This window comes from Peribacillus tepidiphilus, assembly GCF_009466385.1.
GTDB classification, from domain to species: Bacteria; Bacillota; Bacilli; order Bacillales; family DSM-1321; genus Bacillus_BN; species Bacillus_BN tepidiphilus.
The window spans coordinates 229,049-286,719 of sequence record NZ_WIAQ01000002.1 but is presented as its reverse complement, the minus strand read 5'-3'; the positions used below and the strand labels follow the sequence as shown (position 1 = coordinate 286,719).

The window sequence follows — 57,671 nt, the reverse complement described above, 5'->3', positions numbered from 1 at the left end:
TCTCTCCATCATAAGGGACATTCTGTTATTTCCATCTTGAGAAGAACGATTCATATCTAAAGCTTTTTCGAAAATGAAGTTCATTTGATCGAATATCTGCAATATGCTTTCTTTCATATTCTGAAAAGTAATGACGCTTTGTTCAGAGCTTGAAGCTGTCTCTTGAGCAGCATGCTTCAAAATAGAAATTCCCTCTAACATTTCTTCATTCCTTTTTAACACTTTACCCGAAGAGCTTTGTAAATTTTCTCCTGTTTTATGAAGCTCATTTGTTGTTGTGCTTATTTGTTCGAGTAAAGAACCCATGCCTTGAATTAAAGATTGAAAACTTCTAATTAATGAAGCAACTTCCGGCGTGTTCGCTTTAATATTAGACTCAACGTTAAGCTTTCCTTCTCTTACCTGTCTCATTGTTTCACGTAACTGTGTTAACGGCCTTGTTAAATGATTAATTAATAAGATGATGATAAGGGATGTGATGAAAATACTTATTAACCCTACCCCTATTATGTATCGTGACATTTCGCTAATTGGCTGTAAGTAATCGGTTTGTGGAAGTGCGATCAAATAGATCCCCTTTACCTCCTGAATATTTTGGAACGCCAATGTATAAGGAACCCCGTTAAGTTCAGTATGAATGATCCCCTTTTGTTTTTCCCGGATTTCTTTTATAAGACTCTTTGGTATATCAAGCTTAGCCTTTTCACTCACCCGAAATTTAACGGCTTCATTGCCTTTCACGAGAAAAAAGGTTCCATGTAAATGATCCTGTAGCATTTCTGCTTCCTGGCTCTGTACAATCGAATGAATTTGCTTTTGAAACTTTATCTCATTTCCAACGTGCAGCATCATCGTATTTTGAGCCATTTCATAAAATAAAGCTACTTCTCTCTCTAGCCTTTGTTCCATTAGCATAAGTGCCGTCTCTTTAGATTTGATGAATGAAATATAACTAATACTGCCAGCTAAAACAACAAAAAATACGATCACTAAAATTAAAAGTCTATTTCTTAAGCTAATATTCCATGTTTTTTCACGTAGGTTGGTCCTAATTTTTATATGTCCCATTCCCTAACACCTCTTTCTTTCTACATTATGGTGGTTGATTGTTAAGCCTATGTAAAAAGAAAGTAATTTTTTTATAAGAAACGGAAAATTTAAACAAACTGCCGAATTTTTGTCATACCTTCTTTTAATGGTTCATATATTTGAATTAAGAAAAGGAGGAGTTGCTGATGAAAAAACTTCTGACGTTTTTCGCTTTCTGCCTTATGGTTTACGTCGTATATTATGATCTTTCGGTAGGCACTCTTCCTGCCATTAAACCAACCATTCAACCTGTAATGGAAGCATCAGCAGAAAGCAATAAAGAGGATATAATCCCCTATATTGAGGTAAAAATAAAAGCTGGGGACACGTTACTAAGTATTCTCGAAAGAAAAGAAGGGAAACTCCGTGCACCAATTGATCAGATTCTTGAAGACTTTCAAAAATTAAATGAAGGAGTAAAGCCAGACTCTTTACAAATTGGTAAAACCTATAAAATTCCCGTTTATAAAAAATAAATTCTTTAGGAAGAGGCTTAATATAGAAAATACATCCTATTTCTTGTCATCTCTCCCTAAAGACTGATACAATATTTTCGTATCATATATGTAATACATTCACTACAAACAGAAGTGAAACACTTATCTTTCTAAAGGAGAGAATATCACTTGGGTGAGATTATACATCGTACTAAGACAAGACCTGTTAAGGTCGGAAATTTAACGATTGGTGGAAGCAATCAAGTCATCATACAAAGTATGACCACTACAAAAACGCATGATGTGGAAGCAACTGTAGCAGAAATCAAGCGATTGGAAGAGGCAGGCTGCCAAATTGTACGCGTAGCATGCCCGGATGAAAGAGCAGCAAACGCTATTTCAGAAATAAAAAAGCGAATAAACATCCCATTAGTCGTTGATATTCATTTTGATTATAAGCTTGCATTAAAGGCGATTGAAGGTGGCGCGGATAAAATCCGTATTAATCCAGGAAATATTGGACGACGTGAAAAGGTAGAAGCTGTTGTCAATGCAGCCAAGGCACGTGGGATTCCAATCCGAATCGGAGTTAACGCCGGATCCCTTGAGAAAAGAATATTAGAGAAATATGGCTATCCAACTGCAGATGGCATGGTAGAAAGTGCGCTTCATCATATTAAAATTCTTGAAGACCTTGATTTCCATGACATCATCGTTTCGATGAAAGCTTCTGATGTAAATTTGGCAATCGAAGCATACGAAAAGGCGGCCAGAGCATTTGATTATCCTCTTCACTTAGGTATTACTGAATCCGGCACTTTATTTGCAGGGACTGTCAAAAGTGCTGCTGGATTAGGAGCGATTTTAAGTAAAGGAATTGGAAACACTCTTAGAGTTTCTTTAAGCGCAGATCCGGTAGAAGAAGTAAAGGTTGCAAGAGAACTATTAAAATCCTTCGGGTTATTATCAAATGCTGCTACTTTAATTTCGTGCCCAACCTGTGGAAGAATTGAAATCGATTTAATTTCGATCGCAAACGAAGTAGAAGAATATATTCAAAAAATTAAAGCTCCAATTAAAGTTGCCGTTTTAGGATGTGCCGTTAATGGTCCTGGAGAGGCTAGAGAAGCTGATATTGGTATCGCTGGAGCAAGAGGAGAAGGGCTTCTTTTTAGAAAAGGGGAGATTGTCCGAAAAGTTCCAGAAGAGACGATGGTTGAAGAACTGAAAAAAGAAATCGACGCCATTGCAGCTGAATATTTTGCCAAACAAGAAGCTGAAAAAAATGCGACCCTAGTCAATGAATGAAAGGGGCCGGCTCTCAAAAGGTGTAAAAAAGCACCTTTTGGGACCGGCCTCTTTTTTGCATCAAAAGAAGGGAAGTATGAAAATCCCGATGATAATGGAAAAAGCTCCGATTCCGATTGCCCAAGCACCTAAACTGACGGCTCCTCGTCTTTGTGCTATAAAGCCGAGAACAATTCCTGCTGCACCAAACAGGATTGGCCATACAAATAGGGAAAGGATGGATAAAATAAGGGCTGCATAGCCGAATCCTCGACCAGCAGTCATTTCATCCCGAGCTGTAACCATCTCTTGATCCCTGCCGAAAACGGTAGGGGCAGCTAATTCTGCAGAGGTTTCTTCTCTATATCGGTCACGTTCGTAAATTTCAGACTCATCTTGATTCAATTTACGTTCATTCTTGTCCAATACAAATCCCTCGCTTTCTTTTCAGGTGCATTCTTATTGTTTGTCATTAAATAAAAAAACTACCTGCCAATGAATGTATAGAATGGTAACCAAACCGTATTCCAAGGATCACTAAGAGTTCTATTATCCTTGCTAAGTTCCTTGTTTTATACAGCTAAAAGTGGATGAAATGTGTTAAACTAAAGAATAGAATAGATTTAGGAGACAACAGACATGAAAAAACGCTTTGGTATAGATATAGATGGCACTATTACTAGGCCAGACACGCTGATTCCTTACATAAATAAGTCATTTGCTTTAAATTTGACATTAAACGATATTACTCAATACGAATTGACACCTTTTGTTAATGTTAGCGAAGATGAATTTCGAAGCTGGTTTGAAGAAAATGAACCTCTGATCTATAAAGAATCCCCAATATCTGAAGGAGCAAAAGAAACAATTAATACGTGGATGGACATTGCAGACCTTTATTTCATTAGTGCGAGAAGAAAGAATCTTACTCAGTTAACAAAAGAATGGTTTCATGAGAACGAGTTGAAATATCACCATATAGAGCTGATCGGTTCACATGATAAGGTTGCAACCGCAAAAAAATATCAAATCGATCTTTTTTTTGAAGACAAACACGATAATGCAGTTGCTATTTCTGAAGAATGCAATATTCCTGTCATTTTATTCAATACACCTTACAACCAAGAACCGGTTCCTTCGAGAGTCATTCGTGTTAATACCTGGGAAGAGGCAAAGAAATGGGTGGACCACTGGCTAAAAAGTCAATAATTCCCGTAAAAACATTTAAGGCGACAACCAATTACTTAGCTGTCGCCTTTTTTATGTCGTGTCGAAGAGAAATAGGCATGTAATTTTTCGGCTGTGTGACCCAGCCTTTTCATTACACACAATTCGAATCCGAAAGACCCTCTTTTAACAACAATCTGGGCACTTTCCGTAAATTTCAAACTTATGACCGGAAATATCATATCCTTTTAAATCTGCTTCCAGACTTTGCATTGGACATGTTTCAATTTCTTTTGTTTTTCCACAGTCCAAGCAAATAAAATGATGGTGATGGTGATTGTGACTACATGTAAACCGAAAATGCCTTTCACCAGAAAGCTCTGTTTCTTCACAGATTCCGAGCTCTACAAACAAGGAAAGGTTCCGATAAATTGTATCAAAGCTTAAACCAGGATAATGATCTTTCATGATTTCTAGCACTTCTTTTGCCGTCAAATATTTATTGCTTGAAGAAAAAAGCTGAAGCATTTCTTCACGTTTCCCAGTATGCTTATAGCCTTTTTCTTTCAACAGATCCATTGCTTCTTGAACATTCATCCTAATCAACCCCATATTTACGCCATTTTTACCCGAAGATTTTTAATCACGATGGATAAAATTAAAATCAGTACAGCAATGACAACAATGGTACCGCCTGGTGCCAAATCAAGATAATAAGATAAGAACAGGCCACCAACTACGGAAATTTCTCCAAATAGGATTGAAAATGAAATCGTTTGTTTAAATCCTTTAGCAATACGTATACTCGCAGCCACCGGGAGCGTCATTAATGAAGAAACAAGCAATACACCTACAATTCTCATAGAAACAGCGATCACAAGCGCAACTAAGATAATAAAGATAAAATGAATTTGTTTTGCTGGAATCCCTGATGCCTTTGCATGGTCTTCATCAAATGATAAGAGGAATAACTCTTTATATAACAATATAATAGTTGCTACTACGAAAAGAGAAACACCAATTATGACCCATAAATCCCCTCTCGAAACAGCACTGACGCTTCCAAATAAGTAACTGAATAAATCGGTGTTAAATCCATCAGCTAAAGAAATAAAAATAACCCCGATTCCAATCCCACCTGATAAAATAATCGGAATTGCCAATTCTTGGTAATGCTTATATACATTTCTTAGCCTTTCAATAAATAAAGACCCCAAGACAGAAAAAGTCATCCCCATATACAATGGGTTCAAGCCTGAAAAGGCAAGGAATCTTTTTTCTAAAAGCAAGCTGAAAGCAATACCTGCAAGGGTAACATGGCTTAACGCATCAGCAATGAGTGAAAGCCTCCTCACTACCACAAACACACCGAGTAAAGGGGCGATCGCGCCAATTATTAGGCCAGTCAAAAATGCATTTTGCAGAAATTCATACTCAAACATACTTGAAATCATGGGAATCCTCCCGAGTTTTAATGATTATGATTTAAAACATGGACATCATGTCCATAAAAGGAAGATAGCTCATCATCCTTGAGTCGATTATATTCAGATGATGGAACATGTAAATGCAAATGCTTGTTTAAGCACGCTACATGTGTCACTTTATCCGAAATTGTCCCCACATCATGCGTAACTAGAATTAGAGTAATCCCTAACTGTTTGTTTAAGGACTCAAGCATAGAATAAAATTGTTTAACATTCTGTGCATCCACTCCAACAGTCGGCTCATCCAATATAAGAAGTTCTGGATCGCTGACAAGCGCTCTTGCGATAAAAACGCGCTGCTGCTGTCCTCCTGAAAGCTCACCGATATTTCGGTTCCAAAATGATACCATTCCTACTGAATTCAGAGCTTCTAGCACTTTTTCTTTGTCTTGTTTTCTCAAAAAGCGAAATAGACCGATCTTTTTTGTTAAACCACTTGCTACTACTTCAAAAACTGTGGCAGGAAATCCAGTATTAAAGGAATTTGCTTTTTGTGAAACATATCCGATTTTATCCCACTCTTTAAAGGAACGGATATCTTGACCAAATAGCTCGATTTCACCTTGTTGAATTTTTAATAAGCCTAACAGCAGCTTTAATAACGTTGATTTTCCAGAACCATTGGGGCCAACTAGCCCGAGAAAGGATCCTTTTTCAACTGATAAATGAATGTTTTCAAGTACAAGATCCTTTTCATATCGAAAAGAAAGATTTTTTACTTGAATAATGGTTTTATTCAAAGGAATCACCTGATTTTTAAGAATGATTACGATTTAACTTAAAGTAGTATACTCCTTTTTTGTTGTCGTGTAAAGAATTCAATCTTATTTATATGAATGGTTCACGGTCACTCAACTCTAACATATGTTAAAGAGAGGGAGGGATTCGATGAAACTATTTGAAACGATTATTAACATGAAAATCAATCGAATTCAAGCCGATGAATTATTGAGCATCGCAGGACAATATGGGATTGAATTAAACCGTAAGCAGGCTGAGCAAATATGCAGTGTTCTCATTGGAAAAAACATCAATATTTTTGAAGAACAGCAAAGAAAGCAAGTTGTTGCCCAAATTGCCCAAATCGCTGGAACCGATACAGCAAATAAAATTGAAAGTATTTTCTTACAGTTGACTGGCATTAGATGATGCTACAAACCAAAAGGGTATCTATCCTATGATGGCTGGCCGAGCTTCTCATCAGGAATAGATACCCAAACTTTATTAATTATGCATGATTTTATCCAATAAATTCTCATCAAATTTACGGTTTCTTAGCATCTCAATTTCAAATTTGTATGGTGGTTTTTTATTCTTCTTATCTTCCCCGACGTATGGAGTTTCAAGAATTTTTGGTACATCCTTAAGCTGCGGATGATGGACAATGTAGTCAAGCGCCTTAAAGCCAATGTGTCCAAACCCGATATTTTCGTGACGGTCTTTTTTCATACCAATTTCGTTTTTGCTGTCGTTAATGTGTAACACTTTCAACCTGTCAATACCGATGATTTTATCAAATTGCTCTAGAACACCATCAAAATCATTCACGATATCATAACCTGCATCATGTGTATGGCAAGTATCAAAACACACCGAAAGCTTATCATTTAAGACGACTCCATCTATAATCATGGCGATTTCTTCAAATGTCTTCCCACATTCCGATCCTTTACCAGCCATCGTTTCAAGAGCAATTTGTACCTTTTGTTCACTTGATAACACTTCATTTAAGCCTTCGACAATTTTTTTGATACCAGCTTCTGTACCTGCCCCAACATGTGCCCCAGGATGAAGTACAATTTGCTTAGCACCGATAGCTTCTGTTCTTTCAATTTCAGAACGCAAAAAATTTACTCCTAGTTCAAATGTATCTGGGTTGATCGTATTTCCAATATTAATAATGTAGGGAGCATGTACGATAATCTCATCAATTCCATTCTCTTCCATATGACGTCTTCCCGCTTCAATGTTCAAGTCCTCAATGCTTTTTCTTCTTGTATTTTGAGGAGCACCTGTATAAATCATAAATGTATTTGCACCGTAAGATACGGCCTCTTCACTCGCAGCAAGCAGCATCTTTTTCCCGCTCATGGACACGTGTGATCCTATTTTCAACATAACTTTTCTCCTTACCCTTTATTTCTTTTTTATTTTGTTTTGTAGTCTACGTTGTCTTTTCTTAAATTTTTCAATTTCTTCTTTTTGCTTTTTCTTATAGCCTGGTTTAACCTTAGCCGGCTTTTTAATCAGCCTTTTAGCTTTTATATCAAGCTCACTTTCTTGTTTTTGACGATTTTTTCTTCTGTTACGATCTTCAATTTCAATCCATTCACCCTTTTGAATGTCACGGTTCTCAAAAGAAATTCCACGCTTTTCGAGCTTATTTAAAGCATCCTCGTCAGAAGGCTCATAGATGGTGGCGGCAATTCCTGAATAGCCTGCCCGAGCCGTTCTCCCTGCCCTGTGAATGTAAAAGTCCAAATCAGTAGGAAGTTCAAAATTGATAACGTGGCTGACTCCTTCAATATCAATTCCTCGTGCTGCAAGGTCAGTGGCAACAATATATTGATAGTCTAGATTATTAATTTGCTTCATCATTTTTTTGCGTTCACGCGGACTTAGATCACCGTGGATACGACCTACACGTAGACCTTTTTCCGTCAGTCTGTCTGCTACTTCTTCAGCCATTTTTTTCGTATTCGTAAAAATAATAGCCAAATATGGATTGTAAAGAACTAGTACATCATGTAACAGTTGAATCTTATCGCGGTGCCGTGCAGGTATCAATACGTGCTCAATTTTTTCGGCAGTAGCCTGTTTAGGATCCACCTGTACATATTTTGGATTTTCCATATATTTCTTCAAAAATGGTTTTAGCTTTTCGGGGATAGTCGCTGAGAAAATGAGCATTTGCAAATCCTCAGGCATTCTGGCAGCAATTTTATCGACATCTTCAATAAAGCCCATATCGAGCATTAGGTCCGCTTCATCTACAACAAGCGTTTTCGCAGTAAAAACGTTTAATGCTTGTTCTTCTACTAAGTCCTTAATTCTTCCTGGTGTCCCTATGACAAGTTGTGGCTGAGTTTTTAATTTTTCAATGGTCCGTTGCTTATCTGTACCTCCGATAAAGCAACGAACTGTAAGCGGGGCTTCTTTTGGAAAGTGCTCGGCAATCTTTAACGCTTCATGATATATCTGATGAGCCAATTCTCTTGTCGGGGCAGTAATGACAGCCTGTACTTCTTGTTTTTCAGTGTCGATTCTTTGAGTAATCGGCAATAAGTATGCATGGGTCTTTCCAGTACCCGTTTGCGATTGTCCAATAATGCTTGTCCCTTTTAAGGCTGCTGGAATCACACGCTCCTGAATTTCAGTAGGCTTGTGGAATCCAAGCTCTTCAATTGCATTTAAAATATATTCATTAAATGAAAACCTTTCGAAATGGTTTTGTTTCATTTTATTGTAACTCCTTACTTAAAATTGGTTCTTGTTCGATCTAGGTCTTTTCAAATAAAACTACTTTACTTATCTTATCCTGTTTATTATATTATCTCAACTGATAAAAGTCAGATTAGGTTTTTATCTCAAATTACTGCAAAGTTGCATACTTTATTATAAAGGAAAATTTCACAAGAAAGTAAGGAGGGAAAGATATGCAGCAAGGACCATTTAACATGCCTCCTCGAAGAATGAGAATGCGTTCCTCCATCGACCAGCAAAGGATGTTTCCACCCATGGGTTTGCCAAATCGCCAGGATCCTTTTAGAATCTCCCCAGCTCCTGTACCTCCATCTCAGCCCCCCCTAGGTATGATGCCAATGAAAGGGATGAGGAATTCGTTTAGCAATCAAAGTAGAAGAATGCCCGGCCAGGGACAAAAAAGTGGTTTGTTAGCCAAGATATTAGGAAAAAGGAATCAACAAGCCCCAACCCCAGCTTCGCTTTTCTCAGTACCAGGAGTGGCTGCTTCACAGGAAGCACCTCGCACAGCTGGAGGAGGAGGTATCATACAAAGCCTGACAGGTTCAGGTTCATTATCGACGATGCTTAATAACACTCAAAAGGTGCTACAAGCTGCTGAGTCTTTAGGTCCGATGGTTTCACAGTACGGACCCCTATTAAAAAATATACCGGCTATGTGGAAGATTTACCAAGGGTTAAAAAATGGAGATGACGTAAAAGATTCCGTTTCCCAGCCTCACGAAGAAAAGAAAGAATCCACAAATTCACCAAATCTTGAAGAAGAATTAGAGATACAAAAAAATAAAGCAACGGAACCCTTAGAAGATGATGAGGAAAAGAAGAAAACTGTAAAGTCAGGAGAATCTCTTCCCAAACTATTCATTTAACCTTACATCATAAAATACTTTCTTTATTAACACTCATTGTAGCCATAATGCTCCATTGGGTGTTATGTTTTTTTCACTAAAATTGGACTTGTTCCCCCATAATCCCTCTTTGTAATCTTTTTGCACATTCTATATAATGAAAACTAGGTGAATGGTTTATGTAGACTAGGATTCTCCTAGATTTTTGTTCGACTGGTTATTTTTATGGTTAGATAAGGAGGAAACACAATGAAGGTCATTAAGATATCTCCTCGTGGATATTGTTACGGGGTTGTGGACGCAATGGTCATTGCCCGCAACGCCGCTTTAGATAAAAGCTTGCCTCGTCCTATTTATATTCTAGGCATGATCGTTCATAATAAGCATGTAACAGATGCATTTGAAGAAGAAGGAATTATCACACTGGATGGCACAAATCGTAAGGAAATTCTTGAAAAAGTGGATAGCGGTACAGTCATTTTCACTGCACATGGCGTTTCGCCAGAAGTTAGAGAGCTGGCAAAAAAGAAAGGTCTAGTTACAATTGATGCTACCTGTCCGGATGTTACAGCTACACATGACCTAATCCGTCAAAAGAAAGCAGAAGGCTACCAAGTCATCTACATTGGTAAAAAAGGTCATCCTGAACCGGAGGGTGCTGTTGGCGTTGCACCTGACATTGTTCATTTAGTTGAAACAAAAGAAGATGTAGACAAGCTTACTATAACAGCTGAAAAGTTAATCGTAACAAATCAGACGACGATGAGCCAATGGGATGTTGCTGATATTATGGAGGCAGTAAAAGAAAAATATCCACAAGCAGAAATTCATAAAGAGATTTGCCTAGCTACACAAGTAAGACAAGAAGCTGTAGCTGAACAAGCCGGTCAAGCTGATTTGTTGATTGTAGTTGGGGACCCGAAAAGCAACAATTCCAACAGATTAGCTCAAGTATCAGAAGAAATTGCTGGTACTAAGGCTTATCGAGTAGCAGACGTAACCGAAATCCAGCTAGAATGGCTAAAGGGTGTAGAGACAGTAGCTGTTACTGCCGGTGCTTCCACCCCTACCCCGATTACGAAGGAAGTCATCAACTTCTTGGAAAACTATGATCCAGATGATGAAACAACCTGGAAGCGAGAAAGAAAGGTTCCGCTCCATAAAATCCTGCCAAAGGTAAAAAGCCCAACGCTTTAGAATACTTCTTTTCATTAAAAAGAGTCTTGTGCTTCATTGCACAAGACTCTTAGAGTGTAGACAAAGTATATTTCATGCACTTTCAGACTGATTGAAAACGCTTGTCAGTCGAGGAACGAACCCGTGCGAGGAGCGGAGTTACCATAGACGGTAATGAGCACCGGAGGAGGGTTCGTGACGAAGAATGCGAGCGTTTGTCAACAGTCTGAGAGTCTTGTGCTTCATTGCACAAGACTCTTTCTCTTATAAAAACGTAAAGGGATCCGTATCAATTTCAGATGGAATAAATTCTACTTGATATCCCTGATCCTCCGCAAGCCTGGACATTTTTTCTGCCACACCTTTTTTCATGACTTTTTCAACGTTATGACCTGGGTCTACAATGTTTAGTCCGAGCATCAGAGCATCATGTGCGGTATGATAATACATATCACCTGTAACATACACATCCGCACCTTTGAATTTGGCGGATGTTACGTATTTGTTTCCATCTCCACCAAGGACCGCAACCTTTTTAACGGTTGTTTCAAGATTACCAACCACCCTAACACCTTTAACGTCCAAGGACTCTTTTACATATTGAGCAAATTCCCTTAAAGTCATTTCCTTTGGTAGTTCCCCGATTCGACCAAGACCTAGTTCTTCTCCTTTATTATGTAGAGGATAAATGTCATAGGCAACCTCTTCATATGGGTGTGCTTTAATCATGCTATTCAGCACCTTCTTTTCTAGTTCCTCCGGAAAAATGGTCTCGATCCTCACTTCATTCACTTTTTCCAGTTGACCTTTTTGTCCGATGTATGGATTAGCACCAGCTTCCGGCAAAAATCTTCCCTCTCCAAAAGTAGAAAAAGAGCAATGACTATAATTTCCGATAAATCCAGCACCTGCTTTACCTAAAGCTGCTCTAAGATCATCTGCTGCATCCTCCGGAACAAATACAACGAGTTTCTTTAACGATGCCGAATAGGTCGGAACCAAAACCTCCGTATTTTGTAGCTTTAAGCAATCGGATAAAAGGTCATTGACACCACCCTTTGCAACATCAAGATTTGTATGAGCAGCATAAACTGTAATGTCATGTTTAATGAGCTTCTGTAAAAGCTTCCCTTGTCCTTCATCGGTAATTTTCTGTAACGGACGATATATAATTGGATGATGAGCAATAATCAAATCAATGCCTTTGTCAATGGCTTCATCAACCACTTCATCTAGAACGTCCAGCGCTACCATTACTTTTTGGATGGGTTTATTTAAGGTTCCAACTTGAAGGCCAATTTTATCTCCCTCCACTGCGAGCTTTTTAGGAGAATATTGTTCAAAAAGTTGAATGACCTCAAAACCGTTTGGAGTTTTCATCTCGCTAGTACCTCCTCTACTAAAGCCCATTTTTTGTGTAATTCATTTCTTTTTTCTTGAGTAGCCTCTTGGTCTTCGGATTTTTCTAACTGGGTTAATATTCTTTTCCAATGATTTTTTTCCATTTTCCATTTTTTTATAAATACTTCATTTTTTTCCTTCATTAAGAAAGGACCCATCAATAATGCTGCTTCTTTTTGTTCCTTATATGGCCTAAGAGGGTCTCCCTTTTCAGCCACAAGAATCTCATAAATTTTCTCATCCTCTTCTAAAATTCGTTCGTTAATCAGCTCCCATCCATTTTCAATTAACCATTTTCTAATATGGATCGCATGGATGTTTGGCTGTAGAATTAGCCTTTTTACAGATGATAGTTTTTCCTTTCCTCTTTCCAATATGTTTGTGATCAATGTGCCACCCATACCTGCAATTGTAACAACTGTAGCTTCATTCATCTCTAGAACCTCAAGACCGTCACCTTTTCGGACGGATATCTTATCTGCTAGATTTGCTTCCATTACTTGTTTCAGTGCAGATTGATAGGGACCTTCTACTACTTCCCCTGCAATCGCTTTTTCCACTATACCTTTATTAACCACATAGCAGGGTAAATAAGCATGGTCTGAGCCGATGTCGGCTAAAATACTTCCTTTCGGTATGAAGGTAGCCACTGCTTCTAACCTTTTTGATAGCTTCTGTTTATTCATGTAATTAATCACCTAAATCCAATGTAATAAAAGTCTCTATCCTAGTATAATTAAATCTAGACTTCTGTTTCAAGGAAGGACAGCCTTGATGAATCTAAAAAATAAACGGCTGAACGATGTCAGCCGTTTTTTTGAATTATTTTAATCCTGCCAGCCACTTAGCCATTTCATCGATTTTTCCTTCTTCAACAAGACCTCCTGGCATTGCTCCTCTACCATTTGTTAAAACGTTTTTAATGTCATCTTCAGATAAGCGGTCGCCAACACCTTTTAAAGCAGGACCCACTCCACCTTGGTATTGGTCACCGTGACAGCTCATACAGTTTGCTTTATAAATGTCTTCCGGAGAACCGGCTGCTGTTTGTTCCGTCTTTTCCTTGCCGCCGTTCTCTTTTTCCTTTGCCATCTCTTTAGCATCCCCAAGACCTTTAAAGGATAGAGCAATCATTAGCCCGATACCGAAAACCATGATCAAAACAAATGGAATAATCGGATTACGATTCATCGTATTACCTCCCCTATGTATAAACCTGTCTGTCATAATAATTACAAACAATTCTTATTTTACTTGAAAAAGTTTGAGAGGGAAAGACCTAATATATAAGATGAACCATAATTTCGTAATTTAGACAAAAAAACAAGAATTTTCATTCAAAAGAAATGAAAGAGCTTTCCAATAAAATATAAAATTAAAACCGTTCCTAATAGGGAAGCGATGGTAAAGTACGGCAAATGTAACTTCTTACCTATTAAAAACCAAATGAAACAATGTATGAATAAAAATAGGTATAATAGTCCAATATTACCTGGAAAAAACAGTTCTGATATCCGAACGTTAGCAAGTAAAAAGACAAATGCAGAGGAGACTAATGGGATCTGATAGGAAAATGACTTTTTATAGAACAAGAAAGCAATACCCGCTAATAGGAGAACAATGTTGATACATGCTAAAATTTGTATGAAAGGCGGAATGTTGTCTACCCCTGAAAGTATAACTGCAAGTACAACCAAACTTGCTATTCCCAAATATGCAGGATTGATGGGAAAGCGCTCTCTTATTTTAACGCTCTCTTCCATGCTTTCTCCCTCAGAATATAATGCTATCAGATAATCGCAATATTGTTCCGGAAGAATACGAGTTTTCTTCCAATATTGAATTTCATTTATGATAATCTTTTTTCGGGTTTCGTTCATGCCGATCCACATCCTATATGATAGCTCTATCATAATTATCGGATAAACATCACCCATTTTCATATGCTATCCTACCTAAATCACTGGTAATAATAAAATATTGATTCATTTCTGAAAATACGTTTTAAAAAAGGGAAGGACTCTTGATACCCTTGATAATGGTAAGAGTCTTCCCTTTATGATTATTATTCTAAGAAATCCTTTAAACGCTTGCTTCGGCTTGGATGTCTCAACTTACGTAATGCTTTCGCTTCAATTTGACGAATACGCTCACGTGTAACGCCGAAAACCTTTCCAACCTCTTCTAAGGTTCTTGTTCGACCATCATCTAGTCCGAAACGAAGTCTTAAGACGTTTTCTTCACGGTCTGTCAACGTGTCAAGGACATCTTCTAACTGCTCTTTTAATAGCTCATATGCTGCATGTTCAGAAGGTGAAGTCGCATCTTGATCTTCAATGAAGTCCCCAAGATGAGAGTCATCCTCTTCACCGATTGGTGTTTCCAACGACACCGGTTCTTGAGCAATTTTTAATATTTCCCTTACCTTATCTGGAGTAAGGTCCATATCCTCTGCAATTTCCTCTGGAGTTGGTTCGCGTCCTAAATCTTGTAATAGCTGCCTTTGAACGCGAATCAGCTTGTTAATGGTCTCAACCATATGAACCGGGATACGAATCGTTCTTGCTTGGTCAGCAATAGCACGTGTAATAGCTTGACGAATCCACCACGTTGCGTAAGTGGAGAATTTATATCCTTTTCTGTAGTCGAATTTCTCTACAGCTTTTATAAGACCCATATTACCCTCTTGAATAAGATCAAGAAAAAGCATTCCACGTCCGACGTATCTTTTTGCAATGCTGACTACAAGACGAAGATTGGCTTCAGCTAAACGACGTTTAGCTTCTTCGTCACCTTGCTCAATTCGTTTGGCAAGTTCAATTTCTTCCTCACCGGAAAGAAGGTCCACTCTTCCAATTTCTTTCAGATACATTCTTACAGGGTCGTTTATTTTAACTCCAGGAGGAACACTAAGATCATTCAAATCAAATTCTTCTTCTTTAGAAAGATCTTGAATATTTGGATCAACTTCTTCATTATCTGATAGTATTTCTATCCCTTGTTCACTTAAATACTCAAGATATTCATCCATTTGATCTGAATCTAATTCAAAACTAGAGAGCTTATCAGTTATATCATCAAAAGTAAGGACTCCACGTTTTTTTCCTTGCTCAAGAAGTTGATCTTTCACCTGATCAAGAGTTAATTCATTATCCATGTCTTTGGAACGAGCTGATTTATCAGCCATTTGTTCCCCTCCTTCCAAACTTTCAAACACAACAGACAATTTCATATGTGCTATTTTTTTAATTGGATAATCTCCAATGCAATAGCAGCGGCTTTCCGAATGTCACCCATTCTTTCTGCTTCTGCTTTTTCAGCTTCTTTTTCTTTTATGATTAACATCTTTTTCTGTTTCAACACGAATTGAATGTAATCCATTAATTCCTTATCTGTAGCTTCTTCGTTGATGGACATCATTTCAATTTCAGAAACAATTTTCCTAAGGTGTGGATCAGGAAGTTCATTCATGAATAGGCTAGTGTCGGGATGATCGTATTTCTCATAAAAGCCATATAAATAAGTGATGATAGCTTGATGATCATCCACATTCAGGACATTGGAACCTAACATGTTTTTAATTTTCAAGGCTTTTTCTTTACTTTGCAGCATATGGGCAATCAACCTTAACTCTGCAACTATATAGGCTGGCTTTAACTTCTGCTCATATTGCAGCTGTATGCTTTGAGTTTGGTTTGTCCCTATGTTTCTAGATAGGTTTCCACGCTTTCTTTCTGAAAAAAAGGTCTTTTTCTGTTGTTGCATTAAAGATTCCAATGAAATGGAAAATTCAGCAGAAATTTGACGAAGATAATGCTCTCTTTCAACCGCACTTGATAGCTTTGTAATTTCTTTTAGAACGGCATCAATATAAGCGATACGCTCCGCCTCGTTATTAAGATTTTTTCCTAAACGCAAATATTTCATTTTAAATGAAACATACGTCAAGCAATTCCCAACAATATCTGTTATAAAGCTCTTTGAACCGTATTTCTTAATATATTCATCGGGGTCAAGCTCATCAGGCATTAAAGCAACCTTTACTTCAAAGCCAGCATCAAACAAATAATCAGAAGCTCTGTTGGCAGCATCTAAACCTGCCTGATCGGAATCATAACAAATCACAACTTCATTCGTGTTTCGTTTTAATAATGAAATATGATGGTCTGTTAATGATGTCCCCATTGTAGCAATCGTATTTTCAACTCCTGCAACTGATGCAGAAATGCAGTCGGCAAAGCCTTCCATCAGAATTGCTTTTTCTTTTTTGCGAATATGAGGTCTTGCTAAATGAAAGTTATATAATATTTTGCTTTTATGAAAGATTGGCGTTTCAGGGCTATTTAAATATTTGGGTTCATCTTCCCCTAGCGCTCTTCCCGAAAACGCAATCGTATTACCCTTCTCATCGAATATTGGAAACATAATTCTGTTTCTGAAGCGATCAAAATATTTGCCTTCATCATTTTTTACTAAAAGACCCGCCTGCTCCATCAACTCTGCTTGAAAACCCCTTTTTACGAGGAACTTATAAACAAAATCCCACGTATTTAAGGAATAACCAATTTGGAATTTTTCAATAGATTCTTCTGTAAAACCCCGATGAAGCAAATATTCCAGTGCTGCTTCTCCCTCTTTTGTGTTTATAAGCAAATGATGGTAAAATTTACGTAATAGCTCATGTGCTTCGATCATCTTCTGATGAGATGGGGAGAGTTTGCTCGCTTTAGTCGACTCTTCTAAAGAAATATCTAATGGAATATTTCCTTTTTCCGCTAAGACTTTTGTAGCTTCAATAAAGCTTAATCCTTCCATATCCATTAGGAAGTTAAAAACATTTCCTCCTGCACCACAGCCAAAGCAATAATAAATTTGTTTGTCTGGAGCAACCGAGAAAGAAGGTGTATTCTCACCATGAAATGGACAAAGGCCGAAATAGTTTCGCCCTTGTTTTTTTAGCTGGACATATTCACTAATTATATCAACGATATCTACAGCACTACGGATTTCATTTAGTTTTTCATCTGGAATACGGGTATGTGACATTTGATCACCCAATCCTAATTCAGGTGATATTCTTTAATTCAATAAAGAATCATAATTTCCTGCACAATTCGACAATATTTTTATTAAAGTTGCTTTAAAACATTCTCTGTCCTGATGTGTATATGCTTTTGGACCTTTTGTCCTTTTCCCTTGTCGTCTAGTTTTAGCTGAAACATGTCTTAATGAAAGCATGGCATCTATGTTCCTGTCGGTAAAATGTACTCCCTTTGGAGAAAGTACATGAACACGCGATCCTATAAGACCCGCAGCCAATCCGATATCTGCTGTAATGACAATGTCATCTTCTTTTGCATGATTCATAATATATAGATCTACAGCTTCTTTATCCCAGTCGACATAAACCCAGTCTCCAGGAAGGGGAGTGTTCATCTTGTTTTTTATTGACGTAACAAAAACAGCTTTCACCTTAAATCGTTCAGCATAGTCACTAACTTCAGACTTAACGGGACACGCGTCACTGTCCACATAAATGACAGGTTTTATTTTACTAAAACAACAATTCTCCATAATTCTTCATATTCCTTCTTTTTTCTATGGAAGTTTTAGGCTTCAACAGGACATGTCGAATTTTTTTTCATTTGTGGACTTGACTTCTCACAGTTAATAGTTTAATCCTTATTTTTCAAGTCTAAACCTAAATATTATATTTTTATCACAATTTTTTATTATAGAATAAAAGATCTAAAAATGCTACCCAGAAACATCAATAAGTTTTTTTATTTATGACATGTAAAATAGCGCTTATTTGGTCATACTATTTCATTAGCTGTAAGAAAAAGGGAGCCACCAGAAAGTTTACATGTAAACTTTCTGGCAACCCCTAATTATTTCTTTTGGATAAGGTTTATTATTGTATTCGCTGTTTCTTCCACTGCTTTGTTTGTTACATCGATGACAGGGCACTTAAGCTTCTCAACAACTCCATCAAAGTATTGAAGCTCTTCCTTAATTCTTTCTAAGTTCGCATAGATGGCATGGTCACCTAATCCTAGTGACTTCAGCCTTTCCTTTCGGATATGGTTTAGCTTTTCAGGCTGGATCTTTAAGCCGATACACTTTTCAGGAGGTACCAAAAATAATTCTTCCGGAGGCTCCACTTCTGGAACGAGTGGTACATTCGCTACTTTGAAACGTTTATGTGCCAAATATTGTGACAATGGTGTTTTACATGTTCTTGATACCCCTACTAATACAATGTCTGCACGCAATATTCCTCTAGGATCTCTGCCATCATCATATTTGACTGCAAATTCAATGGCTTCGACTCTTTTAAAGTAATCGTCGTCAAGCTTTCGAACAAGACCCGGTTCATGTACTGGCTTTAGATTAAAACGCTGCTGCAGAATATTAATAAGCGGACCAATGATGTCAAAAGCAAATATATTTTCTTTGTCAGCCTGCTCTTTCATGTATTCCCTGATCTTAGGTCTAACCAATGTATAGGCAATGATTGCTTGATTTAACTTTGCCAATGAAATAACCTCATCTACATTCGCTTCATCTTCTACATATGGAATACGTTCAATTGAAAAATTTGAATCGACAAATTGACTTACAGCTGCTTTTGTAACAAGTTCTGCTGTTTCACCCACTGAGTCTGAAACAACATAAATGATCGGTGTATCCATTTTTCTACTTACTCCCCCAACCCAACTTACAAGTCCTCTGTAGCAAGTGCTACGAACGCTTTTGTAATATTGGTTTTTGTAATTCTTCCAATTACCTCATAACCTTTTTCGGTTTTTTTAACAACCGGCAGAGCATCAATTTGTTTTTCAATTAACTTTTTTGCCACATCAATCATTAAATCTTCTTTTTCACACATCGCGATGTTTGGCATTCTTGTCATAATGATGTTGACCGGTATGTTTGTAAGTTCTTGTTTTCCGATGCTTGCTCTTAACAAATCTTTTCTAGAAAGAACACCAACAAGAAGGGATTGCTGATCAACAACAAACAACGTTCCGACATCTTCAAGAAACATCGTACATATGGCATCATAAACAGAAATGCTATCATTTACAACTACCGGGATCGATTGGTAATCTTTTACATAAATTTTTGTTAAATTGTCTGTCAGTAGCTGAGCTCCTGATTTTCCTGTATAAAAATAGCCCACACGTGGTCTAGCATCTAAATACCCTGCCATTGTCAGAATAGCTAAGTCTGGTCTTAAGGTCGCTCTCGTTAAGTTTAGTTGTTCAGCAATATTTTCTCCCGTAATCGGTCCTTGCTCTTTAACAATTTGTAGAATCTGTTCCTGCCTTTTATTTAGTTCCATTTTACTCACCACCCAACTCTTGCGAAGAAAAATAGGTTATACTATTTATAAATATTATAACCTATTGTATACAATAAGAAAAACCGGGAAATTCACGTAAAGATTCATTCTCATTTTTCCCGGTCTTTTTGTTCATTAAGCTGTCAATATTTTATTCATCGCTGCATACCTTAAGAAAAGCTCACTCATTTCATGCATAAGGGAAAGGCGGTTCTTTTTCAGTCTTTCATGATCAGCCATTACCATCGTATGTTCAAAATATTGTTCGATTTCAGGCTTCAATGAAACCAATATCTCAAATCTGGCTTTTTCATTCGTTTCTATTTCAAAAGAAGCTTTTACATCTTTAAACTTTCTGTAGAGAGCACTTTCATACTCGTTTTCGAATAATGCTGGTTCTACTTCTGTCTTTTCTTCCATCTTAACTGCAATATTCATTACACGGCTCAATGCCTCCATACTTTCTTTAAAGCCTTCTGAATCTTTTTTCTCATCCAGAACGAGCGCTCTTTCTACAATATGGTGTACATAAGCATTCTTAGATTCTAGAACAGCATCAATCAAATCATAACGAATACCTTTTTCAGTCAGCAAGTGCTTCATTCTCGCTTTAAAGAAAGTGATTAAATCGTTCTTCGTTTCTTTTAGGTCTCTCTTTCCGATATTTGCTGCATCCACAAATTCTAAAGAGTCATCGATTAATTCTTCGATTGTTACGCCCCAATTTTTCTCAAAAAGAATAGCAACAATACCGATAGCTTGTCTTCTTAAGGCATAAGGATCTTGTGAACCTGTAGGGATAATTCCGATAGCAAAGCACGAAGCGATCGTGTCCAATTTGTCCGCTACGCTGAGTAAAGCTCCAGGTACCCCTGTCGGTACTGAATCCTCTGCATGACGTGGCATATAATGCTCATTGATGGCTTTAGCAACCTCTTTAGGTTCTCCTTTCATTAGAGCATAACGCTCACCCATATATCCTTGAAGCTCAGGGAATTCATAAACCATATGAGAAACTAAATCAAATTTACAAATTTCTGCTGCTCTATCTGCCATTATTTTGTCAGAATCAGATACATTTAGTTTTTTCGCTATTCTATTCGTTAATGCTCTAACCCGTTGAACCTTTTCTGATAGGGTTCCAATTTCTTCATGATAAACGATGGTTTCTAATTTTTTCAAGCTGCTTTCAATCGTTGTTTTTTGATCTTCTTTATAGAAAAACGCCGCATCTGCTAATCTGGCCCTTAAAACCTTTTCGTTTCCTTTTGAAACAATAGTTAAACCATTATCATTTCCGTTTCGTACTGTAACAAAGAATGGGAGCAATTGTCCGTTCTGATCCTTAACCGGGAAGTAACGTTGATGCTCTTTCATAGAAGTAATAAGTACCCGCTCAGGTAGCTCTAAAAATTCCTCTTCGAATCCTCCATATAATGCAGTAGGATACTCAACTAAATTATTTACTTCCTCTAAAAGTTCCTCATCCACTGGAATAATCCAGCCATTTTTTTCTTCAAGATTACGAAGTTGTCCTAGAATTTGTTCTTTTCGTTTCTCTGCATTTGCAATAACAAACTGCTTCTCAAGTTGTTCCTCATAGGAAGCAGGTGATTGGATGGTGATTTCTTCACCAAGGAAACGATGTCCATAGGACTTATTACCTGTCTGTACATTTGTGATGGAAAAAGGTATAACCTCTTCTCCAAACAACGCTACCATCCATTTAATCGGACGAACGTAGCGAAGGTCATAATGTGCCCAGCGCATGTTCTTTGGAAAAGAAAGTCCCGAAATGACATGCTTTAGTTCCGGTAGCAAATCCTTTACCGGCTGGCCTTTAATGAATTTATTGACATGAACATATTCTACACCGTTCATTTCCTTAAAATAAATATCATCAACTGTTACACCTTGTCCTCGAGTAAAACCAATTGCTGCTTTCGTCCAATTCCCTTCTGCATCAAGAGCTATTTTCTTCGCTGGACCTTTCACTTCTTCACTAACATCTTCTTGATCTTCTGCTACATCACGGACCAGTACTCCTAAACGTCTTGGAGTTGAAAATTTTGAAACAGTGCCATAAGAAATCTTTTTCTCTTCTAACCATTTCTCTAGCTTCTCAGCTAATTGATCAATGGATGAAGTAACGAACCTAGCAGGCATTTCTTCGAGACCAATTTCAATTAACAAATCTTTACTCATTTGTACTCTCTCCCTTCCCATTTAAAATTGGGAATCCCATTTTTTCACGCTCTTCATAGAAGGTTTTAGCTACTTTTCTGGCAAGATTACGGCATCTCGCAATATATCCTGTCCTTTCGGTAACCGAAATCGCACCTTTAGCATCTAAAAGGTTAAATGTGTGAGAGCATTTTAAAACGTAGTCGTATGCAGGATGGACAAGACCTTCATCCATTTGTCGATGAGCTTCTTTTTCATAAATATTGAAAAGATTAAATAGCATTTCTGTATCAGAAGTTTCAAATGTATATTTAGAATGCTCATATTCCGGCTGTAAGAAAATATCCCGAACAGTAAAGCCTTCTGTCCACTCTAAATCAAATACATTTTCTTTTTCTTGAATATAGGATGCAAGACGTTCAATTCCATAAGTAATTTCAACAGAAACCGGTTTACACTCCAATCCACCAACCTGTTGGAAATATGTGAATTGTGTGATTTCCATTCCGTCTAACCAAACTTCCCAACCGAGTCCAGCGCATCCTAATGATGGATTTTCCCAGTTATCCTCAACAAAACGAATATCGTGCTCAAGCGGATCAATTCCAAGGGCACGAAGAGAATCCAGGTAAATTTCTTGAATGTTGTCTGGCGACGGCTTCATAATAACTTGAAACTGATGATGTTGATATAGACGATTAGGATTCTCTCCATATCTTCCATCTGCTGGTCTTCTTGATGGCTCAACATAAGCCACATTCCAAGGCTCAGGACCGATCGCTCGCAGGAATGTGTAAGGACTCATTGTTCCGGCCCCTTTTTCTGTGTCATAAGCTTGCATTAAAATACATCCATGGTCTGCCCAATGCTTTTGCAAGGTTAAAATCATGTTTTGAATGTTCATAAAGCACCTCCAAATATCTTACGTTGTTGATTTTTGATTTTCATAGAGACTTGTAGACAAATAAAAAACTCCCATCCCTATGCTTGAAGCATAGGGACGAGAGTTAACCCGCGGTTCCACCCTATTTGCCGTATATGTTTTATATACGACCTCTTTTCAATGCCAATGTGGCATAAGCATGCTCAGGACTGCCCTTCCCTAAAAGCTCATCACCCGGCTCACACCATCCCAGGCTCGCTTCCATGAGTATTTTTAGGTACTCCTTTCCTTCAACGCATCTATTTAGTTAATTGCATTTTATCCAACAGTTTTTTTATTGTCAACATCCTTTAATGAATTAAAACATCCCTTTAAAAGTATCCAGCTGTTTTAAAAACCTTTTGGACTTTAGTTGGACCCCTGAGTATTCTTCGTAATACGAATCAACGAGCTGTCTAAGGATTTTTTTGGTTTCATCTTTTATAGAAATGTTCCCTAATCTATTTAAATCAAAATAATAAAACAAACGCAAAAGTTTCATGATTGTAGAATGAATTTTTATATGATACCGGTCCTGATGAAAGCAACGATGACATAAAAAACCGCCTTCTTTTACTGAAAAAGCAAACTCCCCTTCATTTGCTCCACAATGTGCACATCTGTCCAATACTGGATGAATACCAAACACGGGTAGCAGCTTCATTTCAAAAATCATCGTTAATATTTCCGTATCATAGCCTTCATTTATATAGTTCAATGTTTGAAAAAGCAATTCAAATAGGAAAGGGTTTGGCTTTTTATCATCCGTCGCTTTATCTAATAGTTCAACAATATATGAAGCATAAGCAGTTGCGATCAGGTCCTCACGTATATGGCGAAAAGAAGATATTGTTTCGCCTTGTTGTAAACCTCCAAGCCCTGCGGAAGGCTGCACTAAATAATATCCGTAATAAAAAAGCTGAGTGACAGCAGAGAGCCGGCTATTCGGCTTATTGGCTCCTCTCGCCATCACCCCAACCTTCCCCCATTCCCGGGTATATAACGTGACTATTTTATTATTTTCTCCGTAATCTGTCCTACGAATGACAATGCCTTCACATTTTTGCAGCAAGACAAGCCACCTTCCATTTTTACGACGGCCAAGTCTACAAGATGGGGAAATCGACTTTTGCTAGCTCTTCTTCAACTAATTCGGTTACTTCTTGTTTCTCCACTTGAAGCTCTTTAAACAGGAGATACGTATCAATATTGCCTGTCTCTGAAAAAACTTTCCAAGTAAAATCTAACATGTAAAGCCCACCTTTCGTTAAACTAGCATGTAAATCCCAAACCTTTAAGATTAGCTTGACCGTTCGTAAAGTTTTCATAAGCAACATTTATTACTAAGAATAATTTTTAAAAAATCATTCTCTTAATACTCATCTTCTCTAAAGCCATAATCCCGTAACTGGGAAAGCTTATTGCGCCAATCCTTTTGAACTTTTACCCAAAGCTCTAAAAAAACTTTTGAACCAAGTAGATGTTCAATATCCTGTCGTGCACGTTGACCAATTTCCTTAAGCATTTTTCCTTGCTTACCAATAACAATCCCTTTTTGTGAATCTCTTTCCACAACGATTGTAGCCATAACATGAATGGTTTCACTTTCTTCCATTTTCTTGATTGAATCAATCACCACTGCAATGGAATGAGGCACCTCTTCCCTTGTTAAATGAAGGGCTTTTTCTCGAATCAATTCAGAAATGATAAATCTTTCAGGATGATCAGTTACTTGATCGGCAGGATAGTATTGAGGGCCCTCTGGCAATATTTCCTTTATTTGTGTCAGTAACGTTTCTACATTATTTCCTTGAAGTGCAGAAATTGGAACAATTTCTTGGAAGTCAAAACGCTCCTTATATTTTTCAATTAAAGGGAGCAATTCGTCAGGGTGAACTTGATCGATTTTATTCAAAACAAGGAAAACGGGCGTCTTCACAGTTTTCAGTTTTTCAATGATGAATTCATCGCCTCTACCAATGCCTTCTTCTACGTTAACCATGAACAAAATAAGATCTACTTCCTTTAAAGTATTGATGGCAACCTTCATCATAAAGTCACCAAGCTTATGCTTTGGCTTGTGAATTCCAGGTGTATCGATGAAAATCATCTGAGCGTCATTCTGAGTAAGAACACCCTGCACTTTATTGCGTGTCGTTTGCGGCTTATCGCTCATAATTGCGATTTTTTGACCAATAACTCTATTCAAAAAAGTAGATTTACCAACGTTTGGTCGTCCAATGATCGAAATAAAACCTGATTTATAAGTGTGTGTATGATTCTCTATATTCATATATTTCCTCCGGTGAAAATGCTTCTGGTAGTAATTCTTCTCTTGCTTCTTTTTGTTCAACTAAAGTTTTTTGATCCATATTCACGTTACCTTTCAAAAAGGGATGTAACTCTATTTTATATCATGGCAGTTTGTCTATTGGGAATTGTATTCAAAGTGTAATGAATTTGTCAGAAAATTAAAAAGCATTTTTATTCTTATTTTTGTATAGTATTAATTCCTTATCCATTACTTAACTAGCTTAGGTATAAAGATGATAAATCCAACTATTACAGAATAAAAAGCAAAAATCAACACAGCTCCTGCAGCTATGTCTTTTGCTTGTTTTGCTAGTGGATGGCACTCTTTCGTTACTAGATCAACTGTTCTTTCAATAGCTGAATTGATCATTTCAGTAACGATCGTTCCAGAAATGGCTGAAAAGATAAAGAGCCATTCAAAAGGCGAAAGGGACAGCAGGAATCCAGCCATAATGACAATAATACTAATGATCAGGTGGATGCGTAGATTCCGCTCAACCTTAAAAGCATGGCGAATCCCTTCCAAAGCAAAACGCACACTATCTTGAAATGGAGGCTTTTTCCCTTGATTATCTTTGAAGTCCATACTCATTTAATATGTCCTTCTGTTTGCTAAACATGATTTTCTCTTCTTCTTCTGTCATATGGTCATAACCCAAAAGATGCAACAAACCATGTAACGCTAAAAATCCGAGCTCACGATCAAAGGAATGCCCGTATTCCTCAGCTTGCTCCCGAGCACGTTCAATGGAGATTATAATATCTCCCAATACTCTCGGCATATCTGCGCCGACAATACCTACTTCTTCCTCACCCATTTCCTCAAGTGCAAACGATATAACATCCGTAGGTGCATCTTTTTTACGATATTCTTTATTGATTTCACGGATCCGATTGTTGTCAACAAACGTTACCGATAGCTCAGCTTCTTCTATGCCTTCTTTTTTTGCAGCAAATTGAAGCAAACTTTCAACGAGCATGATATTTTCTTCTGTTACTTTTTCTGTTTCATCCAAAAAATCAATACTTAAACTCATGAACTATTCACCTTCTTTACATCCAATTTGGATAATTCTGGGTATTCAATACGTGAATGGAAAATGCCATTCAATGTTTCACAAAGAGATTTTTCTATTAAATCAAGCTCTTTCATCGTTACATCACATTCGACAAATTGATTATCATTCAATCGGTCCTTAATAATGTTTTTTACCAATCCTTTGATTTTTTCCGGAGTAGGCTGTTTCATAGAACGGACGGCTGCTTCGACACTGTCTGCAATCCCGATAATGGCCGTTTCCTTTGTTTGTGCCTTAGGTCCAGGATAACGAAAATCCTCTTCCTTCACATCTTCTCCTTCTTCTACAGCTTTATGATAGAAATACTTAAGCAGGGTTGTACCGTGGTGCTGTTCAGCAATATCAACAATTTCTTTCGGCAATTTATATTTCCTAAGCAGTTTACCACCATCTACCGCATGGGCAATAATAATGTCTCTGCTTGTTGCAGGCGGAAGACGATCATGCGGATTTTCTATATTCATCTGATTTTCAATAAAAAACTGAGGTCGTTTCGTTTTACCGATATCATGATAATAGCAACCAACTCTTGCAAGCAAACCATTTGCCCCGATCGCTTCACAAGCAGCCTCCGCTAAGTTTGCAACCATGACACTATGATGATAAGTACCGGGGGCTTCCGTCAAAATTTTCCTTAAAAGAGGATGATTTGGATTTGCAAGCTCAATTAGTTTCATAGTGGAAAGAATTCCAAATCCCGCTTCAAAAAAAGGTAGCATCCCAATAGTTAAAACAGCAGAAGCAATACCAGATACAAATGCAGCTAATCCGTACAATGCATACTCCACATTGGTGAAATGGGCATCCATAATAAACAGGATGGAAAATATAACCCCTAAATTAATAATAGAAAGGAATAAACCTGCCTGCAAAATTTTTGAACGAAAGTTCTTAGATGATAATAACAGCACTCCAGCAAGTCCACTTAATAGCATATACATTCCAATACTTACATTAAAATGATTCGGCATCCCACTGTTAAAAATAATAGAGCCGTAAACACTAATCATAATGGTGGTGGCAACAGCAAATCTCTCATTTAAAAGATTTTTTATTAAAAAAGCTGCCATCGCTGCAGGAAAGAAATAGCCTATTTCAATAAAATCATTATTATTAAACAAACTTAACGTTTTCATAATAATCATCGAAAGAAGAAATATTATACTGAAAATCAGCAATTGGCTTTGGTATTTTTCTTTCCCTTCATCCAATGCACGAAAATAATAATACATAGCCCCCATTGTTAATGCGATAAAAAGGGCAAGTCCAACAAATGGTTGAACAGAGTTTTCTGTATCGAGCAATCCAGTAAGTTTTAATTGCCTATATATCTCACGATCTACAAGCTGACCCTGCTCAACAATGATTTGTCCCTGCAGGATCTTTACAGGCTCAACACTTTCAGCTGCCTTTTGTCTTTGCTCTTCTGTTTTTTCAGGATCGAAGAAATAGTTCTGCATAATCGCAAAACGTGCTAGCTCGATGGCTGCCCTTTTTAAATCAGAATTAAGACTGGTAATTTTCAGTTCTTCCTCTGCTCTTTTTTTTGCATTTTCTACTTCATTTGCTGATATTTTAGAGCTCATCACATGGTTTACAGTCGTCAACGTTACATCTTTTGCCGTTTGAAGTTCATCTTCTCTTGCCGTCAATAAAGCACGGTAAGCGAAAGACGAAAGTTCTTTATTGACATCATCCGTTAGCTTACTTTTTAACGAATCAATCTGCTCATCTATGGAAGGAATTTTCACATCTGTTATGGGATCTTTTACTTTTCCTTCTGCTACTTTCGCTTCCTTCTCTTTTGTGGATGTACTTATTAATGCATCCACCTCACTTTTTACTTCTTTGGCAGAATCGAAGATCGAAGAAAGTAAATCAACCCTGTTTTGGGCATATTCTTTTTTTAACGTGTATTCATCTTGAACCTCCTTTAGGACATTTTGTTTTTCCTGCTCCGTTTTTTCAGTATCTTCTATCGTTTTTGGAGATCGAATTGTTTGGTCAGAGACTTCTAACAGTTTTACGTTTATCTTTTCTGGTTTTACGTTCGAATATAATAAAGCATAAGAAGAAATAGCAAGAAAAATAAAGAGCAGCCCCTGAAATATCTTATTTTCTAATAAACGCTTCAATTTACTGATATATAGGTTTATGTCCATTTTTCCCTCCAACTTGTTAAAAACTATTTTCAGGACAATTATTCAGTTTCCAAAAAACCTTCAACGAAAGTCATGAGTAAATCGGTATGTATTATGTAAAATGATAACAGTTTTTCGTACAAGTTTCACCCTTCTATTGGCATGAGTAAAGAGACAATAAGCAAAAAATTTTTTGAGGGCTGCTGGATTTCTTTGTTGTATGAAGAAAATAAAAGCTATACCCTTTAAAGGATATAGCCTTTATTTATTGTTTATTTTGTTCATATGCCTGAATGATTTTTCCAACTAATGGATGTCTCACCACATCTGTTTGTTCTAAATAAATAAAGCCAATTTCTTTTACATTCTTTAAAATTTCTTCAGCAGCAACTAAGCCTGACTTTACTCCCCTTGGCAGGTCAATTTGTGAACGATCTCCAGTAATTACCATCTTGGAGCCGAAGCCTAAGCGGGTTAAAAACATTTTCATTTGAGCTTGAGTTGTGTTTTGTGCTTCATCTAAAATGACAAAAGCATCGTCTAACGTTCTACCGCGCATATAGGCAAGCGGAGCAATTTCAATGATTCCTCTCTCCAAAAGTCTTCCTGTATGATCCATTCCTAAAATGTCATGAAGAGCATCATATAAAGGCCGCAGGTAAGGATCGACTTTTTCCTTTAAATCACCGGGCAGGAATCCAAGACTTTCTCCTGCCTCAACAGCAGGACGGGTTAATATAATTTTCTTTACATAGCCGTTCTTCAATGCGTGTACAGCCATGACCACGGCTAAATATGTTTTCCCTGTACCGGCAGGACCGATCCCAAAAACAAGGTCTTTCTTCTTAATAGCTTGAACGTATTGCTTCTGACCAAGTGTCTTTATTCTAATCGATTTACCTTTTGCGTTTTTCATTATTTCTTCTTCATATATTTCATGGAAATATTCCAATGTCCCTTTTTTGGATAATTCGATGGCATACAAGACATCTCTGCCACTAATTTGGATTCCTTTACGAATTACCTTTAAAAGGGTAGAAATAATTTCATAAGCAGCTTCAGCGGCTGTACTTTCTCCTCCAACAGAGATGGTTCCGCCACGTGTGACAATTGAAATGTTTAATTCGTCTTCAAGAACCTTTAAATTTGAGTCTGAAATACCAAATAAAGCAAGAGCTTCATTTGGTGATTCAAGCTGTAAATTTAACATTTTCTGTTCTTCTGTCATTCCTTAGTCTCCTTGGATGATTGGTCGCCCGATCGCAATATTCTCTAATACTTGGTAATGAATTATCAATTTTACTTTACCATTCCTAATGCTTTCGTGCAAAACTTTTTCTCCTATGATCTTCGCGTCCATTTCTAGTATTTTCTCTAAATCCTTTCTGGCCATTCTTTTTGCTTGAATAACCGCTTCATTTTTTGTATATTCCCTTATTATTTCTTCCTTGTCCCTGAATACTCTGTTTTCGTACGTGATCGGCAGCTTCCATTTCAAAAAGTGAAAAGTCTTTACTGTTACATCCGTTTCATATTTGGAAAAAGCCACTTTCTTAAACCCCCAAATTGGCAAAGATACCTTTCCAATTCTCACATAATATTTAGACATCTCTTCACCAGTAAACACAGAAAATGTTGTTTTAAGGGGAACTTCGATTGAGGTTTTATACCACGTTTCCCCTAACACCTCTCCTTTAGCACTCACTTTTTCTCCTTTTCCGTAAATACCTGATACAAGTAGCTGACCTTTTTGAACATAATCATTCACACCGACAACTGCCTGTCCTTTTTCGACAAAAATTTTCCTGATAACAGCTTTTTTATTGGCTACTAAATGCTGTTTACCTACTGCCGCTTCCTGTTTTGGTTCCTTTTTTTCAACCACCTCGAAATGGTAGGTTGTCCCTTTTAATTCCACACCAACCCAAGTGATCTCATCAATTCTCTCTGAGAGTTTTCGCTGAATGGTTTCCACACCATCTAAGAAAAACTGGATTTTGCCAATTTTGACACCCATATGATCTAATTCTTTTTTTATTCGATATTCTGTCTCTGGCTTCGCACCTTTTATTTCTATTCCCCATACCATGTTAGATAACACAAAAAGGCAGGCTAAAAATGCGAACATACCTGCCAAAAATCCGCTGTTTTTTAACAATCTTTTCAAAAGAAAAGGAGCTCCTTTTCTCTCGAGGAACGTAATTTTACAATCGCTTTTTCTCATAATGACTCGTAGTTTACGAACATCCTGAATACGCATATGAAAAAGCAAGGCTTCCTTTCCTACCCTCTTAATATGCCAAACCAGGATTCCATTACGTACCATTGCATTTAATAATCGCTCTATACCGATTCCATATGCCTTTACTTTCACATAACCAGTAAAAAAGTTTGTCCATTGATTCTTCATGGATTTCCTCCTGTACTTATTCGTTAATGAACCGAACTGAATCAATTTTTCCTTCGAGTAAAATTTCTTCAGGAAGGATGGTTTTAATAATGAAGGATTGTCCTCTTACTAGCAGTTGTCCTTGCTTTAATAACAAGCGGATTTCTTGATCCGAAAAGGTCAGTAACCCTCTGTGGTTTTCTATATAAATATGTAATTGCCCGATCATCGTAATTCGAGGCAGGTCCATCATGACATCATTAGGTAGGTCCATGGATTTTGTAAGTAACTTTCTCAAGGTTTGACCCCATTTTAGTGCCATAAAAAAGAACCCCCTTTCATCTCAAATGTATGAGATGAAAGGGGGTTCTAGCACTTATTTTACATTTTTTATTTACGGAATCCACGCTTTGCCCTTGGTGGACCTAGAATTTCGGAAAGAATAACTCCTTCCACCACTTTATTTGGGTCTAACTTGAAAACTACAGAAGCAGACTGCTTTGAAGGACTTTTTAAAGCTTGGATCTGATTAGCCTTATCCCTTATTTCCACTAATTTTTCATTCCAAACATCCTGCTGCTTTTTCAATTCAGAGTAGGATTCCTGTAGATTGCTAACATTTTCTTTAACCGACGTTACAATCTTTTTTGTTTCCTTTTCTATATCAGGTCTTCGTTCAGGCTTAACAGGGAAATAATCCTCTAATGATATTTCAGGCCTTTTTTGTTTTGTTTCCCTCTGATCAGGAGGTGTTTCAATAGAACCCTTTATTCGCTTGAATATGCTGCTGATTAGACCAATGACAATAATAATAAAAAAAGGATTTTCAAATAATAACTCAAATAAAGCATTCATGAACAGAAGCCCTCCTTCCATTTTGTATGGGGCATAGCTTCTTATTCCTTATCCTTTTGGTCTTTTGACATATTGCTGATACTATCTCTCATATCCGTATCGGCCGAAATATTCTTGATATTCATATAGTCCATCACACCAATGTTTCCGGATTTTAGCGCTTGTGCCATTGCAAGTGGTACCTCTGCTTCCGCTTCCACAACCTTCGCTCTCATCTCTTCAACACGCGCTCTCATCTCCTGCTCATTAGCCACCGCCATTGCACGGCGCTCTTCCGCTTTCGCTTGTGCAATTTTCTTATCAGCTTCAGCTTGATCGGTCTGAAGCATGGCACCAATGTTCTTACCGATATCAACATCTGCAATATCTATAGACAAAATTTCAAAAGCTGTACCGGAGTCTAATCCTTTGGAAAGAACCGTTTGTGAAATTAAATCCGGATTCTCTAAAACTTTCTTATGGTTTTCGGAAGAACCGATGGTTGAAACGATCCCTTCACCAACACGTGCTATTACCGTTTCTTCTCCCGCACCACCAACGAGGCGTTCGATATTAGCACGTACAGTGATTCTTGCCTTTGCTTTCACTTCAATTCCATCCATTGCAACACCAGCAATGAAAGGAGTTTCAATGACCTTTGGATTTACGCTCATTTGAACGGCCTCAAGCACGTCACGCCCTGCCAAGTCGATCGCTGCTGTTCTTTCAAAGCTTAATTCAATATTCGCACGTTGGGCCGCAATTAATGCGTTCACAACACGGTCAACGTTACCGCCTGCTAAGTAATGGCTCTCAAGCTGATTCGTCGTCACAGATAATCCAGCTTTATGTGCCTTGATTAAAGGGTTAATAACTCGACTTGGGATCACTCGACGAAGCCTCATCCCAATTAATGTAAAAATACTGACTCTTACTCCGGCCGCTAGGGCAGAAATCCAGAGCATGACAGGTACAAAAGTAAACAGTACTGCTAAAAATATAATCCCTAAAATAACTGCTCCCAATATAAAAATTGTTCCTGGTGCTAATACCATCTCTTATTCATCCTCTCACTTTTAAATTTGTCTTACAACTATTCTAGATCCTTCCGTTTTTACTACCTTAATCTTACTATCTTTTGCGATGAAGGTGCCTTCCGTTACCACGTCAATTCTTTCATCCTCAACAAGCGCCGTTCCTGAAGGCCTTAAGGGAGTCAGAGCAATACCTTCCTTCCCGATTAAGTCCAACCTGTTAACGTTAGACACATATCCATTTTCTGTATTAGTAGAATCTGTAAGAATAATTTTTTTGAAAAATTTCATCTTCTTTCCAAACACCTTTGCCATTAAAATTGATACTATTAATGATACGACAATGGCTATAAGGATTGAAATAGCCATGTGCACAACGTTTTCCCCGGCAAGAAATAGACTTCCTATGATGGCTGCTATACCAAAGGCACCTGCAATCCCACCAGGGAGAAACAGCTCTAAAATCAGTAAGATGACACCCATAACAAACAATAAAAAGGTTTCGTACCCTGCCAATCCTGCAACGGTATGACCATAAAAGAATAATAATAACGATGTAAGCCCCATAAAACCTGGAATTCCAAAGCCTGGCGAATATAGCTCAACCACCAACCCAAGACTTCCGATCGACAAAAGAATCGGCACAACAACAGGATGTGTAATGAATCTGGCTAACTTCTCGGCAAAGCTTTCTTCTATGCTTCTTACTTCAGCATTTTCTAGTCCTAATGTTTGAAGCAGTTCATCTAACGTTTTTACGGTTCCCTCACTATAACCTATTGCTTTAGCTTGCTCTGCAGTCAGTGTTAAAAGCTTTCCTTTTTCTGCGCCTAGCTCTGGTAAATCAATGCGATCATCTGCCATCGCCATAGCATATTTAGGATTACGGCCATTCTGTTCCGCTGCAGTTTTCATTGCGGCTAACCAATAGGATTGCGCCTTTTTATCAGCTGCATTACCAGCAGAGTCTATAATGGCTGCAGACCCCATCGTCGCTCCAGGAACCATATATATCTCATCAGCATTTAAGGAAATGTAAGCACCCGCAGAAAGTGCCTGATTGTTAACCCAAGCTATAGTTTTTACCGGAGTTTCAGAAAAGAGCTTTCCGATTTCTCCCGCTGCATCTACAGCTCCACCAGGTGTGTTTACTTCTAAAATAACTGCTTTTGCTCCGTTTTCTTCAGCTGTTTTGATCGATCTTTTCAAAAAGGCTGACAGCCCTTTTTCAACTGTGTCTTCGACAGGCACAATGTATACGAGATCGTTTTCTCCGTTCGTATCAGAAGGAAAGAAACTTAAACATAGAGCGAAAACGAGGAGTATAAACGAAGTTATCCTTCTTTTCAAAATTGTCCCCCCTTTCAAAGTAATGGCAAGTATAGTATATGTACGCTTTATGCAGAAAAAGGTTTCAAAATTTTATAAATCAGCCTGAATGTGCTTAAAACATGACTAAAATCAAAAACCGCAGGAAAATACCTGCGGTTTTATTAGTTGATTAAGATAGATGTTGTTGTACTAGTTTGTTTACAAGCGAGCCGTCTGCTTTGCCTTTTACTTTAGGCATCAGTGCTCCCATTACTTTACCCATATCAGCTTTTGAGGTTGCCCCAACTTGTTGAATAGTTTCTTTTACAATCTTGGAAACCTCTTCTTCTGAAAGCTGCTCAGGCATATATACCTCAACGTATTTGATTTCGGTACGGATTTTTTCAACGAGGTCTTCACGACCTGCATTTTGAAACTCTTGGAGGGAGTCTTTGCGTTGTTTTAATTCGCGAGAAAGGACGGTTAGCTCTTCATTCTCTGTCAATTCTGGCTTCCCAAGCTTAATTCCTTCATTTTGAAGGGCAGCTTTAAGCATTCGAATAACAGATAATTTGTCTTTTTCCTTGTTCTTCATCGCTTGCTTCATATCATTATTTAAACGCTCGAGAAGACTCATATTTCCACCCTCTCTTACCATTTACGTTTTCTAGCAGCTTCAGACTTTTTCTTACGTCTAACGCTTGGCTTTTCATAAAATTCGCGCTTTCTTGCTTCTTGTAATGTACCAGTTTTAGATACAGAACGTTTGAAGCGTCTTAGAGCATCTTCAAGCGATTCGTTTTTACGAACGACGGTTTTAGACATCTCTTTCCCTCCCTCCGAACACAACACACTAACTCATAGTTGAAACATGATTTTCATCATGTACTTATCGATTATAATATAACGCTAATTTAAGGTCAACTAATATTCTCAATTAATGAAACTGGTTGTATTACAACTCCATATTATTTTGATACTTTAACATTTTTATCATTTCCAGCCAAGCTCGTCCATATGATTCCTGTAGAGGTGATAATATGAGGGAACTTTTTTTATTTATTGTGTTCCTCCTAGTTTTTTTACTTGGCATGAATTTTCTGCGTGCCGGTTTGTTTAATCTATCAGGTGAACGTTTAAAAAATACACTTCAAAGAGTTACGGACAAACCTTGGAAAGGGTTTATTGCAGGCACAATTGTAACAGCGGTTCTCCAAAGTAGCTCTGCCGTTACAGTCATGACGGTCGGTCTTGTATCAGCTGGAAGCTTGTCATTTTCACAAACGATTGGCATCATTTTAGGTTCAAATATCGGTACAACAGTAACGGCGGAATTTATGACATTTTCCCTTTCAAAATGGATCGTTCCTGGCGCGGTGATCGGGGCATTATTTATATTATTTTCTTCTTTTTTTTTAAGAAGCTTAGGTTTTGTCATTTTTGGAATGAGTTCCATCTTCGCCGCAATGGAAGGGTTTAAATCTCTCGCAATCCCCTTGTCCCGATACGATTTTTTTTCAAATGTGCTGCTAATGATAGAAAATCATTTGCTAATGGCTCTTTTAATCGGAATGATTATGACAGCGATGATTCATTCAAGCTCTGCGATGATTGGAATCTGCATGAGTTTTTTGTCAACAGGAGATTTAACGGTTTCCGCTGCCATTGCGATCATGCTTGGGTCCAATATAGGGACGTGTATTACGGCTTATATGGCTAGTATTGGTGCAGGAAAAGAAGCAGCTTTTACTGCTTACGCCCACATTTGGCTCAATCTGTTAGGAAGCATTTTATTCTTCCCATTCATAGATGAGCTTGGCACTGCTGCGGCTTTTTTTACCTCTGAAAAAAACGTACAGCTTGCCCATGCCAGCGTCATATTTAATGTCATCTGTTCTATTATTGTCCTTCCGTTTTCTACATTATTTGCAACACTTATCATCAAAGTTCACGGAAGAAAAAAATAAATGAGCACCCGAAGACCTGGGCTTAGAACTGGAGAACAAAAAAAAAATGACTCAAAAGATCGATCAAGCGACCTTTCGAGTCATCCTTTTAAAGTATTAATAATCTGTATCTGCCGTTAATCCTTTTACAATTGAAACGCCAGCACTTGCACCGATTCTAGTTGCACCCGCTTCAATCATTTTTTGGGCATCTTCTGTATTACGAACTCCACCTGAAGCTTTTACTCCGATGTTTGGTCCAACTGTTTTTCGCATAAGAGCGACGTCTTCTACTGTCGCTCCTCCTGTAGAGAAACCAGTTGAAGTTTTAACGTAATCAGCACCTGCTTTAACAGAAAGTTCACACGCACGTACTTTTTCTTCTTCAGTTAATAAGCAAGTCTCAATGATTACTTTCGTAAGAGCTTTACCTTTTGCCGCTTCGACGACTGCTTTGATATCGCGTTCAACTAATTCGTCGTCTCCATCTTTTAATGCTCCGATATTAATTACCATGTCAACCTCAGTTGCACCGTTTTCAATTGCATTCTTTGTTTCAAAAGCTTTCGTTTCAGGTGTGTTTGCCCCTAGAGGAAAACCAATGACTGTACACACTTTAACATCGCTTCCTTGGAGTAGCTCGGCTGCATATTTTACCCAAGTAGGATTTACACAAACGGATGCGAAACCATATTCTTTTGCTTCTTCACATAAGACTTTAATTTGTTCCTTTGTAGTTTCCGCTTTTAACAATGTATGGTCAATCATTTTTGCAACTTCTTTATTCATAATAATCTCCTTTCACACCATAAAAACTTGTATCGTCTAGTTGTACGTACCTCTTTATTTTACCATTTCAAAAAGCTTTTTTATAGTACAATATTAGTCATTCCCTATTTTAAAATTATTAAAGTATTTTTTATATTTTCTAATAGAAATAACACAATAAAAACAGGAAACTTTACAAAAACAGCCCAAAAAAAAAAAGCTGAGTTTCCTCAGCAGTTTTTTTGTTTATCCTATTAATTGCTTTTCATCTTCTTCATTTACAACTCGGACGAACTGTCCTTCATTGTAAGGATAGCCGGCTTTCGTAATTTTAACCTTAACTATTTCACCAACCAATTCCTCAGAAGCAGGGAATACGACCTTCAAATAGTTATCTGTATACCCAACATAGAGGTCATTATTTTCTTCCGGATTAAAACGTTCTTCCGGTATAACTTCTAAGACTTCCCCTTCAAACTGAGAAGCGTATTCCTTTGCAAGCTGGTCAGAGAGAGCAATTAGACGATGTACACGTTCATTTTTGATCTCTTCGTCCACTTGATTTTCCATTCTTGCAGCTGGTGTTCCTGTACGTTTTGAATACGGGAATACATGAAGCTCAGAGAATTTATGTTCTCGGATGAAATCATACGTTTCCATAAATTCTTCTTCTGTTTCACCAGGAAAACCAACAATCACATCAGAAGTTACAGCAAGACCTGGAAGTGCTTCTTTCAATTTATTTAATCTTTCGCCAAAAAACTCCATTGTATATTTTCTTCTCATTCTCTTTAACACAGAATTAGATCCTGATTGCAAAGGAATGTGAAGATGTCTTACAACTTTATCAGAGCTGCGCAGCACATCTATAACCTCGTCAGTTATTTGGCTTGCTTCAATCGATGAAATACGAATTCTCTTTAGACCTTTTACCTGTTCGTCCAAATCGCGGAGCAGCATGGCAAGGTTATAATCCTTCATGTCTTCCCCATATCCGCCAGTATGGATTCCAGTCAGTACGATCTCTTTATAACCCGCATCAACTAGCTGCTGTGCCTGACGAATAACTTCTTTCGGATCTCGTGATCGCATCAAGCCGCGAGCCCAAGGAATAATACAGAAGGTACAGAAGTTATTACATCCTTCCTGAATTTTCAAGGACGCTCTTGTACGGTCCGTAAATGCAGGTACATCAAGCTCTTCATACACTCTCGTTTTCATGATGTTCCCGACACCATTAATTGGCTTTCTCTCATTTTGATATTGTTTAATGTAGTCTAACAACTTATTTCGATCTTGTGTTCCGACTACGATATCAACACCTGGAATAGCCAAAATTTCTGCAGGAGAAGTTTGTGCATAACATCCTGTAACACAAATAACAGCATCCGGATTTTTTCGAATAGCTCGGCGAATGACCTGACGGCTTTTTTTGTCACCTGTATTCGTTACAGTACATGTATTGATTACATATACATCTGATGTTGCCTCAAAATCTACACGTTCATAGCCTTCAGCTTTAAAAAGCTGCCAAATTGCTTCTGTTTCATAATGATTGACTTTGCAGCCTAAAGTATGAAAAGCAACAGTTGCCATTTTTTTCACCTCAATAATTCAAAATGATAGGAAACAGCGGCCAGTGCATACATAGGGGCTGTTTCCGTTCGTAAAATCCTCGGTCCTAATCCACAAGAAATAAAACCATGATCTTTTAACTGTTCGATTTCATCCGGTGTAAAACCACCTTCAGGACCAAACACAAATACTATACTGTCACCTGCATTAGCTAATGTAAATATTTTTGCCAAAGTAGAGGACTCTCCAGCTTTAGCATCTTCTTCATATGCAACAATTTTATGATCAAATTTCTGAGCGTAAGAAATCAGCTCTCTAATTTTGTAAGGGGCACAAACTGTGGGTATAACGACCCTATGCGACTGCTCAGCGGCTTCCTTGGCAATTTTTTGCAGTCGTTCAATCTTTTTGGAAGATTTTTTTTCATCCCATTTTACGATCGAACGGCTTGCAATAAAAGGGATAAACTCATGTGCACCTAACTCCGTACCCTTCTGTACAATGTACTCTAGCTTATCTCCCTTTGGTAAACCACTCGCTATCGCCACCTTTAAGGGCAACTCTTTTTTTTCATCTATCCATTCTATAACGGTTCCGCTCACTGTTTCATTGGTAATTTCTTGAATCTTAGTTACAGCTGTTTTTCCTGATTCCGATACACATAAGATCGTAGCACCAGGAGTCATTCTCATTACTTTAGAAATGTGATGGACATCATCGCCTTTTATCGTTATTGTATTTCCGCTTAGATTTTCATCACTAACAAAATAGCGCTGCACAACTTCACCCGCTTTCATAGGGCATTAAAAACACTATCCCAATCTTGTAATTCCTGCAAACCATTATACAATAAGGAAAAAAAAGCGCAAACCTCGACCTTTGATGGGTCATGCGCTTTTTAAACATCTTCATCTTTTACTGTTTTTTTGCAATAAAAGCAATCCAATCTTCCATTGATAGAGTCTCTTCAATAATAAAACCAGCAGCGAGTAATGACTCCTTGACTTCTTGTTTCTTCTGTTGAATGATTCCAGAAGTGATAAAATATCCACCAGGCTTCACGATTTTTGCTGCATCATTTGTAAAACGAACGATTACTTCTGCAAGGATATTCGCTACGATGACATCTGCAGAATCTTGAATGCCGTCCAACAGATTTCCTTGTCTGACAGTTACAACTTCATGCACTTTGTTCAGTTTAGCATTTAATTTAGCTGATTTAACGGCGATTTCATCTAAGTCTAGAGCCAGAACAGATTTAGCATTTAGTTTCGCAGCTGCGATACTTAATACACCTGAACCAGTTCCAACATCAACCACTGTGTCACCAGGTTGGACAGTTTTCTCTAATGCCTGAATGCACATCACCGTAGTCGGGTGTGTTCCTGTACCAAATGCCATACCTGGGTCAAGTTCAATAATAATTTCATCGCTATGAGGTTCATACTCTTCCCAAGTAGGTACGATCGTAAATTTTTCCGAAATTTTTACCGGATGGTAATATTTCTTCCAGGCTGTTGCCCATTCCTCTTCATTGACTTCACTGATTGTCACTGAATTTAACCCTAAATCAATATCATAAAGGATTAGATTGTTGATGGCTTCTTTTATGCCTTCAACCGTTTCTCCAAGAAAGCTTGTTACTGGAAGATATGCCTTAATAATAACCCCTTCTTCTGGATAATCATTAGGGTCCAATTGATAGATCTCACCGAATTCATCTCTTCTTTCTTTCACCAATTCAAGAGGATCTTCAATAACAACCCCACTTGCTCCTGCTTCATGAAGAATATTGGATATTGGTTCAACGGCTTCGTTGGTTGTATGGATAGCAATTTCTGACCATTTCATATCTTCCAGCTCCTATCTATTTTTCACCTTTAAATCTATTATTCACCTTTGAAAGCTCTTTTCATTTTGGCAAAAAAGCTATCTTCCTGTTCATCAGGTGCTAATTGTCCACCTATTTCAGCAAATTCCTTTAGAAGTTGTTTTTGTTTTTCCGTCAGCTTTGTCGGGGTTACTACGCGTGTAACAATATGCTGATCACCATGACCGTATCCGCGCACATTCGGAATACCTTTCCCTTTTAAACGGAATCGTGTCCCAGTTTGAGTACCTGCAGGAATTTTCAGCTTCACTTTACCATGTAATGTCGGTACCTCTATTTCATCACCAAGTGCTGCTTGGACAAATGTGATCGGTACTTCACAATATACATCGTCCCCATCCCGTTCAAAGAATTCATGGGACCTAACATGGAACACTACATATAAGTCTCCCGGCGGACCTCCGTTTACTCCAGGTTCACCTTGACCAGCAACACGTAATTGTTGGCCATCGTCGATCCCTGCAGGAACTTTCACATGGATCTTTCTCCGTTTTTTCACTTTACCAGTACCAGAACATGTTGAACATTTATGAGGTATGATTGTTCCACGACCTTGACAAGATGGGCATGTTCTTCGATTTACAATTCTACCAAACGGTGTGTTTTGCTCAATACTGATCTGACCGCTTCCACCACAATGAGAACAGTTTTGAGCCTTTGTACCAGGCTTTGCACCTGTTCCATGGCAAGTATCACAATTTTCTTCTCGTGGAATTTCAATGTCCACTTCTTTACCAAAAGCTGCTTCTTCAAAGGAAAGGGTCATCGTGTATTGAAGATCTGCTCCTTGTCTAGGGGCGTTAGGATCACGACGTCTTCCCCCTCCACCGAAAAACGAGCTGAAAATATCTTCAAAACCGCCAAATCCAAAATCAGCCCCACCAAAACCACCAAAGCCTTGGTTAGGATCCGTATGTCCAAATTGATCGTAATGCGCTCGCTTTTGATCATCGCTTAGTACTTCGTAAGCTTCTTTTATTTCTTTAAATTTATCTGCTGCGTCTGGTTCTTTATTAATGTCAGGATGATATTTTTTCGATAGCCTACGGTACGCTTTTTTAATTTCCTCCTTAGAGGCTCCTTTTGAGAGCCCAAGGACTTCATAATAGTCCCTTTTACTCATATCTATCCATCTCCGATTCCATTCACATAAAGGTTATTTTAACACTCTGTCAACTTATCGTGCAATAAAAACAATTACATATCCTGTTTTATGAGTGAAGATAACAGATTCTCCTCCAACATTTCATTTTATTGAATATAACCATTACTAGTATGTCACAACTAAGCTCCTTTGCTATCAAAACTTAAGAAAAGCTTTCGGTTCTTTATAGGAGCCAAACATAAAGTTACGCGGAAAACTTCTGCGCTTTTAAGCTAGGCGCAGATTTCACATCCGCTCTTCATTAGAGAAAAAAAGTCAAAGCCCAAATTATAGACTTTGACTTTTTTGAATTCAGGCCTTGCCTTACTTATCTTTGTCATCTACTTCCGTGAATTCTGCATCTACAACATTATCGTCTTTTGATGAGCTTTGCCCTTCAGCTCCACCTTGTTGTGCTGCTTGCTGTGCTTTTGCTGCCTCTTCGTACAGCTTCACAGTTAGATTTGTTACGATCTCTTGAAGAGCATCTTTTTTCTCACGGATTTCATTTAGATCATTCTTTTCAATTGCAGCTTTTAAAGCATCCTTTGCTTCTGTAGCTTTTGTTACTTCAGCTTGGTCAACTTTGCCTTCGAGATCTTTTAACGTTTTTTCTGTTTGGAATACTAGCTGGTCAGCTTCATTACGAAGCTCTGCTTCTTCCTTACGCTTTCTATCGGCTTCAGCGTTTTCTTCTGCTTCTCTTACCATGCGTTGGATTTCTTCTTCAGACAATCCAGAAGATGATTTAATAGTGATGGCTTGTTCTTTATTTGTTCCAAGATCTTTAGCACGTACGTTCACAATACCGTTTTTGTCGATATCAAATGTTACCTCGATTTGAGGAACACCGCGAGGTGCAGGTGGGATGTCTGTTAATTGGAAACGGCCAAGCGTTTTGTTGTCAGCTGCCATCGGACGCTCCCCTTGAAGAACGTGAATATCAACCGCTGTTTGATTATCTGCAGCAGTAGAGAATATTTGTGACTTACTTGTTGGAATCGTTGTGTTGCGTTCAATTAATTTCGTGAACACGCCACCCATTGTTTCAATTCCAAGAGAAAGCGGAGTAACGTCTAATAATACTACGTCTTTAACATCTCCAGTTAATACTCCACCTTGAATGGCCGCCCCCATAGCTACTACTTCATCAGGGTTAACGCCTTTATGAGGTTCTTTTCCAATTTCTTTACGAATAGCTTCTTGAACAGCAGGAATACGAGTAGATCCACCTACAAGAATGACTTTATCAATATCTGCTGGAGTTAAGCCTGCATCCTTTAACGCTTGACGAGTAGGGCCCATCGTACGTTCAACAAGATGAGCAGAAAGCTCCTCAAATTTAGCACGAGTAAGTGTTACTTCTAAGTGAAGTGGTCCAGCTTCTCCCGCAGTAATGAACGGTAATGAAATTTGTGTTGAAGTCACGCCGGAAAGGTCTTTTTTCGCTTTTTCAGCAGCATCTTTTAAGCGTTGAAGAGCCATTTTATCTTTAGAAAGGTCAATTCCATTTTCTTTCTTAAATTGCTCTACTAGGTAATCGATAATGACCTGGTCAAAGTCATCTCCACCAAGACGGTTATCACCTGCAGTAGCGCGGACTTCAAATACGCCGTCACCAAGCTCAAGGATGGAAACGTCAAATGTACCGCCACCAAGGTCATATACTAGAATGGTTTGATCTTCTTCCATTTTATCTAATCCGTAAGCAAGAGCAGCTGCTGTCGGCTCGTTAATGATACGCTCTACTTCAAGACCCGCAATTTTACCAGCATCTTTTGTCGCTTGGCGTTCCGCATCGTTAAAGTAAGCAGGAACAGTAATAACTGCTTTTGTAACTTTTTCCCCTAAATAGTCTTCTGCGTAAGACTTTAGGTGTTGAAGAATAATAGCAGAAATTTCTTGTGGAGTGTACTCTTTTCCTTCCACTTCTACTTTATAATCCGTTCCCATGTGACGTTTAATAGAAATAATGGTGTTAGGGTTTGTGATTGCTTGACGTTTCGCCACTTCCCCAACTTGTCTTTCACCATTTTTGAACGCAACTACGGATGGTGTTGTACGGTTACCTTCTGGATTAGGGATTACTTTTGGTTCTCCGCCTTCTAAAACGGCAACACAAGAGTTTGTTGTACCTAAGTCAATACCGATAATCTTGCTCATATTCCAAAAACCTCCTATTCATTATGTAAATGTTTTTAACCGTTAACTTTTACCATTGCAGGTCGGATTACCCGATCCTTCAGCATATACCCTTTTTGAAGTTCTTCTATAACGACATTTGAATCATAGCCTTCTTCTTGAACCTGCATGACCGCCTGATGCTTGTATGGATCAAACGGTTGTCCAACACTTTCAATTGGTTCTACACCTTCACGTTTTAGTGCATCCATTATGCCTTTATAAACCATTTCCATACCCTTAAGTATGGATTTAGTTTCTTCGTTTTCGGTTTTAATATTTAATGCTCGCTCGAAATTATCAAGAGACTGCAATAGATCTGTAGCAAGATTTTGCACTCTATATTTTTGAGCCGCTTCCATATCTAATCTTGCACGGCGTCTTGAATTTTCAAAATCAGCTTGTAATCGAAGATAACGATTTTCCAATTCTTCAATTTTTGCTTCCAGTTCAGCTATTTTCGCCTCTGCTTCTTTTAGCTGTTCTTGTTCAGGAGTTAATTCTTCCATTGACTGTTCATCTTCATTGGTTAATTCATTCACATCTTTGGAAGTCTCTTCCTCTGCAAAAACCTCTTCAACTGGTCCTTGATTTTCAATATTTTCTTCTAGATTTTTTTTCTCTTGTTCTGACATCCATCTCACCTCCCTAAAAGGACTTATATAGAATGACATGTGGATGGGATGGAAGCGTAGACCTCCATCCCTTTCTCAATATCTCCTTGAGTATTAGTTTTGATACACCTTATTCATGACTGCAGAAAAGTCTTCGGAGAATATTTTCAATAAGCTGATAACCCTAGAATATTCCATTCGGGTTGGACCAAGTATTGCGATGGTTCCCAACCGTTCATCCCCTATACTATAGGTTGCTGTAATTAAGCTGCAGTCTTCCATGACAGGATCTTCTATTTCCCGCCCTATTTTTACATGGATCCCTACAGGGTTTTTCTTAAGAAGTTTGTACATATCCTTTTCTTGCTCAATCATTGTAAGCAAGGAACGAACCTTATTAATGTCATGAAATTCAGGCTGACTTAGCATGTTTGTTTTCCCGCCAAAGAACAGCTTTTCATTTGGTGCGACATCTAATGATTGTGCAACAGCATGCATCATTGAATCGTAGTTACTTATTTGCTGTCTTAGCAGTAAAGCAACTTCTTTATAGATTTTATCTTTCAAGTCAACGAGAGGGACACCAATCAGCTTCGCATTAAGAATATTAACCATCTTTTCCATTTCATTGATATTAAAATCGGATGGAAGACTTATCATCTTATTTTCAACGTGACCAGTATCTGTAACAATAATTGCAACAGCCGTTTCATGGCTGATTGGAACAATTTGAAGTCGCTTTAAACGATTTTCCTTTACTTTCGGTCCTAATGCGATCGCTGTGTAATTTGTCAGTTCCGATAAAATCTGAGCAGAGCGCTGAACAATTTTTTCAAGTTCATAAATACGCTCAGCAAAAATAGATCGCAGCTTCATCACATCTTCATTTTTTAGCTTTTGGGGAGAAAGTAAATGATCAACATAGTATCTATAGCCTTTTTCAGATGGTACCCGCCCCGAAGAAGTATGGGTTTTCTCAATAAATCCAAGCTCCTCCAAATCAGACATATCATTTCTAATGGTGGCTGAACTGAAGGTTATCTCTTCTTTCTTAGAAAGGGTACGTGAACCAACAGGCTGAGCCGATTGTATAAAGTCATCAATGATAACTTGCAATATTAATAATTGACGATCAGTTAACATTCTTGATCACCTCTGTTAGCACTCTATAACTTCGAGTGCTAATTCTACTTATAAATTATCAGATGAGCGAAATGATGTCAACGATTATATAACACCGATAAATGACCCAAAAACCTCATTTCCGAGTAATTTTCCCTTATGTGTAAGCTTCAAACTTCCGTTATCGATCGTGATGAGCCCTCTTTTTGTCAAATCTATCATTTGCTCCTTAAATAATTCAGTTAAACTTTGCCCAAATTTCTTTTCAAAAGCAGCTAATTCAACACCAGATGTTTTTCTTAGGCCTAGAAACATTTCTTCTTCCATTCTTTCCATGTCACTGACTTTATGTTTCTCTATATAAGGAAGATTTCCTAATGAAATGGGCTCCATATATTTTTTTAGCGGACCGTAATTGGCAACTCTCATACCATTAACATAGCCGTGGGCTCCAGCACCGAATCCATAATATTCTTCATTATTCCAGTACGTTAGATTATGCCTGCTTTCAAAGTCTTTTTTTGCAAAGTTGCTGATTTCGTATTGATGTAAGCCATGCTGATCCATTTTCTCCATTAATAGCTCATACATTTGCGCTTCAATTTCTTGCGGAGGAAGGTTGAGCTTTCCTTTTTGCATAAGATTATAAAATACCGTTTTCGGCTCAACAATTAGTGAATAACCTGAATAATGAGGAAGCCCAATTTCTAAAGCCTTTTGTAATGTAATATGAAAGTCCTCGAGTGTCTGACCTGGAAGTCCATAAATTAAATCAATGCTTATATTATGAAACCCAGCTTTTTGAGCATTTTCAATGGAATCATATACATCAGATGGCTTATGAGTTCTACCGATTTTTTTTAATAGCTCTTCATTAAAGCTTTGCACCCCGAAGCTGATCCGGTTCACTCCATAAGTATGAAGAATTTTAAGTTTCTCTATAGATAAATCTCCCGGGTTTGCCTCAAATGTAAACTCTACGTCGTTTTGGTAAGGTAGGTTTTTCTCAATCATTGTACAAAGCAGCTTCAATTGGGACTCATTTAATGAAGTCGGTGTCCCCCCTCCGACAAAAATAGTATGAAGTTGATCGGTAGGATTCATTTTTAATGCAAGCTGCATTTCTTTTTCCAGTGCGAACAAATACTCATCAACAGGTTGACCTTTTAGAAACATTTTATTGAAATCGCAATAATGACAGATATGCTCACAAAACGGTATGTGAATGTATGCGCTTCTGATCATCAGGTCCCCCCCTTTTCATTAAATGTGCAGCTCCAATTATGAAATAAAAGAGGCTAGCTTAGGAAATCCTTCCCGTTCTAGCCCCCATCCTTTTATTTCTTTGGTGTTGTATCATCCATTTTCAATACTGCCATGAAAGCCTCTTGCGGAACTTCTACAGAACCAACCTGCTTCATGCGTTTTTTACCTTCTTTTTGTTTCTCTAACAGCTTACGTTTACGGGAGATATCACCACCGTAACATTTCGCCAAAACGTTCTTTCTCATTGCCTTTATGGTTGAACGGGCAATGATTTTCTGTCCAATTGCAGCCTGGACAGGTACTTCGAATTGCTGTCTTGGAATAAGGTCCTTCAGCTTTTCAACAATGACCTTTCCTCGTTCATATGCAAAGTCACGGTGAACGATAAAGCTCAAGGCATCTACCTTTTCGCCATTTAGAAGGATGTCCATTTTAACAAGCTTCGAAGCTTTATAACCGATTAGCTCGTAATCAAAAGAAGCGTAGCCTTTTGTACTAGATTTCAATTGATCAAAAAAGTCATATACGATTTCGGATAGCGGAATTTCATAGACAATGCTAACGCGTGTTTCATCCAAATATTGCATATCGATGAAAATACCACGTTTTTCTTGGCATAGCTCCATAATAGCTCCGACATAATCATTTGGAGCCATCATTGTTGCTTTTACATATGGCTCTTCTACTACATCAATCTTTTGCGGGTCTGGCATGTTAGATGGATTATCTACATGTACGACCGAGCCATCTGTCAACTTCACATGGTAAATAACACTCGGTGCAGTTGTAATGAGATCAATTTTGAATTCACGTTCGATACGCTCTTGAATAATTTCCATGTGTAATAGTCCCAAGAAACCACAACGGAATCCAAACCCAAGCGCTTGAGATGTTTCTGGTTCAAACTGCAATGCAGAATCGTTCAACTGCAGTTTTTCAAGCGCATCTCGAAGATCGTTAAAACGTGCAGAATCAATTGGATATAAACCACAATAAACCATCGGATTCAATTTTCTATAACCAGGCAGCGGTTCAGTAGCTCCGTTTTTCGCATTCGTAATCGTGTCACCAACACGTGTATCACCGACATTTTTAATCGAAGCGGTTAAGTAGCCTACATCACCTACTGTCAGTTCATCAACAAGCACTGCTTTCGGGGTGAATACACCAACTTCTGTTACCTCGAATTCTTTACCAGTTGCCATCATTTTAATTTTATCTCCGACTTTAACCGATCCATCTACTACCCTAATGTAGGCAACTACACCACGATACGCATCGTAAAGCGAGTCAAAAATCAATGCTTTTAAAGGGGCATCTGGATTTCCTTGTGGAGGAGGTACTTGTTTTACTACCTGCTCAAGAATTTCCTCAATACCGATTCCTGCTTTTGCTGATGCTAGAACAGCTTCGGATGCATCTAAGCCAATCACTTCCTCAATCTCATTACGCACTCTCTCTGGATCAGCACTAGGAAGATCGATCTTATTGATAACAGGCAAGATTTCCAGGTCATTATCTAAAGCTAGGTATACATTTGCTAATGTTTGTGCTTCAATCCCTTGAGCAGCATCCACTACTAGGATGGCACCTTCACATGCAGCCAAGCTGCGGGATACTTCATACGTGAAGTCTACGTGACCTGGTGTATCTATTAAATGAAAAATATATTCCTCACCATCAGATGCTTTGTATTTTAGTTGAACAGCATTTAGTTTGATCGTAATTCCACGTTCTCTTTCAAGGTCCATGGAATCAAGCAGCTGATCTTTCATTTCACGCTGAGAAAGGGCATTGGTTTTTTCTAAAATTCTATCAGCTAACGTAGATTTCCCATGATCGATATGCGCGATAATAGAAAAGTTGCGAATTTTTTCCTGACGCTTTAATTTTTCTTCTATGTTCATTTATTTCACTCCTGTAATTCGACACAAATACACTAGTTTTGATTATATCAGTCCAAAAAGCAACATTCAATTAGTGAAGATGATAAATCATTTGCTTCAGATGAAATATTGTTATAGTAGTATTGATAACAAATTAGAAATACGATTTTTTGATTACGAAAAATGTTGGAATTTCAAAGTGTGAATGAATCAAACATGTAAAAAGCAAAAGTTACTCAACCATATGGGATGATCCCAAATTTGAGTAACTTTTTAGAGATATTAATTGAAAAGTTTGTTTGTTATTTCACTGAAAAGATTTGTAACCACATCTGAAATTTTTTTCCCAATACTCGAAAACATATTAAAGGCCTTCATTTCTTCCAGCTGTTTTTTCTTTTGCTCCAAATCATGGCTGGTCACTTTTTGTCCGAGCACAGATGCTTCCGTTCCACTTTTTCCTTCTTTTACTTGAAATGCACTATATAACTGAGGATCGTTATAGCCCTTCATTTTTTTCATTCCATCATTCGCTTGCTGCATGCCGAACAATACACCAAAGAAAAGGACGAAAACCAACAAAAAGCATTTTAACATAAACTTAACCATATCTGCACCTCAACCCATTATTTCCCTTCTGTTTTCGATTCACTGTTAACTTCCTTTGCATTTACCTCATTCCAATAGTAGTCACTGAAAACAATGGAGAAGGCTTCAACAGAACGATAGAGCTCTTCAAACGTATTATCCACTCCGCCAAACTCCAATAGCATGGCATTTTCAGACAGATCTTGATTGTACTTTCCATTCACACGGGGGCCTTGCTGCTTCAGTACCCCTCTAGATAAGCCCGGGAACTTTTTTTCCAGCATATAATGCAGTTTCTCTGCAATCGCGACATTCTTTTGAAATTGTGCGTTTTCTCCACCTACAACAAATGCCAGTTTTGCATAATTTTTGCCATTAATCGTTATAGTGGTTTGCTCTTTCCTTTTTGAATCGCGATGAATATCAATGACATATTCTAAATGATTGTTAGAGGCAATGGCTTGCTGAACAACGCCTCTTGATTCCTGATACGCTTTCGGAAAGGTTAATCCTTTTTTTGTTAAATTACCCATTACATCTGTTTTATCAACTAATGTCCCAATTCCTTTTTCTTCTAACTCTTGAGAAAGTTTTTCTCCTAGTTTTGTAACATTTATTTTTGAATGATACGCTAAATCTGGATTTTTCACATCTTTGAGATATGGTAAATACGACTCACGATTGTGCGTATGATAAATATAGACAACTTTCTTTCCATTTGTTGATCCTATAGATTTATTTTCTGGCTCATCAATGGCCTCAAGATTTTGAAGAGCTGCCTCTCTTTCAGAATGCATTACTTCAGGTGGAGGCGCAGATTCATATGGCATATTGGTATAATTCGTTCCTTCACCAGCTACTAAAATCTCACTATCAAAAATTGAAAACCCCGGTAACTCCCTTCCTAGCAAGCTTCTCGGATCATCTAAGGAGATGTTGGCAGACAGTTTTAATAATTGCTTTGACAAAGCAGGTGTCGGCTCTTTATTTGGTAAAGCTTCTTGAAAATAATGATTTTCCTGAGATATTAACGAAAAAAGCATTTCTCCCGAAAAAACTCTAGCAGTTTCATGAACAGATTGAGAAGATATTCTGTATTCCGGTTTCAATGAAGTTAATAATCCACTCACCGAAAACACAAAAAGCATCATGACCAATATAAGAAAGAATCCTTTAATGATTGTCGAGCCCCGAATTACGGTTATCAATTCTACGTTTTGGTTTCGTCTCATAGTTCCACCCTTTCTGAGCTTGTCTAGTAAATAGATATGTAAATACTAGAAAAGGTAGAACTAATTTTGAGAACGCTGAAAAACGATTGCATTCTTCAGCACGGCATGACGTATCTCAACTGACAAGCGTTTTCCATCACTTTGTATGAGAAAAAAATATTAGTCTTCTTACCTTGTGTAATAACCCGTATTTTCTTGATTAATTGCATCATGCAGAGCAGCATTTAATCCATTTGCAAGTAAGTTGGCCATATCTTCTATAAAAACATCGACCTCTTTCGGTGTAACCATTAAGTTGTGACCAATTGGTGATAGAACTTCATGAATCAGCTTTCTCTTTTCTTCTTCTGAAAGTGTCCCAATCATTCCAAGGAAGGTTTTTCGATGTTCTTCTTCAGGCAAGTCTTCATCCGTAAGCTTTTTTCTTTTCCCAAAGCTAAAACCAGCTGGTGTCAAAGAATTGGAAGGACGGTTGCCATCTTTTAATTCCTTACCGAAATGCTTTAAAATAAAATCAATTGTGTCGCTTGTAATGGAAACCGCATCGACCACAGTCGGAACGCCTATAGCAATGACAGGAATTCCTAAAGTCTCTCGACTCAATTCTTTCCTTTTATTGCCAACTCCTGAACCTGGATGGATTCCTGTATCAGAGATCTGGATCGTAGAATTTACTCTTTCAATTGAACGAGCTGCCAAAGCGTCGATCGCAATCACAAAATCTGGTTTAATTTTTTCAATAACCCCATGAATGATGTCGCTCGTTTCAATACCTGTCAAACCCATAACACCTGGTGAAATTCCGCTGACCGGTCGAAACCCTTCCTTCACCTGTTCTGGTTCCAATTCAAATAAATGTCTTGTAATGACCAGATTCTCAACAACAGAAGGCCCTAAGGCATCGGGGGTTACATTCCAGTTTCCTAAACCCACAACCAGACAGCTGCTATCTTCCGTCAAGTTCAATTTTTTTAAAAAATAAGAGAATTCCTCAGCAAATATTTTTTCAACCTTTTGCTGTAAATCACTGTTTTGCTGACGAATCCCCTGAACCTCTAACGTGATGTAACTCCCCTTTTTCTTTCCGATCGCTTTAGCCCCTTCTTCAGTAACTTCAACCAAAGATACTTTTAAATCATCTACTTCTTTTTCCTTAATGATGACACCTTCAATTCGAGAGAGGTTTTCAGTAGTTGAAACTCCTCTTTCCGCTACAGCCATCTCGTTTGCCTCCAATGCTAAATCCGTACGAACAGAATATTGGCTTAATTCTAAATGTTGATCCATCGCTTAACCTCCAATAAAATTCATCCTTTTCTCTATTTTTTTCCTTATCTTAAGATTCTCATTCCGAAAAATTGATATTAGTTATAGCTTCTACTGTTTTTTCATTGTATAATCTTGTCCATGAACTCCTGAATGACCAAACTAGAGTATTGCAATATAGGGTACAGTCTGATAGAATATCCTTTGTTGCTAATTGTTAACGATTTGAAAGTCGAGTTCATATAATCTCGATGTCTTTGTAGGAGGTGAACGGAATGCCAAACATTAAATCTGCTATCAAACGCGTAAAAACATCTGAAAAAGCAAGAGCTCACAACGCAATGTTTAAATCTGCTATGCGTACTGCTGTGAAATCTGCTGAAGCTGCAATTGCTAACAAAGATGAAAATGCAAAAGAAGCGCTTTTACTTGCTGTTAAAAAATTAGACAAAGCTGCATCTAAAGGATTAATCCATAAAAATGCGGCAGCCCGTAAGAAATCTCGTCTTACTAAAAAGCTTAACGCATTAAATGCTTAATTAAGCATAATAAAAAAACGATCCACCTTTGGATCGTTTTTTTATTTGCTCAACTTTAAGAACAATAACTCTAATAAAAGTGCTTTATCCATACCCCCGGTCTTCATTTTATAATCTGCATCAGCAAGCTGGTTCATAAGATAAAGGAGCTCATCAGTCTTAAATTCCTTTACTTTTTCTAATGCAAGCTTTATGCGAAAAGGATGCACCTTAAGAAGCGTAGCGATCCTTTGCTGTCCATAGCCTTGATTAGCTAACTCCTTAACTTGATAAAGAAGCCTTAATTGTCCAGCCATGATCGATAAAATTTTAATGGGTTCTTCATTTTGATTAAGCAGATCCTGCAACATGGATACCGACTCGCTAATTCTCCGCTGTATGACAAGTTCTACCAAAGTAAAAACATTTTGCTCAAGTGATTTTGAAACTAATAGTTCGACTGTTTCTTTTGTGATTATATCGTCTTGTCCAATATACAAAAGCATTTTATCGACTTCGCTATTTAAAAGCATTAGATTTGTTCCTGCAAGCTCTAGAAGGGTTCGAAGCGCCTCTTCGTCCATTTTTTTTCCAGCTGCTCTTACCTTATCGTGAACCCAGCTTTTTAGCTCCTGTTCATTTAGCTTTTTGGTCTCCACAACAACTGCTCTTCTTTTTAGTTCCTTCGTAATCTTCTTCCGTTCATCCAATTTTTCATAAGGTGCAGATAATACGATTACTGAATAAGGGGCTGGATTTTGAATATATCTTTCAAGTGAAGCGATCTGATGCTCAACTTTTGATTTTGATTTTTCAGTTGTTAAGAACACAGGATTATGTAAAAAAACGACTCTCTTCTCACCCATGAAGGGCAAAGTTTCTGCTTCTTCTAAAGCCTTCTCTACAGGTATTTCTTCCAGATCAAATTGGGAAAGATTAAAATCGAGCTCTTCTTCATTCAATGCATGTTCAACAATGAGCCTTTTCGTTTCATTAATAAGGAAAGGCTCATTGCCAAATAATAAATAGAGAGGAGCAATTTCCTTTCTCTTAATGCTTTTCCATACGTCTAATACCAAATCAAATCCCCTACTTTTATAAAATATATTACCATGGTAACTATGGTTGTACGATTTGGCAAGTAAAAGAGGGAATTGATTGCGGTAGGTCAATTCCCCCGATCTATATAAACGCCTGAAAGCAAGACCCGGGTTCTTACTCCTCGACGGGAAGAATGAATCGTTTTTAAGGACCGCTTTGTAGTTATATTTTTCACCTCACAAATGTAAACTATTTGTGACAACTCTTGCTATTAAAGGAAAACAAAAAGGCAGCTGTAGATTTTTTTTTTGTAATCGCTTATACTAATTAAAGAAATAGGGGGGGTAGACATGAACGAATTTGAAAAAAATGTCCAATCAAAACGTAATGATGCAGTAGATTCCGCTGTTGGATTCATCGTTTCTTTCGGTTTCTTCGCTACAATGTTCATTATTGCCACTGTCATTCATTTTGTTGGAGCTTAATAACAACATACATAGGCCTTCATTTCATATGGAGGTCTTTCTAATGCTCATTAAGAAACTTCTGTGAATTATTACAAGTTCTGCTAATTTGTAATATTGTATGGAAGTTGAGTAGAAAAGGTTCCAAACTGTTTATTAAAACGATACGTAAACGAAACAGCTCCACTTTTGTCTGTCCGAAAGTAGTTTATTCCTTCCCCTTCAAGAATTTTCAATACTTCTGAATGCGGATGACCAAATCGGTTATTCTTCCCTGTAGAAATAACAGCTACTTTTGGTTTGATCGCACGAATAAAAATGGAAGAAGTAGAATTTTTACTTCCGTGATGTCCGATCTTTAGCACATCAATCTTAAGCTTTGGGAATGACTTTACCAACTCTTCCTCACCCTTTTTACCAAGATCCCCTGTAAAAAGCCAGTTAAGATTGGCGATTTTTGCAAAAAGCACAATGGACTCTTCATTTTTATCCTCGTGGTTCTCATTTGGTCCAAGCACATAGAGTCGAATATTTCCAATATGGAGTGTATCTCCTCTTTTTACCAATCGGATTTTTAGCCCTTTTCCTTTTGTCACCATTTTGTTGCCATACTCCTTTATGGAAGGAGCAGCAATAACAAGCTCTTTTACTGATATCGATTCTATAACTGCCATAGCACCTCCAATATGATCTTGATCCGGATGAGTAAGTATAAGTTTGTCAAGATTACGAATCCCTTTACTTTTTAAAAAAGGAACGACAATATCAGCACCAGGCTCGAAGATCCGATCAGTGGTCTCCCATTCTTCTTTAGCAAAATTCATAACTCCTCCCGTATCAATGAGAATGTTTCCTTTACCAAATGGCTGTTTGATTAAAATCGAATCTCCTTGTCCCACATCAATAAAGGTCACTTCTCCAATTGGACTGAGACAGGGCGCTGAAAAATGATAAACGAGAATCATGCAAACCAAAAGAGAAGCTTTTAACATTTTCTTTGTGAAACCCTTTTCCCAAGTTAGGAATAAATTAAGAATAGATCCACACAGGAGAAGGGTAGTGTAAAAAGTAGTTTTTCCAAATGTGATGGAAGTAATCGACAGTAGGGAGACCCAATTAGCAATTGTGTTACTGTAATGCAACACCATCTCTAGTGGTGATTGTAAAATAGAAGAAATGAAAGGATCCATCATATTCAATGCGTAACAAAGCATCACTCCTGGAAGGAGGATTACCGTATAAAGGGGAATATAGACAATGTTCAAGATGACACCAATGAAAGATACCTCATAAAAATGATACAGTAGAATAGGGATTCCAGAAAGCTGAGAAATGATGCTTGCTGTGAGAAGTTTTGCAGCCGCATCCCACACTTTATACGAACGAGTAAGAATCCTTTCGGATAACAACAATGAAAAAGTAATGGAAAAAGATAGCTGAAAACCGATATGAAATAGTAAATAGGGGTTATACATTAAAATACCAGAGAAAATGAGTGACAGAATATCAAATGAAGATATACGGGTTCTAAATAATTGAAAGAGAATGTATGTCATGACCATCAAGCAAGCTCTTACGACAGAAGGAGAACCTCCAGCGAGTATTAAGTATACCGGTAAAATGATTAATAATAACGCTTGAACCGATCTTCTTGTTAATCCTGCTCTTATGCCAATATAAAAAATAATCATGGATATCATTCCAACATGCAACCCAGAAATAGCCAATATATGGACGAGTCCCAACTTTTGAAAAGACTGATACGTTTCCTCTTCAATCCAGCTTGATTCACCGAAAATTAACGCAGCAGAAAATGCTCTAAATTCCTCATTCTTTTCTTTTTCTAAAGTCTTTAAACCCTTCCATCTTACATGTTTTATTTGCTCGAAAAGTGAAGGAGATGCTTTTTGACAGAATCGTAAGGGGAATTCATTTGGCTTAAAAATCCATGTAATCCCTTGCTGTTGGAGATATTTTTGATAGTTAAAAGCGTTTTGATTGCGGTTTTTTTCTGGGAGTATAAGTTCACCCTCCATTTTACAAGTTTGTCCCAGCTGATAGGCTTCCAAAAACTGCATTTTTTCGTGTTTATTTTTAAAGGTGTAACGAAGAAGGAGCTTTTCCTTTTGAGGAGTCAATATGATGGTTTTTAGTACTTTGCCGTTCACTTCAGGCAATTCGGAGAATCTAGCCATAATACTGTGCTCTTTCTCTAAGAGCTTGGTTGATTGGAGATGTTGGTGAAGAAATGAAAAGGAGTAAAACATTCCGAATATAATAATGAAAAACAAAAATCCTTGCCAATTTGAAAATCGAATAAGGAAATAAAGATAGAGAATCATAAGCCAAAAAAGCTTGAAGCTAGGCTGAAAAAAAGAGAGGATGCCAAAAACAGTAGCAACTAGCAACAATATAGACCATTGTTTCACGTTATGCTCCTTGTAAAAATAATAATGGGATCCTCTGCTTACAACAAGAAAACAGAGGAAGTTCCCTAATAAAAAGTTACTTAAATAATCGTTCCGCTTTTTCCTTAAATAGCTGATGTTTTTCTTGATCAGAGCTTAAAGAGGCAATCTCTTTAATTAGCTCGTCTACTAATTCCTTTTTATCCCTTGAAGCTGGATCCATACTTTCTTGTTCTAAAGGGACATGCTCTACGATAACCCCTGCCTGTTGGAACAACTCTACAGCATAAGGGTGATTCTTATAGTCTTTCGCATAGTAAACCGCTTTAATTCCAGCTTGTATGATCGATTTACAGCATTGAAGGCAAGGAAAATGTGTCACATATATTTCTGCTCCAGAAGTAGGAACGCCAAATTTAGCACATTGAAGAATGGCGTTCATTTCCGCATGGATCGTCCTTACGCAATGGTTATCAATGACATAGCATCCCTTATCGATGCAATGGTCTCCCCCAGCAATGGAACCGTTGTACCCTCCTGCTATGATTCTCTTGTCACGGACGATTGTAGCTCCGACCGCCAATCTCGTACAAGTGCTTCTTAAGGCAAGCAAATGGCTTTGTGCCATAAAATATTGGTGCCAGCTAATTCGATTCATGTTCCTTCCCCTTTTTGATTATTTTCAATCTTTTCTTATTTTACCTTCTCCTTATTTTTTTGTGTAGGGGATCACACATCAGTTTACCGTAATAGAATCCTTCAATTTCTCAAAAGTCTTTTCACCTATTCCTGTTATATTTTTTAATTCGTCAATGTTTTTAAACCTGCCATTTTGATTTCGATATTCTACGATAGAAGCTGCCTTTGAGGGCCCGATTCCAGGCAATGTCTGTAATTCGTTTTCATCAGCGGAGTTTAGGTTTACTTTTCCTCCTGAAGCATTAGCATTTGAGTCATTATTTGAAACGATTCCTTCCCCCTCTTCTCCCATTTTCGGTACGTAAATGACCATCTGGTCCTGAATCTTCTCTGCAAGATTGACCGCATTTTGATTGGCATTTTCAGTAAAACCTCCTGCAATTTTTATCATATCGATCACCCTATCCTCTTGTTTACCAATATATACTCCTGGTGAATGGACAGCTCCTTTCACATCTACCTTTATGGTGGAGTTTATAGGTTCTGTTTGATCTTCATTGCTTGATTCTGATGTTGTTTCAAGGTTTTCTAAGTTGAAGATTTCACCTTCCTGTTCTTTCTTTTGAGCAGATTGAAAAAAAGAATAGGCAACTGCTGCTAAAGCGACAAAAACAATCATAATGATTCGTTTGTTTTGTTTAAAAATTTGATTCATAGTATCTTAACCTCCAATTTGTTTTAAAAAGGGTATAAATAAATTTTTTTTTGCATAGTGTTTTATGAATAGTTATGTCAGGGGGTGGAAGAGCATATGAAAATAGGGATAATCGGAACAGGGAACATGGGGAGGATCTTAATCGAAGCATTGCTTGACTCTAAATCTGTTTTTCCGTCCGAAATGATGGTGATAAACCGAACAATTACAAAGGCGTTACAGTTAAAAAATGAATATAACACTCTACGCGTAACGGAAAATATTTACGAATTGATGCTTTTCTCTGACCTCATTTTTATTTGTGTAAAGCCCAAAGATCTATATACTGTTTTAACGCAAATAAAACCGATGTTAACAAGCCAACATTGCGTAATTTCTATTACGAGTCCAGTTTCTGTACAACAATTGGATTCCATTCTGTCCTGCTCTACAGTGAGATGGATTCCTAGTATTACGAATAGAGCGTTAGCAGGGGTT

At 37.7% G+C, this 57,671-nt stretch carries 59 protein-coding genes and 1 other annotated feature (2 of these 60 running past the window's edge); of the genes, 10 read left to right on the top strand and 49 right to left on the bottom strand.

All coding sequences use genetic code 11. From position 1 onward, the window contains the following. Window positions 1-1,068, bottom strand: partial view of a methyl-accepting chemotaxis protein gene (locus tag GD441_RS02800; protein WP_153123449.1) — the 5' portion only. It extends 633 nt beyond the left edge of the window; only the first 1,068 of its 1,701 coding nucleotides appear in the window; it begins with the start codon at window positions 1,066-1,068; its stop codon lies off the left edge, out of view. Window positions 1,069-1,235: 167 nt separating this feature from the next. On the opposite strand from GD441_RS02800, the gene GD441_RS02795 reads away from it, so the two are divergent. Together GD441_RS02795 and ispG are read left to right on the top strand one after the other, a co-directional pair. After that, window positions 1,236-1,565, top strand: coding sequence for a LysM peptidoglycan-binding domain-containing protein (locus tag GD441_RS02795; RefSeq protein WP_153123447.1), 330 nt, complete (start codon window positions 1,236-1,238; stop codon window positions 1,563-1,565). A gap of 159 nt (window positions 1,566-1,724) precedes the next feature. Then, window positions 1,725-2,834, top strand: coding sequence for a flavodoxin-dependent (E)-4-hydroxy-3-methylbut-2-enyl-diphosphate synthase (ispG, locus tag GD441_RS02790; RefSeq protein ID WP_191992090.1), 1,110 nt, complete (start codon window positions 1,725-1,727; stop codon window positions 2,832-2,834). Window positions 2,835-2,894: 60 nt separating this feature from the next. On the opposite strand, the gene GD441_RS02785 is transcribed toward ispG, so the two are convergent. Beyond that, entirely contained in the window at window positions 2,895-3,239 is a 345-nt protein-coding gene (locus tag GD441_RS02785; RefSeq protein WP_191992082.1) for a hypothetical protein, read from the bottom strand. A 213-nt stretch (window positions 3,240-3,452) separates the two neighbouring features. Between GD441_RS02785 and GD441_RS02780 the strand changes: the two genes are divergently transcribed. Continuing rightward, complete coding sequence (locus tag GD441_RS02780) at window positions 3,453-4,022, top strand: hypothetical protein (protein ID WP_153123442.1); 570 nt, start codon at window positions 3,453-3,455, stop codon at window positions 4,020-4,022. 144 nt (window positions 4,023-4,166) lie between these two features. Here the strand turns inward: GD441_RS02780 and zur are convergent, their stop codons facing one another. The 3 genes from zur to GD441_RS02765 are packed head-to-tail and all read right to left on the bottom strand — an operon-like array spanning window position 4,167 to window position 6,213. Continuing rightward, the gene (gene zur, locus GD441_RS02775) at window positions 4,167-4,577 is read right to left on the bottom strand and encodes a zinc uptake transcriptional repressor Zur (protein WP_153123440.1); all 411 of its coding nucleotides are present in this window, start codon (window positions 4,575-4,577) and stop codon (window positions 4,167-4,169) included. Window positions 4,578-4,594: 17 nt separating this feature from the next. After that, on the bottom strand, window positions 4,595-5,434 hold the full coding sequence (locus GD441_RS02770; RefSeq protein WP_153123438.1) for a metal ABC transporter permease: 840 nt from the start codon (window positions 5,432-5,434) through the stop codon (window positions 4,595-4,597). A 17-nt stretch (window positions 5,435-5,451) separates the two neighbouring features. After that, the gene (locus GD441_RS02765; protein WP_420849638.1) at window positions 5,452-6,213 is read right to left on the bottom strand and encodes a metal ABC transporter ATP-binding protein; all 762 of its coding nucleotides are present in this window, start codon (window positions 6,211-6,213) and stop codon (window positions 5,452-5,454) included. Between the two features lie 142 nt (window positions 6,214-6,355). Here GD441_RS02765 and GD441_RS02760 point away from each other — a divergent pair, with 142 nt between their 5' ends. Continuing rightward, window positions 6,356-6,616 carry a DUF2624 family protein gene (locus tag GD441_RS02760; protein WP_153123434.1) on the top strand — a complete coding sequence of 87 codons (261 nt, stop codon included), beginning with the start codon at window positions 6,356-6,358 and terminating at the stop codon, window positions 6,614-6,616. 75 nt (window positions 6,617-6,691) lie between these two features. Here the strand turns inward: GD441_RS02760 and GD441_RS02755 are convergent, their stop codons facing one another. Next, window positions 6,692-7,585 (bottom strand): deoxyribonuclease IV, encoded by an 894-nt coding sequence (locus tag GD441_RS02755; RefSeq protein WP_153123432.1) that lies wholly within the window; start codon window positions 7,583-7,585, stop codon window positions 6,692-6,694. 18 nt (window positions 7,586-7,603) lie between these two features. Beyond that, complete coding sequence (locus tag GD441_RS02750) at window positions 7,604-8,926, bottom strand: DEAD/DEAH box helicase (RefSeq protein WP_153123430.1); 1,323 nt, start codon at window positions 8,924-8,926, stop codon at window positions 7,604-7,606. Window positions 8,927-9,123: 197 nt separating this feature from the next. On the opposite strand from GD441_RS02750, the gene vrrA reads away from it, so the two are divergent. Further along, entirely contained in the window at window positions 9,124-9,819 is a 696-nt protein-coding gene (gene vrrA / locus GD441_RS02745; protein ID WP_153123428.1) for a VrrA/YqfQ family protein, read from the top strand. Between the two features lie 228 nt (window positions 9,820-10,047). Further along, window positions 10,048-10,995 carry a 4-hydroxy-3-methylbut-2-enyl diphosphate reductase gene (locus GD441_RS02740; protein WP_153123426.1) on the top strand — a complete coding sequence of 316 codons (948 nt, stop codon included), beginning with the start codon at window positions 10,048-10,050 and terminating at the stop codon, window positions 10,993-10,995. Window positions 10,996-11,238: 243 nt separating this feature from the next. Here GD441_RS02740 and GD441_RS02735 read toward each other — a convergent pair whose 3' ends face one another. From GD441_RS02735 to rpsU, 25 genes are all read right to left on the bottom strand, one after another. Beyond that, complete coding sequence (locus tag GD441_RS02735) at window positions 11,239-12,354, bottom strand: Nif3-like dinuclear metal center hexameric protein (protein ID WP_153123424.1); 1,116 nt, start codon at window positions 12,352-12,354, stop codon at window positions 11,239-11,241. Continuing rightward, window positions 12,351-13,061, bottom strand: coding sequence for a tRNA (adenine(22)-N(1))-methyltransferase (locus tag GD441_RS02730; RefSeq protein WP_153123422.1), 711 nt, complete (start codon window positions 13,059-13,061; stop codon window positions 12,351-12,353). Before GD441_RS02730 ends, GD441_RS02735 begins: the two co-directional genes overlap by 4 nt. Window positions 13,062-13,197: 136 nt before the next feature. Beyond that, window positions 13,198-13,566, bottom strand: a complete 369-nt coding sequence (gene cccA / locus GD441_RS02725; RefSeq protein WP_153123420.1) for a cytochrome c550 — start codon at window positions 13,564-13,566, stop codon at window positions 13,198-13,200. A gap of 146 nt (window positions 13,567-13,712) precedes the next feature. Further along, window positions 13,713-14,255: a hypothetical protein gene (locus GD441_RS02720; protein ID WP_153123418.1), complete on the bottom strand. Its 543-nt coding sequence runs from the start codon at window positions 14,253-14,255 to the stop codon at window positions 13,713-13,715. A gap of 185 nt (window positions 14,256-14,440) precedes the next feature. Next, window positions 14,441-15,562, bottom strand: coding sequence for an RNA polymerase sigma factor RpoD (gene rpoD, locus GD441_RS02715; protein ID WP_153123416.1), 1,122 nt, complete (start codon window positions 15,560-15,562; stop codon window positions 14,441-14,443). Between the two features lie 50 nt (window positions 15,563-15,612). Next, window positions 15,613-17,421, bottom strand: a complete 1,809-nt coding sequence (gene dnaG / locus GD441_RS02710; RefSeq protein ID WP_153123414.1) for a DNA primase — start codon at window positions 17,419-17,421, stop codon at window positions 15,613-15,615. 33 nt (window positions 17,422-17,454) lie between these two features. Then, window positions 17,455-17,949, bottom strand: coding sequence for a YaiI/YqxD family protein (locus tag GD441_RS02705; RefSeq protein ID WP_153123411.1), 495 nt, complete (start codon window positions 17,947-17,949; stop codon window positions 17,455-17,457). Window positions 17,950-18,266: 317 nt separating this feature from the next. Further along, window positions 18,267-19,070: a pyruvate, water dikinase regulatory protein gene (locus GD441_RS02700; RefSeq protein ID WP_153123409.1), complete on the bottom strand. Its 804-nt coding sequence runs from the start codon at window positions 19,068-19,070 to the stop codon at window positions 18,267-18,269. A 26-nt stretch (window positions 19,071-19,096) separates the two neighbouring features. Further along, complete coding sequence (gene ccpN, locus GD441_RS02695) at window positions 19,097-19,723, bottom strand: transcriptional regulator CcpN (RefSeq protein WP_420849636.1); 627 nt, start codon at window positions 19,721-19,723, stop codon at window positions 19,097-19,099. A 135-nt stretch (window positions 19,724-19,858) separates the two neighbouring features. After that, window positions 19,859-21,928 (bottom strand): glycine--tRNA ligase subunit beta, encoded by a 2,070-nt coding sequence (gene glyS, locus GD441_RS02690; protein WP_153123405.1) that lies wholly within the window; start codon window positions 21,926-21,928, stop codon window positions 19,859-19,861. Next, window positions 21,921-22,811, bottom strand: a complete 891-nt coding sequence (glyQ, locus tag GD441_RS02685; protein WP_153123403.1) for a glycine--tRNA ligase subunit alpha — start codon at window positions 22,809-22,811, stop codon at window positions 21,921-21,923. Before glyQ ends, glyS begins: the two co-directional genes overlap by 8 nt. An 89-nt stretch (window positions 22,812-22,900) precedes the next feature. Next, window positions 22,901-23,093: a binding site (T-box leader), on the bottom strand. Window positions 23,094-23,148: 55 nt separating this feature from the next. Further along, window positions 23,149-23,901 carry a DNA repair protein RecO gene (recO, locus tag GD441_RS02680; protein WP_153123401.1) on the bottom strand — a complete coding sequence of 251 codons (753 nt, stop codon included), beginning with the start codon at window positions 23,899-23,901 and terminating at the stop codon, window positions 23,149-23,151. A 34-nt stretch (window positions 23,902-23,935) separates the two neighbouring features. Beyond that, window positions 23,936-24,079, bottom strand: coding sequence for a YqzL family protein (locus tag GD441_RS02675; protein ID WP_153123399.1), 144 nt, complete (start codon window positions 24,077-24,079; stop codon window positions 23,936-23,938). 122 nt (window positions 24,080-24,201) lie between these two features. Continuing rightward, the gene (gene era, locus GD441_RS02670; protein ID WP_153123397.1) at window positions 24,202-25,122 is read right to left on the bottom strand and encodes a GTPase Era; all 921 of its coding nucleotides are present in this window, start codon (window positions 25,120-25,122) and stop codon (window positions 24,202-24,204) included. A 228-nt stretch (window positions 25,123-25,350) separates the two neighbouring features. After that, a complete protein-coding gene (locus GD441_RS02665) occupies window positions 25,351-25,734 on the bottom strand; it encodes a diacylglycerol kinase family protein (protein WP_153123395.1) in 384 nt (127 codons plus the stop codon). Continuing rightward, window positions 25,712-26,179: an rRNA maturation RNase YbeY gene (gene ybeY / locus GD441_RS02660; RefSeq protein WP_153123393.1), complete on the bottom strand. Its 468-nt coding sequence runs from the start codon at window positions 26,177-26,179 to the stop codon at window positions 25,712-25,714. The genes GD441_RS02665 and ybeY overlap by 23 nt, the downstream gene beginning before the upstream one ends. Next, window positions 26,176-28,383: an HD family phosphohydrolase gene (locus GD441_RS02655; RefSeq protein ID WP_153123391.1), complete on the bottom strand. Its 2,208-nt coding sequence runs from the start codon at window positions 28,381-28,383 to the stop codon at window positions 26,176-26,178. Before GD441_RS02655 ends, ybeY begins: the two co-directional genes overlap by 4 nt. A 244-nt stretch (window positions 28,384-28,627) precedes the next feature. Next, entirely contained in the window at window positions 28,628-29,590 is a 963-nt protein-coding gene (locus GD441_RS02650) for a PhoH family protein (RefSeq protein ID WP_153123388.1), read from the bottom strand. A gap of 3 nt (window positions 29,591-29,593) precedes the next feature. Beyond that, on the bottom strand, window positions 29,594-30,772 hold the full coding sequence (yqfD, locus tag GD441_RS02645) for a sporulation protein YqfD (RefSeq protein WP_153123387.1): 1,179 nt from the start codon (window positions 30,770-30,772) through the stop codon (window positions 29,594-29,596). Window positions 30,773-30,788: 16 nt separating this feature from the next. Next, a complete protein-coding gene (gene yqfC, locus GD441_RS02640) occupies window positions 30,789-31,073 on the bottom strand; it encodes a sporulation protein YqfC (RefSeq protein ID WP_153123385.1) in 285 nt (94 codons plus the stop codon). Window positions 31,074-31,141: 68 nt separating this feature from the next. Further along, window positions 31,142-31,606 carry a hypothetical protein gene (locus tag GD441_RS02635; protein ID WP_153123383.1) on the bottom strand — a complete coding sequence of 155 codons (465 nt, stop codon included), beginning with the start codon at window positions 31,604-31,606 and terminating at the stop codon, window positions 31,142-31,144. 41 nt (window positions 31,607-31,647) lie between these two features. Then, window positions 31,648-32,640, bottom strand: coding sequence for a flotillin-like protein FloA (gene floA, locus GD441_RS02630; protein ID WP_153123381.1), 993 nt, complete (start codon window positions 32,638-32,640; stop codon window positions 31,648-31,650). Between the two features lie 21 nt (window positions 32,641-32,661). Continuing rightward, window positions 32,662-33,945 (bottom strand): NfeD family protein, encoded by a 1,284-nt coding sequence (locus GD441_RS02625; RefSeq protein WP_225434120.1) that lies wholly within the window; start codon window positions 33,943-33,945, stop codon window positions 32,662-32,664. A gap of 175 nt (window positions 33,946-34,120) precedes the next feature. Next, entirely contained in the window at window positions 34,121-34,567 is a 447-nt protein-coding gene (locus tag GD441_RS02620; protein WP_153123379.1) for a GatB/YqeY domain-containing protein, read from the bottom strand. A gap of 14 nt (window positions 34,568-34,581) precedes the next feature. Further along, window positions 34,582-34,755, bottom strand: coding sequence for a 30S ribosomal protein S21 (gene rpsU, locus GD441_RS02615; protein ID WP_019242644.1), 174 nt, complete (start codon window positions 34,753-34,755; stop codon window positions 34,582-34,584). Window positions 34,756-34,970: 215 nt separating this feature from the next. Between rpsU and GD441_RS02610 the strand changes: the two genes are divergently transcribed. Next, a complete protein-coding gene (locus GD441_RS02610; RefSeq protein WP_153123377.1) occupies window positions 34,971-35,897 on the top strand; it encodes a Na/Pi symporter in 927 nt (308 codons plus the stop codon). 96 nt (window positions 35,898-35,993) lie between these two features. Here GD441_RS02610 and deoC read toward each other — a convergent pair whose 3' ends face one another. The 13 genes from deoC to gpr form a co-directional block, all read right to left on the bottom strand. Next, complete coding sequence (gene deoC / locus GD441_RS02605) at window positions 35,994-36,665, bottom strand: deoxyribose-phosphate aldolase (RefSeq protein ID WP_153123375.1); 672 nt, start codon at window positions 36,663-36,665, stop codon at window positions 35,994-35,996. 225 nt (window positions 36,666-36,890) lie between these two features. After that, on the bottom strand, window positions 36,891-38,240 hold the full coding sequence (gene mtaB / locus GD441_RS02600) for a tRNA (N(6)-L-threonylcarbamoyladenosine(37)-C(2))-methylthiotransferase MtaB (protein WP_153123373.1): 1,350 nt from the start codon (window positions 38,238-38,240) through the stop codon (window positions 36,891-36,893). Between the two features lie 5 nt (window positions 38,241-38,245). Further along, complete coding sequence (locus tag GD441_RS02595) at window positions 38,246-38,998, bottom strand: 16S rRNA (uracil(1498)-N(3))-methyltransferase (protein WP_153123371.1); 753 nt, start codon at window positions 38,996-38,998, stop codon at window positions 38,246-38,248. Window positions 38,999-39,134: 136 nt separating this feature from the next. Continuing rightward, window positions 39,135-40,070, bottom strand: coding sequence for a 50S ribosomal protein L11 methyltransferase (gene prmA, locus GD441_RS02590; protein WP_153123369.1), 936 nt, complete (start codon window positions 40,068-40,070; stop codon window positions 39,135-39,137). Window positions 40,071-40,108: 38 nt separating this feature from the next. Next, window positions 40,109-41,233 carry a molecular chaperone DnaJ gene (dnaJ, locus tag GD441_RS02585; protein ID WP_153123367.1) on the bottom strand — a complete coding sequence of 375 codons (1,125 nt, stop codon included), beginning with the start codon at window positions 41,231-41,233 and terminating at the stop codon, window positions 40,109-40,111. 345 nt (window positions 41,234-41,578) lie between these two features. After that, entirely contained in the window at window positions 41,579-43,417 is a 1,839-nt protein-coding gene (dnaK, locus tag GD441_RS02580; RefSeq protein ID WP_153123365.1) for a molecular chaperone DnaK, read from the bottom strand. A 35-nt stretch (window positions 43,418-43,452) separates the two neighbouring features. Beyond that, window positions 43,453-44,070 (bottom strand): nucleotide exchange factor GrpE, encoded by a 618-nt coding sequence (gene grpE, locus GD441_RS02575; protein WP_153123363.1) that lies wholly within the window; start codon window positions 44,068-44,070, stop codon window positions 43,453-43,455. 93 nt (window positions 44,071-44,163) lie between these two features. Then, window positions 44,164-45,192 carry a heat-inducible transcriptional repressor HrcA gene (gene hrcA, locus GD441_RS02570; RefSeq protein WP_153123361.1) on the bottom strand — a complete coding sequence of 343 codons (1,029 nt, stop codon included), beginning with the start codon at window positions 45,190-45,192 and terminating at the stop codon, window positions 44,164-44,166. A gap of 84 nt (window positions 45,193-45,276) precedes the next feature. Beyond that, a complete protein-coding gene (gene hemW / locus GD441_RS02565) occupies window positions 45,277-46,416 on the bottom strand; it encodes a radical SAM family heme chaperone HemW (protein ID WP_153123359.1) in 1,140 nt (379 codons plus the stop codon). Window positions 46,417-46,508: 92 nt separating this feature from the next. After that, window positions 46,509-48,344, bottom strand: coding sequence for a translation elongation factor 4 (gene lepA, locus GD441_RS02560; RefSeq protein ID WP_153123357.1), 1,836 nt, complete (start codon window positions 48,342-48,344; stop codon window positions 46,509-46,511). 261 nt (window positions 48,345-48,605) lie between these two features. Continuing rightward, a complete protein-coding gene (locus tag GD441_RS02555; protein ID WP_153123355.1) occupies window positions 48,606-48,932 on the bottom strand; it encodes a YqxA family protein in 327 nt (108 codons plus the stop codon). A gap of 17 nt (window positions 48,933-48,949) precedes the next feature. After that, complete coding sequence (gene spoIIP, locus GD441_RS02550) at window positions 48,950-50,143, bottom strand: stage II sporulation protein P (RefSeq protein ID WP_153123353.1); 1,194 nt, start codon at window positions 50,141-50,143, stop codon at window positions 48,950-48,952. A gap of 168 nt (window positions 50,144-50,311) precedes the next feature. Next, window positions 50,312-51,430: a GPR endopeptidase gene (gene gpr, locus GD441_RS02545; RefSeq protein WP_153123350.1), complete on the bottom strand. Its 1,119-nt coding sequence runs from the start codon at window positions 51,428-51,430 to the stop codon at window positions 50,312-50,314. Between the two features lie 254 nt (window positions 51,431-51,684). On the opposite strand from gpr, the gene rpsT reads away from it, so the two are divergent. Continuing rightward, a complete protein-coding gene (gene rpsT, locus GD441_RS02540; protein WP_153123348.1) occupies window positions 51,685-51,948 on the top strand; it encodes a 30S ribosomal protein S20 in 264 nt (87 codons plus the stop codon). A 41-nt stretch (window positions 51,949-51,989) separates the two neighbouring features. Here rpsT and holA read toward each other — a convergent pair whose 3' ends face one another. Next, window positions 51,990-53,006 (bottom strand): DNA polymerase III subunit delta, encoded by a 1,017-nt coding sequence (holA, locus tag GD441_RS02535; RefSeq protein ID WP_153123346.1) that lies wholly within the window; start codon window positions 53,004-53,006, stop codon window positions 51,990-51,992. Window positions 53,007-53,318: 312 nt separating this feature from the next. Here holA and GD441_RS02530 point away from each other — a divergent pair, with 312 nt between their 5' ends. Beyond that, window positions 53,319-53,453: a YqzM family protein gene (locus GD441_RS02530; RefSeq protein WP_153123344.1), complete on the top strand. Its 135-nt coding sequence runs from the start codon at window positions 53,319-53,321 to the stop codon at window positions 53,451-53,453. 83 nt (window positions 53,454-53,536) lie between these two features. Here GD441_RS02530 and GD441_RS02525 read toward each other — a convergent pair whose 3' ends face one another. From GD441_RS02525 to GD441_RS02515, 3 genes are all read right to left on the bottom strand, one after another. Beyond that, the gene (locus tag GD441_RS02525; protein WP_191992080.1) at window positions 53,537-55,861 is read right to left on the bottom strand and encodes a DNA internalization-related competence protein ComEC/Rec2; all 2,325 of its coding nucleotides are present in this window, start codon (window positions 55,859-55,861) and stop codon (window positions 53,537-53,539) included. Between the two features lie 76 nt (window positions 55,862-55,937). Then, window positions 55,938-56,498, bottom strand: coding sequence for a ComE operon protein 2 (locus GD441_RS02520; RefSeq protein ID WP_153123340.1), 561 nt, complete (start codon window positions 56,496-56,498; stop codon window positions 55,938-55,940). Between the two features lie 78 nt (window positions 56,499-56,576). Continuing rightward, a complete protein-coding gene (locus GD441_RS02515; protein WP_153123338.1) occupies window positions 56,577-57,194 on the bottom strand; it encodes a helix-hairpin-helix domain-containing protein in 618 nt (205 codons plus the stop codon). 96 nt (window positions 57,195-57,290) lie between these two features. Here GD441_RS02515 and comER point away from each other — a divergent pair, with 96 nt between their 5' ends. Further along, on the top strand, window positions 57,291-57,671 hold the start of the coding sequence (gene comER, locus GD441_RS02510; RefSeq protein WP_153123336.1) for a late competence protein ComER. It continues 447 nt past the right edge of the window; only the first 381 of its 828 coding nucleotides appear in the window; it begins with the start codon at window positions 57,291-57,293; the stop codon falls past the right edge of the window.

Coding starts and splice junctions, on each gene's coding strand:
- GD441_RS02795 (WP_153123447.1), top strand. CDS start 1,236: ATGAAAAAACTTCTGACGTTTTTCGCTTTCTGCCTTATGGTTTACGTC.
- GD441_RS02780 (WP_153123442.1), top strand. CDS start 3,453: ATGAAAAAACGCTTTGGTATAGATATAGATGGCACTATTACTAGGCCA.
- zur (WP_153123440.1), bottom strand. CDS start 4,577: ATGAATGTTCAAGAAGCAATGGATCTGTTGAAAGAAAAAGGCTATAAG.
- GD441_RS02770 (WP_153123438.1), bottom strand. CDS start 5,434: ATGATTTCAAGTATGTTTGAGTATGAATTTCTGCAAAATGCATTTTTG.
- GD441_RS02760 (WP_153123434.1), top strand. CDS start 6,356: ATGAAACTATTTGAAACGATTATTAACATGAAAATCAATCGAATTCAA.
- GD441_RS02755 (WP_153123432.1), bottom strand. CDS start 7,585: ATGTTGAAAATAGGATCACACGTGTCCATGAGCGGGAAAAAGATGCTG.
- GD441_RS02750 (WP_153123430.1), bottom strand. CDS start 8,926: ATGAAACAAAACCATTTCGAAAGGTTTTCATTTAATGAATATATTTTA.
- vrrA (WP_153123428.1), top strand. CDS start 9,124: ATGCAGCAAGGACCATTTAACATGCCTCCTCGAAGAATGAGAATGCGT.
- GD441_RS02740 (WP_153123426.1), top strand. CDS start 10,048: ATGAAGGTCATTAAGATATCTCCTCGTGGATATTGTTACGGGGTTGTG.
- GD441_RS02735 (WP_153123424.1), bottom strand. CDS start 12,354: ATGAAAACTCCAAACGGTTTTGAGGTCATTCAACTTTTTGAACAATAT.
- GD441_RS02730 (WP_153123422.1), bottom strand. CDS start 13,061: ATGAATAAACAGAAGCTATCAAAAAGGTTAGAAGCAGTGGCTACCTTC.
- cccA (WP_153123420.1), bottom strand. CDS start 13,566: ATGAATCGTAATCCGATTATTCCATTTGTTTTGATCATGGTTTTCGGT.
- GD441_RS02720 (WP_153123418.1), bottom strand. CDS start 14,255: ATGAACGAAACCCGAAAAAAGATTATCATAAATGAAATTCAATATTGG.
- rpoD (WP_153123416.1), bottom strand. CDS start 15,562: ATGGCTGATAAATCAGCTCGTTCCAAAGACATGGATAATGAATTAACT.
- dnaG (WP_153123414.1), bottom strand. CDS start 17,421: ATGTCACATACCCGTATTCCAGATGAAAAACTAAATGAAATCCGTAGT.
- GD441_RS02705 (WP_153123411.1), bottom strand. CDS start 17,949: ATGGAGAATTGTTGTTTTAGTAAAATAAAACCTGTCATTTATGTGGAC.
- GD441_RS02700 (WP_153123409.1), bottom strand. CDS start 19,070: ATGGATACACCGATCATTTATGTTGTTTCAGACTCAGTGGGTGAAACA.
- ccpN (WP_420849636.1), bottom strand. CDS start 19,723: ATGGAACTAAATAAAAGGCAGGAACAGATTCTACAAATTGTTAAAGAG.
- glyS (WP_153123405.1), bottom strand. CDS start 21,928: ATGAGTAAAGATTTGTTAATTGAAATTGGTCTCGAAGAAATGCCTGCT.
- glyQ (WP_153123403.1), bottom strand. CDS start 22,811: ATGAACATTCAAAACATGATTTTAACCTTGCAAAAGCATTGGGCAGAC.
- GD441_RS02675 (WP_153123399.1), bottom strand. CDS start 24,079: ATGTTAGATTTTACTTGGAAAGTTTTTTCAGAGACAGGCAATATTGAT.
- era (WP_153123397.1), bottom strand. CDS start 25,122: ATGAATATAGAGAATCATACACACACTTATAAATCAGGTTTTATTTCG.
- GD441_RS02665 (WP_153123395.1), bottom strand. CDS start 25,734: ATGAGTATGGACTTCAAAGATAATCAAGGGAAAAAGCCTCCATTTCAA.
- ybeY (WP_153123393.1), bottom strand. CDS start 26,179: ATGAGTTTAAGTATTGATTTTTTGGATGAAACAGAAAAAGTAACAGAA.
- GD441_RS02655 (WP_153123391.1), bottom strand. CDS start 28,383: ATGGACATAAACCTATATATCAGTAAATTGAAGCGTTTATTAGAAAAT.
- GD441_RS02650 (WP_153123388.1), bottom strand. CDS start 29,590: ATGACAGAAGAACAGAAAATGTTAAATTTACAGCTTGAATCACCAAAT.
- yqfD (WP_153123387.1), bottom strand. CDS start 30,772: ATGAAGAATCAATGGACAAACTTTTTTACTGGTTATGTGAAAGTAAAG.
- yqfC (WP_153123385.1), bottom strand. CDS start 31,073: ATGGCACTAAAATGGGGTCAAACCTTGAGAAAGTTACTTACAAAATCC.
- GD441_RS02635 (WP_153123383.1), bottom strand. CDS start 31,606: ATGAATGCTTTATTTGAGTTATTATTTGAAAATCCTTTTTTTATTATT.
- floA (WP_153123381.1), bottom strand. CDS start 32,640: ATGGTATTAGCACCAGGAACAATTTTTATATTGGGAGCAGTTATTTTA.
- GD441_RS02620 (WP_153123379.1), bottom strand. CDS start 34,567: ATGAGTCTTCTCGAGCGTTTAAATAATGATATGAAGCAAGCGATGAAG.
- rpsU (WP_019242644.1), bottom strand. CDS start 34,755: ATGTCTAAAACCGTCGTTCGTAAAAACGAATCGCTTGAAGATGCTCTA.
- GD441_RS02610 (WP_153123377.1), top strand. CDS start 34,971: ATGAGGGAACTTTTTTTATTTATTGTGTTCCTCCTAGTTTTTTTACTT.
- deoC (WP_153123375.1), bottom strand. CDS start 36,665: ATGAATAAAGAAGTTGCAAAAATGATTGACCATACATTGTTAAAAGCG.
- mtaB (WP_153123373.1), bottom strand. CDS start 38,240: ATGGCAACTGTTGCTTTTCATACTTTAGGCTGCAAAGTCAATCATTAT.
- prmA (WP_153123369.1), bottom strand. CDS start 40,070: ATGAAATGGTCAGAAATTGCTATCCATACAACCAACGAAGCCGTTGAA.
- dnaJ (WP_153123367.1), bottom strand. CDS start 41,233: ATGAGTAAAAGGGACTATTATGAAGTCCTTGGGCTCTCAAAAGGAGCC.
- dnaK (WP_153123365.1), bottom strand. CDS start 43,417: ATGAGCAAGATTATCGGTATTGACTTAGGTACAACAAACTCTTGTGTT.
- grpE (WP_153123363.1), bottom strand. CDS start 44,070: ATGTCAGAACAAGAGAAAAAAAATCTAGAAGAAAATATTGAAAATCAA.
- hrcA (WP_153123361.1), bottom strand. CDS start 45,192: ATGTTAACTGATCGTCAATTATTAATATTGCAAGTTATCATTGATGAC.
- hemW (WP_153123359.1), bottom strand. CDS start 46,416: ATGATCAGAAGCGCATACATTCACATACCGTTTTGTGAGCATATCTGT.
- lepA (WP_153123357.1), bottom strand. CDS start 48,344: ATGAACATAGAAGAAAAATTAAAGCGTCAGGAAAAAATTCGCAACTTT.
- GD441_RS02555 (WP_153123355.1), bottom strand. CDS start 48,932: ATGGTTAAGTTTATGTTAAAATGCTTTTTGTTGGTTTTCGTCCTTTTC.
- spoIIP (WP_153123353.1), bottom strand. CDS start 50,143: ATGAGACGAAACCAAAACGTAGAATTGATAACCGTAATTCGGGGCTCG.
- gpr (WP_153123350.1), bottom strand. CDS start 51,430: ATGGATCAACATTTAGAATTAAGCCAATATTCTGTTCGTACGGATTTA.
- rpsT (WP_153123348.1), top strand. CDS start 51,685: ATGCCAAACATTAAATCTGCTATCAAACGCGTAAAAACATCTGAAAAA.
- GD441_RS02530 (WP_153123344.1), top strand. CDS start 53,319: ATGAACGAATTTGAAAAAAATGTCCAATCAAAACGTAATGATGCAGTA.
- GD441_RS02520 (WP_153123340.1), bottom strand. CDS start 56,498: ATGAATCGAATTAGCTGGCACCAATATTTTATGGCACAAAGCCATTTG.
- GD441_RS02515 (WP_153123338.1), bottom strand. CDS start 57,194: ATGAATCAAATTTTTAAACAAAACAAACGAATCATTATGATTGTTTTT.